We start from the raw sequence: 53,871 nt of genomic DNA on the forward strand, positions 1-53,871 counted from the left end.
ACTCGCCCTCGAGCGAGCCGTGGATGCGCTCGATGAGCGGGCGCGGGTCCACGGGGCATTCCATGCACACGAGGAACTCGTCACCGCCCACGCGGGCCACCACGTCGTGGCCGCGCACGCTGTCCTGCAGGCGCCCGGCGAAGTGCTGGAGCACCTTGTCGCCGAACTGATGGCCCCAGGTGTCGTTGGCCTGCTTGAAGAAGTCCAGGTCGCACAGCAGAAGCACATGCTGGTCGGTATCGCGATCGCACTCATCGCCATCGCCCAGACGCTCGGTGATGACCTTGCGGGCGAACGCGCCGTTCACCACCTCGGTCAGCGGGTCGTGGTAGGCCTTGAACTGCAGGTCGCGCAGCTCGGCCTGGCGGTCGTCGATGTCGATGAACTTGCCGATGGAGCCCAGGTAGGCCGGCTCGGCGTCCTCCGACCACAGGGCGCGCACGAGCGCATGCAGCCAGCGGGTCTCGCCATCCACAGTCACTTCCATTTCCATATCGATGACCGGATCCTCCGGCGTGGTGGCGCGCAGCAGGCGGTTGAGCTTCTCCAGGTTCTCGCGGCCGAACACGCTGCAGAACGCCTCGTCGTTGTACGGATCCATGACGATCTCGGGCAGACCGAGCTTGCGGTCGCCCCAGTCGGACAGCACGATCATGGGCGGCTCTTCGGTGAACTCGAACTGCACCTCGTTGCTCATGGAGGCGAAGAAGTGGTACTTCATGCGCTCGTAGTCCAGAAGCTCCAGGGTGCGGCTGGAGGCGGTGGCCGAGCCCTCGTCCACGTCGGCCCCGAGCGGGCGCAGGACGTCGGCGGAAATCTCGCGGCCCGTCACCCCGCGGTTCAGGCGATTCTCCAAGTCGTCGGCCACGGCGGTGAGGCACTCCAAGATGAGCGGGTTGAAGGCGCCGCACTCCCCCTCGCGGATCATGCGCAGGGCCTCTTCGTGGCTGAAGGGCGGCTTGTACACGCGCGGGCTCGTGAGGGCGTCGTACACGTCGGCCAAAGCAACCACCTGGGCGGATATGGGAATCTCCTCGCCGACCAGGCCGTCGGGGTAGCCCCGCCCGTCCCAGCGCTCGTGGTGCCAGCGGCAGATGTCGCGGGCCACGCGCACGAGCTTCTCGTCCTTGTACAGCTCCAGATCGTCCAGCATGTCGCTGCCCACCGCCGAGTGGGTCTTCATGATAGCGAACTCTTCGTCGGTGAAGCGGCCCGGCTTGTTGAGGATCTCCTCAGGGATGGCGATCTTGCCGATGTCGTGCAGGCTTGAGGCCATGGTGATGAGCGAGATGTCCTCGGCCGTCAGCGGGTACTGGTCGGTCATGGACATAAGCTGGGTGAGGATCATCTCGGTCATGGCCTGCACGTTCAGCACGTGCATGCCGCTCTCGCCGTTGCGGAACTCCACGATGTGCGACAGGATGTACACCATGAGGTTGTTCGACTTCTCGCGCTCGTAGATCTGATCGGCCACCATGCCCATGAGCGTGCGCTGCTTCTGGTACAGCATGAGGGTGTTCACCACGCGGCGGCGCACGATGTTCACATCGTAGGGGCGATTGATGAAGTCGGTCACGCCCAGCTCGTAGGCGCGTTCCACGTAGGCCGCGTCCGACTCGGCGGACACCATGATGACGGGGATGTCCTTGATCCAGCCGTTCTTGTTCATCACCTCGAGCACATCGAAGCCGTCCATCTGCGGCATGACGTAGTCGAGCAGCACGAGCGAGATGCCCGTGCCCTCCTTCTGCAGCGTCGCCACCGCCTGCTTGCCGTCCTCGGCCTCCAGAATGCGGTAGGCGTCGCCGATCATGTCGGCCAGAAGCGCCCGATTCAGCATCGAGTCATCGACGATGAGGATCGTCTGCTTCTCATTCAAGCTCGTAATGATGGCTCTCTCCTTCCATCGCGGGCTTTCCCCTGGAACTCCCCCGTGTCGTTAGTAGCGGCTGTCGAAGATGCGCTTGGTCTTCTTCTCGGAACGCGGCAGTTCGCCGAGCGGCACGCCCTTGGCCTCGGGCGTGCAGCCGAGCTTCGCCTTGAAGATGAGCGCGAGCTCCTCCTCGCAGCGGGCAAGCGCCTCGCCCTCGAGCGGCGTCTCGAACAGCACGGTGAGCACGTCGTGGCCGTCCACCGCCTCGATCATCACCTGGTACTCGGAGCTGGTGCCGTCAGTGGCCTTGATGACCTCCTCCACCTGAGCGGGGAACATGTTGCAGCCCTTCACCTTGAACATGTCGTCGGTGCGGCCCGTCAGCGTGGCAATGCGCGGATGGCGGCAGCCGCACGAGCAGGTGCCCGGGATGATGCGGGTGAGGTCGTGGGTGCGGTAGCGGATGAGCGGGGCGCCCTGCTTGCGCAGCGTGGTGAGCACCAGCTCGCCCTCCTCGCCGTCGGGCAGCACCTCGCCGGTTTCCGGGTCCACGATCTCGATGTAGACGAAGTCGTCCCAGATGTGCATGCCGTCGTGCGCATCGCAGGAGATGCCGATGCCCGGGCCGTACACCTCGGTGAGGCCGTAGATGTCGTAGATCTCGATGCCCAGCTCGTCCTGGATGCGGTTGCGCATCTTCTCGCCCCAGCGCTCGGACCCGATAACGCCCTTCTTCAGGTGAATTGCATCGCGCAGGCCGCGCTTGGTGATTTCCTCGGCCAGCAGCAGCGCGTAGGAGCTGGTGGCGCAGATGACCGTGGACTTCAGATCCTGCATCATCTTCAGCTGCTTTTCCGTGTTGCCCGGCCCCATGGGAATGGCCATGGCGCCCAGGCGCTCGGCGCCCAGCTGGAAGCCGATGCCGGCCGTCCACAGGCCGTAGCCCGGGGTGATCTGGATGCGGTCGAGGGGCGTGATGCCCGCCATCTCGTAGCAGCGCGCGAACTGGGTGGCCCAGTCGATGACGTCCTGCTGGGTGTAGGGGATGATGACCGGCGTGCCCGTGGTGCCCGAGCTGGAATGGATGCGCACCACTTCCTCGTCGGGCACGGCCTGCAGCCCGAGCGGGTACACCGCGCGCAGGTCGTCCTTCTCGGAGAAGGGCAGACGCTCGAAGTCGGCCTGGGTGCGCACGTCGGCCACGTCGATGCCTTCGAACTTCTTCGCGTAGAACGGCGAGCGTTCCTTGATGGTGGCCAGCTCGTGGGTAATGAGCGCCAACTGCTCTTCGGTCATCTCCATGGGTGCGCGTCTCTCCTTAGGGCACAGTTTTTCGAGTGTGCTCCATTCTAACAAATTCGTAACAAGTCGCGCGCGTGATTCGCAACATTCCCGCAAGGGAAAAACGCAAGGTCGCAAGCGGAAAGCTGACCTTGACGGTTGGGGTTAAAGCAAAGCGACCCTCCCTGCCGGAAGGGTCGCCGGAAAAGGAGCCTGTGCGCGCCGACGGGGAGGGGACGTCGGCACGGCAGGCTTTCCGCAAAAACGCCTTAGGCGAAGTTCGCGAGGAACGGGGTCTCCTGGGCCAGGTAGGGTGTGCACAGGTTGGTGTTCACCACCCACTCGCCGCAGGCCGGCTCGAAGAACTTGTCGATGTAGAGGAAGTGGAACGGCGTGGACATGTACTTGCCGAGGAAGGTCATGGGATCGTCGAAGTCGCACTCGTAGGCGTAGGCCCACTCGTCGGTACCGGAGCTTTCCACCACGGGAGCGAACTTGCAGTTGCGCAGGCCGGGCACATGGGCAGTCATGTCGTTCATAACCGATTCCATCTTCTCCACCATGGCCGGGTCGGCCCCGTCGCGCAGGCTGAAGAACAGCACGCGGTGGCAGGCGGACTCCTCCGTCTCCTGCAGGGTGAGCGTGCCCTCGCCGTAGGCGATGAACTCGCAGTTGGCGACCTTCCCGCCATCGTGCATGAGAGCGTCGAGCGCCTCCCAGGAGGCCTGCCCCTTCGCCTGCTCGTAGGCGGCCTGGTCGGCGAAGCCCACCTCGCAGACGAAGTCGCCGCCGGGCATCGGCGGTTCGAGCACCTTGTCGGCCAGGTAGACCGAGCTCACAGCCTCGGCGGCTTGGCGGGCTTCGGCGACGAACTGGTCCTTCGCGGCATCATCGACGCCCTCGGCGAAGGTGACGGCAAATAGCGCGCTAAACATTGTTGAGCACCTCCATGTAGCTCTCGGGCGCCGAGTAGACGCGGTCGTTGGACACCAGGCGGTCGCGGATGTCGGTCCACCACTGCACGTAGTCGGGGTTGTAACGCGTACCCGACGAGTAGGCCCATGCCTCCTGCACGATGTCGGCCATGGTCCACTCGATCTCGATGACGTTGGAATCGGTGTCGAGCCACATCGCCGGCGCCACGGTGGCGCGCTTGAACTTCCAGCCAGCGCCCTCGATGAGGGGCTTCATAGTGGCCATAAAGTCGTCGTAGACGGCCTTCCCCTCGCCGGGCTTGGTCACCAGCCGGTCGACGATGTAGATGACGTTCTCGTCCCCCGTCTCGGCCAGGTCGGCCGTCGGCGCGGGCTCGGGGTCGGCCGCCGGCTCCTCGGCGGGTTCCTCCGGCCCCTCTTGGGCGGCAGGCACATCGGCGGTCGCCGCGCAGCCGGCCAGCAGCCCCAGCGACGCAATGCCCGCGCAGGCCCCGGCCGCCATGAACGACCGGCGCGAGAGCGTGAGCTCACTTTGTCTCATGTCTTTCCCCTTTCTTGACAAAGAAACCTCCAACGGATAGGCTCGGCCTTGAGCATCTCCTCACGCAAAACCTTCTTCCACGAACATTTTGCCGAGACCCAAAGCCGAGCCCGCTGTCATCGTATCCAGCGGGGCGGGAGATGTCTGTCTCACGAAAGAGGGCAATTAGACTGTTTTCCCTCGCCCAAAAGGTATGATTTGCCGATTCCAAGGGAGGGGAAGCCGTGCGCATCAACCTGAAGGCCCATGCCGTCAACGGACGGCAGGCGGCGCGTGTCGCCGCGTTGGACGCCATTATCTGGCTCTGGTTCCACCAAATCACGTACAACAGCGCCTTTACGACCTCGTATCTGGCGGAGCGGGCGCTCGCGTTGCCCTCGTCGCTGATCAGCATCGCGCTCGCCATCGGCATCGTGCGGGCCCAGTGGGACCGCGTGCCCCGCGCCGTGCGTATCGGCACGGCCTTGGCCACCACCGGCGCGCTCGTGGGCATGACGGGCATGCCGCCCGGCGGCGAGGCCGGGGAAGTGCTGTACGCGTGCTCCACGATCGTCCTGGGCGTGGGGTGCACCCTCGGCGCCATCCTGCGCCTGGAGACCCTGGCGAAATGCGACGACTTCGCCACGCTCTCGGTGGCGCTCTCCGGCTCGCTTATGCTGTTCTACCTGTTCAGCCTCATACTCCTCTGGCTGCCGTCCGAGGTGTACACAGCCTGCGTCGTAGCCGCGCCCCTCGTGCTCGCCCTCGACGCCGACCGCGCGGCCGCCCCCTCCCAGCGCGTCGGCCCGCTGCCGCGCCGCATCCGCTACTCGCTCCCGCTTTCCATGCCCTGCCTCGTGGGGGCGGCGGCCGGCTTCGTCGTGGCGCTGGGCACGGTGTTCATGGCCACCGCGCCCAGCCAGGTGTTCACCCACCCCTCGCCGCTGTTTCTCATCGCCCAGCTGCTGTTCCTCCTGCTGTGCATCATCACCGTCTTCGGGCTCGATCTGCGCAAGGCCGAGTACTTCGCCGTGGCTAACTTGTGCTGGGGCCTGGGAACGGTGGCAGGCAACTTCCTGCACGAAGGCATCAGCGCGGCCCACAGCGGCCTTCTGAGCGACATTTCCTCGTTTATCTGCCTCATGACCATCGTGCTCTTCCTCGCCTTCTCGGGCGTGTGGACCTCGAGCCTCGGACGCACTGCCGCCTTAAGCAGCAAGGCGCCGCTCGAGGACATCGCCCGCGAGGCCGGGCTCACCCCGCGGGAAACGGAGGTGGCGTTGCTTCTGTTGGAGGGCCGCAGCCTGCGCATCGTGCAGGAGGAGCTGTTCATTTCCGAGGGCACGGCCCGCACCCACACCAAGCGCATCTACGCGAAGCTGGGCATCCACTCCAAGCAGGAGCTCATCGACTACTTCAAGGAGCACGCTGGTCACCCTTAGGGGGCAACGACGACGGCCCCGCCAAAGCGGGGCCGTCAGGGAGGGAGGGTTAATTCAGCGCGCGGGGCTTAGGCGGTGGCGCCCATCGCGTGGTTCACGGCCACCCAGCTCATCACGCCGCCCGAGCCGAGGCTGATGCCGCCGTGCACGTAGGTGCCGCCGGAGACACCCGAGGAGCAGTTGCCCACGGCGTACAGGTGCTCGATGGGCTCGCCGGAGGTGCTCACGACCTGGGCGTTCTCGTTGATGGTCAGGCCGCCCGCCGTGCCGCAGGTGCCAGGCACGTAGATGGCTCCGTAGAAGGGGCCGGTGGCCAGCGGCGCGAGCACCGGGTTCGCCAGATCGGTGCGGCTGCCGCCCATGACGCCGGTGGTATTGATGTCGAGGTGCTTCTCGCCGCGATGGAACACCGGATCGGCACCCTGGACGGCGTTCTCGTTGAACGCCGCGATCTCGGCCGCAAGGCCGGCCGCGTCGATGCCCAGCTTCTCGGCGAGTTCCTCCAGGGTGTCGGCCTTCACGAAATGCGCGGGCACCTCGTTGGGATCGGTCGCCTCGCCGCCGTAGGTCTCGTCGAAGTAGCTGCCGTCACCGTCGCCCACGGCGCCCACGGTGTGGCCGGGCAGCGAGTAGGTAGCCCAACAGGCGGCGTCGCAGATGAAATAGGCGGGGATGTTCACGTGGCCCGGCTCGCCGGTGTCGTAGTAGGCGAACGCCTGGTTGAACAGGTCGTAGGGGCCGGCCTCGTTGCCGATGCGACGGCCCTTCTTATTCACGACCACCGCGCCGGGAAGGCCGCGGTACATGGCCCAGTCGGTGCCGGCGATCTCCTGGGCGATGGTGCCCTCGGCGATGAGCGTGGCCGGGTCGTCGCCCGTGGTGAGGATGGCCGGCGCGCCCCAGCAGCGATCCATGTAGGACACGCTGGCGCCGATGGCCATGCCCATGAGCTGGCCGTCGCCGGTGTTGGTGGGCACGGCGTTGGTGGCCATGATCTTGAAGGGATGGTACTTCGCGCGCATCTCGTCGTTGTGGTCGAAGCCGCCGGTGGCGACGACGACGGCACCGGCCTTGATGTTCTGGCCGCCGCACACCGCGCCGGCTACGCCGCCAGCCCCGTCGGGGATGAGCTCGGTGGCCTCGGTGTCCATGAGGATCTCCACGCCATAGCCCTCGAGCTTCGCCTTCATCTGCTCCCACATCTGGGCGGCCACGAGCGGGCCCTCTTCGTTGGCGGCGCCCAGGCTGCCGCGGCCCATGGGAATCCAGCCCTCCATGGGCTCATAGTAGTCACCGAACAGGGGCGACGCGTTGAACGTCCAGCCCATTTCCTCGGAAAGCCAGGTGAGGAAGTCGTTGCCGTTGTCGATGAACGAGCTGAGCACTGCCTGGTCAACACGCTGGTTCGAGGCGTTGGTGAAGTACTTCACCACCTCTTCCTTGGTGTCGGAGATGCCCGCAGCCTCGGCCGCGTAGGTCAGGGGCACCGCCAGGCCGCCGCCCGAGGTGGCCGCCGTGCCGCCCCACATGGTGCCCTTCTCCACGAGGCACACCGAGCCCGCGCCCTTGGCCGCCGCGACGAGGGCCGCAAAGGTGCCGGTACCGGAACCGAGCACGAGCACGTCTACTTCCTTATCCCACGCCACATCGGCGCCGGTGTTGCTCAGGGACGCATCCTGCCCCGCCGCCGGGGCGCAACCGGCCAGAGCGGCCGCGCCACCCAGGGCCAAGCTCGAAAACGCAGCGGTCTTCAGAAAGCCGCGGCGATCCATTCCCTTGTTCTCTCCCATGAATTCCTCCTTATTTCAGCGGGCGGCCCCATGCCGCCGCGCACAAGGAACATGCTAGGTGACAAGCATCGCGGCGTCTGTCCCACAAAGGCGACGATCTGGAGAAATAGGCTCATCCGAAAGGTATTATTTTAGGGACGGAGCACCGCGAAGCCTCATCAAAAAGCGCGATGAGGGCAGCCAAGGGAGGAAGCCAGCCGACAGCAGCCGCGAAGACCGACATCCTGGAAGAGCCTACCCGTAAGCAGCGGCGGCGTGGTCGATGGCTTCGAGGTTCATGGCGACGAACTGCGGCTTTACGCAGGCTTGTACGGCCGCCTTCAGCTCGGTAACGGTAAGGGGGACGCGGCCTTGGGCCACGGCCACCGCCAAAAGCATCATGTTGAGCGACTTGCGGGAGCCGGGGCCGAGGTGCGCCACCAGCGCCTCGTCATCCACGGGAACGAACAGGGGTACCGGATAGCCGCCCACGCCGGGAGCCTGAGCGTCCTTCGCGGTGATTGCCCCATCGGCGGCGCTGAGGCTCGCAGCGGCCTCTTCAGCCACTTCGGCAGCAGCAGCCGCCTGCTCGCGCACCGCCTCTGCCTGAAGCGAGTTCGCCAGCGCCGCCACCACATCGCCGGCGCGGTAGGGCACGCTCGCCAGGGCCGCCGTTACGGGCTGAATGGCCGTCGTAGCCGTCACGAGCACGCCACCGGGCGCCAGATAGGGCAGCGCGCGGGCTGCCTCGCCGGGCTCCAGCGCAATGACCATGTCGGCCGTGCCGGGCGTGATGAGCGACGAGAACACTTCCTCGCCTTCCGAACCCATGCGCACATGGCTCGTCACGTTGCCGCCGCGCTGAGCCATGCCGATGGTCTCGGCCGTGCGCACCTGCCAGCCTTGGCTCTCAGCTGCCAGGGCCAGCACCTTCGCAGCCAGCACCGTGCCCTGGCCGCCCACGCCCGCCAGAAGAACGTTAATCATCACAGCCCCCTTCTTCCGCCGCCAGCGCCTCGCCGGGCGTCTTATCGGACTCGCCCCGCAGTTCCGTTTCCTGGATATCGTTCACCTCGTCGGCCAGTACCGGCGCAAACGAGCCGGTCTGGAACGGCTCAGGGGTGGGGGTGTAGATCGCCGGCTCAATCGGTGCCGCACCGCCGAACCCCACCGCGCCCTGAATGGCGCCGAAGGGGCAGACCTGGGTGCACAGGCCGCAGCCGTCGCACAGGCTCTCATCCACGAAGGCCTGGCCGCGCTCGCGGGACTTCGGCCCGCGGCGAGCCTCGTCGAACCCGATGCCGGGGCAGCCGATGGAGGTGATGCACTTCTTGCAGCCCGTGCACGCTTCGGCGTCGATGACCACCGGCGCGGCGGGCTTCTTCAGCTGAATGCACGGGGCGCGGAAGATGATGGCCGAGGGGCCTTCGAAGTCGATGGCCGCCCGGGCCGCTGCCATGGATCCTTCCAAGCTGTGGGGATTGGCGAAGCCGATGTGCTCCACCCCCAGCCCGTGCAGTACCTCTTCGATCACGATGGGGCGGCGCTTCTCGCCCATGAGGGTAACGCCCGTGCCCGGATGCGGCTGACTGCCGGTCATAGCCGTGGTGGCGTTGTCCAGAATGGCGAAGGTAACGTCGTGGCCGTTGTACACCGCGTTCGCGATGCCGGTCATGGCGCTGGCGAAGAACGTGGAGTCGCCCACGAAGGCCACCTGCTTCTTCTGCGGCTCGGCCACTGCAAAGCCCTGGGCCATGGTGATGCCCGCGCCCATGCACAGGCAGGTGTCCACGGCATCGAGCGGGGCGGCGTTGCCGAGGGTGTAGCAGCCGATGTCGCCGCAGAGCACCGCCTCGCGTCCCTTAAGTGCCTGCTTGATGGCGTAGAAGCCGCCGCGATGGGGGCAGCCCGCGCACAGCACTGGCGGCCGTACCGGCAGCACGCCGTCGTAGCTGAGATGGTTCGCGCCGATAGTGCGGGCAACGAGAGCGGCAAGAGACGAGTAGTGCGAGGGGAAGGCCGTGTCCTCGCGCGCAGATTCCGCAGCGAACGGAACAGCCCGGTGGGCTGTTCCGCCGAGCGAGGACTTGCCTGAGCACGTGGATGCGGCCTTCCCCTCACACGGAGGGAGCACATGTTCTTCCTGCAAGGGCCGGCGCCTCTCTTGGGCCGCCCCCTCGCACTGCCCCGCCTTTGCTTCGGAAGTGCGATCGAAGAACCTTCCCAGGCGGCCGGCGATGTTCTCGGTGGTGTTCTCACCGCGATCGTTGGCAGCGCCGGTCAGCTTGCCGTGCACGCGCAGAGGCAGATGCCGCGCACCGGCGAGCTTCAGCATCTCCTCTTCCAGCACGCTATCCAGCTCTTCGAAGACGATGACGTCGGAAAGCCCCTCGGCGAAGGCGGCTGCCGTCTCGGCGGGGAAAGGGTACGGTGTGCCCACGGCCATGAAGCGGTAGCGGGGCACGGCAAGGCCCGCGCGGGTCGCCTCGGCCTCGATGAGCGCCAGCGCCTCGCGGGCGTAGGCGGCCGACACGCCGCCGGCCACGATGCCCACGCGGGGCGCGGCACCCTCATCGCCAGGAGCGGCCGTCCGGCTCGCACCTTCCCCGCCCCCTTCGAACACCTCGTTGAACTGCGCGAAGGCGGGGTCGCGGTCGAAATCCCAGGAAATCTGGGCCAGGCGGCGGTTGATCTCGCCGTGGCCCTCATAGGCGCGCTTCGGGAAGATGACCCACTTCGGATCCTTCTGGAAACCCTCCTCGGGCACGGGGCGCGCCTCGGTTTGCTCGGCCACGTCGAAGAACGTGGAGGCGTGGTTGATGCGCGTGGTGGGCCGCACGATGACGGGCGTGTGGTAGCGCTCGGACAGCTCGAAAGCGGCCTTCATCATGGCAAATCCCTCGTCGGGCGTGGACGGGTCGAGCACCGGCACCTTCGCGAAGGCCGCGAAGCGCCGCGTGTCCTGCTCGGTCTGGGACGAAATGGGGCCCGGGTCGTCGGCCACGAACAGCACGCAGCCGCCGCCTGTGCCCACGTAGTTCAGCGACATGAGCGCGTCCGACGCCACGTTGAGCCCCACCTGCTTGCAGGTGAACAGCACCCGCGCGCCGCAGTAGGACGCGCCGGCAAGCAGCTCTAGCGCCGCCTTCTCGTTGGTGGACCACTCCACGTGCACGCCGCGGGCCGCCCCGGCCGCATGCAGATTCGCCACCGTTTCCACCAGCTCGGACGAGGGCGTGCCGGGATACCCCGCCACCACGTTCACCCCGGCCTCCAGGGCCGCATGGGCGAACGCCTCGTTTCCCATCAGAAGCTTCTTCGCCATAACCGCTCTCTTCTTCCCCACGCTCGCCTCAGCCCGAATGGGCTACTGCGCCATCTCCGCTTTCAGATCGGCCACCTTCTGGCGCATGGCCAGGTCGTTCGTGCCCATCATCTGCACGGCCAGGATGGCGGCGTTCTTCGCGCCGTTGATGGCCACGCAGGCCACCGGCACGCCCGAGGGCATCTGCACCATGGACAGCAGCGAGTCCAGGCCGCCCAAGTCGCTTGTCTTCATGGGCACGGCGATAACCGGCAGCGGCGTGAACGCGGCCACCACACCGCCCAGGTGCGCGGCCTTGCCTGCCGCGGCCACGATCACCTTGATGCCGCGATCGGCCGCACTCTCGGCCCACTCGTGCACCACGGCCGGCTTGCGATGGGCGCTTGCCACCTTCACCTCGTAGGGCACGCCCATGGCGTCCAGCTGGGCCATGCACGGCTCCATGGCCGGCATATCCGATTCCGATCCCATGATGATGCCGACCACCGGCGTCGCTTCTGCCATATTCGCGTCCTTTCCCCACAGGGCCGCTCGGACTTCCCGCAGCGGCCGGAAACAATGCCCTCCATTATAGAACCGTCCCGTTGCAAAACGCCTACGAATGGCCGCGACGGGGCGGCTCGCCCACCTGAAGGCGTAAGGTGCAAAAGATACGTGGGGTCACGCGGGACGCACCGTGCCGCCCGCATGCAAGCGAAAGGAACCGCCATGAGCGAAGAGACGCTGAAGCAGCACCTAGAACAGCAGGAAAAGCATATCGCCGACCATGAACGTGCGGAGAAGCACGCCGAGAAGGAGCGCGAGCACCGCGAAGACCACGCCATTCACGACTACATCGGTCACGAGATCGCCCACGAGGAGCGCGCCGAGCGCCGCCAGCAGGACGAGACCGATGCCGCCCTCGCGGAAACCGCCGACACCATCCTGCGCGGGGAATAGGCGATTCCCGAAAAAACTTCTTGCACCCGCGCGGTAAGTCGGGTATTATCAACTACGCTCTTTTGGCGAAGCCGAAACAGCACCTGCGGGCGTGGCGGAATTGGCAGACGCGTACGGTTCAGGTCCGTATGGGGGCAACCCCATGGAGGTTCAAGTCCTCTCGCCCGCACCACTTTAAAGCACTAGGCCAGCTTGATAAAACGAGCTGGCCTGATTTGTTTCTCCGTCCCCCAGGCGCAAATAAGGCGCAAATGATCAGCCGATCAAGCAATAGCCCGGGAATCCCTTTGACAACATACGGGCACGGAAGACCACCCACAACGTAGTCGATTCGTGCTATAATGCAGGCAATCGGTGCCCCGCCGAACCGGGCAGCATCGGTTGTTAGATTAAGCCGGGTTTACCTTGGTGGGGGCCCGGCTTCTTCTTTGCCAACGCTGTCCGTCACTCCTTCCTCACCAGCGTAAGGCCGATGATTCCGATAACGACAAGCATGAGATCGCACAGGGCAATGACTGTTTGCGTATCCATAGGCAACTCCTTTCATGAAGCTGCCCGGGCGTGACGGAGCACCTGCTACCATTGTAACGCTCATCGATAGCTATTCAATGGACATCAACAAATACAGAACGCTGTGTTTGGTAGCGAGCAGAATGAGGCAATGGGCGCAAATGAACGTCAGTTTGATTTCCCTCCCGTAACGAGCATTCAGGCGGCCCGCTCCCTTCATATAGGAAGGGGGACAATGGGAGCGTCGGAGAATCTCCCTCCCCCGACGTTCTTGCCATCTACTCCCAGGAGGTGCGTTGCCATGAAGCACTCCACCATGCCCGCAGCCGCGAAGATTGCCGTTGGCGCTGGCGCTGTGGCTGCAGGCGCCGCGGTCGCCTTCGCTGCCGTGCTTGCCAAGCGCCATCGCGTGCGCGCTACCTGCAAGCCCTTCTACAGCGAGGCCACGCGCCGATTCAAGATTCCCGGCATCAACCACGGCTTCGTGCCCCAGGACCTCTTCTATCTTGACGATGAGAAGACATGGTTGTTCAGCGGATACACGGCCAACCGCAAGCCGTCGCCCATCTTCCAAGTGGGCGAAGACGGCGAGGTGCGGCGCCACGAGGTGCGGCTGCCCGACGGGTCGCTCTACCGCGGACACGGCGCCGCCATCACAGCTTCCGGCCCCTACGTCTTCCTTACCGTGTGCGACGGCTTCGTCGTGCTCGACCGCGCCGCTTTGGCCACAGCGGCCGACGGGGATACCCTTGAGGCCATCGGCCGACGCGCCATTCCCCTTAAGCCCGCGTTCATGAACGTGCAGAAGGGCATGCTCTACATCGGCGAGTTCCAGCACCGGCTGTTCTACCCCACCCCGAAAAGCCATTGGCTCACCTGCCCTTCCGGCGAGGTAAACCCGGCGCTCGTGTACGCCTACGCGCCGCATGCCCACGGGCCCTTCGGATTCGGCGAGCATCCGGCGGCGGTGTACTCCATTCCCGGCAACGTGCAGGGGCTATGCGTGACGCCCGACGGCAACATCGCGCTCAGCCTGTCCTGGGGCTTCGGCGATGCCGAGGTGCGCATCTACGACCCGGCTCGCGCACATCGGGGCGGAAGCTACCTGGTGGACGGCCATCGCTGCCCGCTGTACTTCCTGGACGACGCGACCCTCGTGCAGACGCTGACGGTGCCTCCCATGGCCGAGGGCATCGACGAGGTGGACGGCGAGATATACCTGACCAGCGAATCGGCGAGCAACCTGTACCTGCTCGGCAAGTTCTACGGCGGCGGCCACGTGTACTCGTTCCCCGCGGAGTAGACGGCAGCCTAACGCTCGGGCTTGGAGGTGAGGTGCCAGCCGTTCTTCCTCGCTACCCTTCGAAGGGATTGACCAGGTCGATGTCCAGGTAGTCGAAGTCCTTCACGTTGCGTGTCGCGAGCACGCAGTCGTTGCGCTTGCAGATAGCGGCGATCATCAAGTCCTCGATGGTAGGTGTGCGCCCCTGGGACAGTGCCTTCTCGTGCAGCTCGGCGCACAAATATCCGCTAAAGGCATCGAACGAATACGTCTTGTCGGAACAGTCCATCACAATGCCCGTAATCGCCTGCCGCAGACGGTCTTTCCGCTTTCCCTCCGGCAGGCGCAACATGCCGAAGTACAGTTCCTTCACGGTAATCGACGTCAGATATACGCAGCCTTCATGGTCGTAGAACCAATCGATCACGTTATCGTTCGGCTGGGGCCGCATGAGCTCGGATACGACGTTGGTGTCGGCGATGAAGTTCACAGCCACCCCCGCACGTCGATTTCCCGCGCGGGATGGCGTATCGGCTCTTCCAGATCGATGCCACCCGCCGCTTGGGCGGCATTCCGCAGGCGCCCCACCCAACCCGTAGATCCTGAATCCTGAAGCGATGCCTGGAGAATAGCCCGGGCCTCGCCTTGCTGCGAGCGACCGTGCCGCGATGCCTGCTCTTTCAACCTCCGCTTCGTGGCATCGTCAAGATCGCGAATGAGAATATCTGTCATGCTGTACCTCGATTCATTAGGTGATATCGATGATATCACCTTGGAATTCGCATGGCAATACGAGGATGGGGCGATCGCTCAACCCGCCTCCTAGTGCTCGGGCTTAGAGGTGAGGTGCCAGCCGTTGCAGTAGGGGCACTTGTACACGTGCAGCGGCGGGGCGCCGTGCTCGGCGCATTCGGCGGCGGTGAGCTCGGCCTCGTAGCGGCTGGCGTAGCGGTTCTTGCGCTCGCAGGCCTTGCGGCGCAGGGTCGCCTCGTGGGCCTCGTCGCGCGCGGCCCGCGCGGCCGACTCCCGAGCGAAGGGGTCGCGGTCGGCATCGTCCCCGAGGCCGAGTTCCGCGAACAAGTCGCCCCCGCCGAGCGATGCGGCGAATTGTGCCTTCTGCTTCTGCCATGCCGAGCGCTTCTTGCTGCCCATGACGCTTTCCTTCCGAACCAAAACAGGGGCTGTGCCGCCGCAACCTCCATGCTATAATGCGGACAGACGGTGCCCCGTTCTGCCGGGCGGCGTCGGTTGTTTGATTAAGCCGGGTTTACTTTCGACAGGTGGCCCGGCTTCTTCTTTGGCCAAACACCGTCCGTCACTCCTTCCTCATCAGAACAAGCCCGATGATTCCGATCACCACAAGCATGAGGTCGCACAAGGCAGTTACCGTTTGTGTGTCCATGGGTAGCTCCTTTCTCGAAGCCGCCCAGGCGTGACGGGGCACCTACGGCCATTATAACGGGAATCGATAACCGTATAAGCCGCGCCTCTCATCGAAACATCATTCCGTCGTGTGCGTCGAAACGCCGGCCCCCTCCCCACCACCGACCGCTGCCATAGCGCACCACCGCTTGACAATACTTTGATATCAAAGTATTCTGCCGGTCAGCCGATGTGCTTGAGAGGAAAAGGAGCCACGGAAGGGAGGCATCCGGTGATCGGGATTCTATACGAATCAGACGAGTGGTCCGATTGGAAGCTGGCCCGCGAGCTGGGCCAGATCCTTCGCAAGGAGCCCGCGAGGCAGACGACGGACGCCGCCGACAGCGAGGTCTACGGAGGCGCGACCGGGGAAACCGTCGCGCAAGAAGCGCCGCGTTCGCCCGTGCTCGTGATCAACGTGGAAGAAGAGCATTGCGTCGAGAAGGCCCTCGCCTGCCGAATGCTCGTCAGCCGCGTATTCGCGAGCGCCCCTTTTCGCGGGCATCTTCGGGCTCACGCGGCCATGGAGGACATCATCGCCGCAGCTGAAAGCGCGGGCATCCCCTTGGTGAATCCGCCGCGCGCCCACTTCTTCGAGGTGGACAAGCGCCTCGCCGCCGAGACTCTGCGGGAAGCCGGCATCGTCGTGCCCGACATCATTGCATGGGGCGGCCCTGCCGCACTGGCCAGCACGGTGAGCGCGTGGCCCTATCCCTGCATTGTGAAGCCGAACTGCGGAGGCCGCACCACGCACACGGCCATCCTGCGCAGCGCTGCCGATGCCGAGGCGTTCCTGGCCGAGGCGCCCGATCTCGTCTTCATCGTGGAACCCTTTATCGAGGCAGCGGCCGGCTTCCTCACGCGCATCGAGGTGGTAGACGGCCGCATTGCGCTCGCGGTGAAGCGATCGGTGGCCGCCAACGGGCTGTCCTCCTACCACAAGGGCTCCACCTACGAGCTCTATCCCGACTGCCCCGCCGCCGTCACCGACACCGTACTCGCCGCAGCCAAGGCACTGGACATCCAGTTCGGCAGCTTCGACGTCATCGAGGCTTCCGAGGGTAGCTTCATCATCGACGCCAACAGCGTATCGAACGTCTCGGAAGACTGCACCGAGCTGTTCGACTTCGATCTCATGGCCGCCTACGCCCGGGCCCTTGCCGAACGTTACCGCGCCCTGCAGGCCTCCACACACTAGCATCCCACCCGAGAAAGGAGCCCCATGCTCACCCTCCCCGAGGTCTACGACCTCTTCGACCAAATCGGCTGCTGCAGCTTCGCCACACTGGACGGACGCGGCGGCGTCGATTCCCGCATCGCCCACTTCTTCGCCTACGACGATGAGGGCCTCTACCTGCGCACCATGGACGTGAAGCCCTTCTATCGCCAGCTTGTGGAAGGCGGCAAGCTCTCCGTCTGCGGCGAGAAGACGGCCGCACCCTGCACCTGGGACGATGACAACATGCCCCACTTCCAACCTGGTTTCATGGTGCGCGTGGCGGGCGATGTGCGCCTGCTCAGCCAAGAAGAGGTTGACGAGAAGGCGGCGGAGAATCCCCAGTTCGCCGTCGCGGTGTACGACATCAACAAGTATCCCGAGACGCGCGTGCTCGTGCTGCGCTCCGCATGGGGCGAGCTGTACGACTACGACTTCAACATGGTGCATCGCGATCACAAAATCCTGCGCGAGCGCTTCGCATGGGGAGGCGCGACCTTCGAGGCGCCGGGGCTCTCCATCACCGGAGCGTGCATCGAGTGCGGTGCCTGCGCCGATGCGTGCACCCACAAGGCCATCATGCCCGGCACTCCCTACCGCATCCTCGGCGAGCGCTGCGATGAGTGCGGCAACTGCTACCATGTCTGCCCCGCCGACGCCGTGGTCGGCAAAGGGCCGGCTGTCGCTTAGGAGGACGCCGTGGAACAGACCCTCACCTGCCCCATTGCACCGCACGCGCACAGCGCCATCGTGAGCCTCATGTCCCGCACCCTGGGCGCGGCCAACCGCTATCTGGTTGAGCTTCTGGCCCGCGAGGGACTCGTCGGCGTCGTCCCATCCCACGGCGATATCCTCATGCAGCTCTTCGCCCACGACGCCATGCCCATGGCCGCCTTGGCCGAGGCCATCGGGAAGGACCCCTCCACCGTCACGGCCCTGGTACGCAAGCTTGCCAGCGCCGGCTATGTGGAAAAGGCCCGCAGCACCCACGACGGCCGCGTGCAGGAAGTGCGCCTGACCGCCGCCGGCCGCGCGCTGGAGGGCGCCATGGCAACTGTGTCCCGCGAACTTATCGCAACGTTGACGGATGGCCTCAGCGATGAGGACCTGGCCGTCACCTGCCGTACCATGAAAGCCATGCAGGCGAACGTGAGCGCCCGCATCAACCCGTAAGGAGCACCTATGACCCGCACCATTTCTCTCACTCGTACTGCTTCCGCAACCCGCGGCTCGCGCGCCTGCCGCGCCTTCGTGGCCGTAGCGGCCGCCGCCCTTCTGGCGCTTTCCTGCGTGCTGGCCGGTTGCTCGTCGGGTAGCACGGACGCCGACGGCAGCAGCGCCCCGGCAGCCGACGGCGCCTCAGCCGACCAGGGCTCCACCCTGCGCGTGGCCATGGAGCTGGCCTACCCGCCTTTCGAGACGAAAGACGACGCGGGCAACCCCGAGGGCCTCGCCGTCGACTTCATCCGCGACTTCGGCGCGGCCTACGGCTACGACGTGCAGATCGGGAACACCGCATGGGACGGCCTCATTCCCGCGCTGCAAACGGACAAGGCCGACCTGGTCATCAGCTCCATGACCATCACCGACGAGCGCAAGCAGTCGGTGGACTTCTCGGACGCCTACGCCATGGCCCAGCTGGCCATTCTGGCGAACGTGAACTCCGGCGTGGCCTCCATCGAGGATTTGAACCAGCCGGGCAAGAAGGTGGCCGTGAAGACCGGGTCGACCGGCGACGTGTACGCCACGAAGAACCTCACGAACGCCGAGATCGTGCGGCTGGCCGACGAGAGCGCGTGCGTGACCGAAGTGGTGCAGGGCAAGGCCGACGGCTTCCTGTACGACCAGCTGACCATCTACCGCAACCACCAGGCGAACCCCGACACCACCGAGGCGGTGTTCATCCCCTTCCAGGATGCCGAGGAGTGGGGCATCGCCGTGAAGAAGGGCAACACCGCGCTGCTCGACCAGCTGAACGCCTTCATCGCCCAGTCGAAGGCCGACGGCGAGTTCGACCGTCTGACCGAGAAGTACCTCGCCGACGAGAAGAAGGCCTTCGACGAGTACGGCTTCAAGTGGTTCTTCGACTTCGAGTAAGCTAGCCCCATGAACCGCATGCCCGCCATCTTCCGTCCCTTCACCGCCCGCGCCGGCGCGCCCGTGCGTCCGGCGAAGGCCGCGCTGAACTACCTGGCCGTGTGCGTGGTCGTGGTGGCCGTGGTGTGGGCCTCACTCGCGGCGGCGGGCATTGCGCTGAACTTCGACTTCATCGCCCAGTACCGTGTGCGTATTTGGGACGGCTTCTGCATGACCGTGGGCATCTCGGCGGCGTCGCTGGTCATAAGCCTCGTCATCGGGATTGCGGTGGCCGCCGGGCAAGGCGCGGGCGTGCTGCCCGTGCGCTACCTGTGCGACCTGTACGTGAAGATCATCCGGGGCACGCCGCTCATCGTGCAGGTGTACTTCTTCTACTACATCATCGGCACGGCCTGGGGCGTGGACAATCGCGTGCTGGCGGGCATCATCATCCTGTCGCTGTTCTCGGGCGCCTATATCGCGGAAATCCTGCGCGGCAGCCTGCTGTCGCTCGATGCCGGCCAGCTGGAAGCGGCCCGCGCCGTGGGCTTCACCCGCGCACAGACCCTGCGCTACGTGGTGGCGCCCCAGCTGGTGGCGCGCACGCTGCCGGCGCTGACGGGCCAGGTGGCATCCATCATCAAGGACTCGTCGCTTCTGTCGGTCATCGCCGTCATCGAGCTGACCCAGACCATCCGCGAGATCACGGCCACGAACTACAACTTCTTCGGGGGCTTTCTGCTGCTGGGAGCGCTGTACCTGGTGCTCACGCTGCCCATCATGGCCGTGAGCCGCCACTTCGAGAAGAGGCTCGACTATGAGCACTAGACCAGAAACCGAGCGGGGAAGGGCCGCGGACGGTCGCGGCGTCGGAGAGCACGACGAGGCGGCGGCGCCCCTGCGGCTGACGCTGGCGAACCTGGGCAAGTCCTTCGACGGCACCGAGGTGCTGCACGATATCAGCTTCGACGAGGACGTGCGGGCGCTGGCCATCATCGGGCCGTCGGGCGGCGGCAAGTCCACCTTGCTGCGCATCATCGGCGGCTTGGAGGCGCCCACCTGCGGCACCGTCTCTGTGGACGGCCGGCCCATCGGCACCGACGAGAAGAGCCTGCGCTCCTACCGCGCCACCTTGGGATTCGTCTTCCAGGACAGCGGGCTGTTTCACCACATGAGCGCGCTGGAGAACGTGGCGCTGCCCCTGCGCGTGGTGCACGAGGAGGCCCCGGCGTCGGCCGAGGAACGCGCCCGCGAGCTGCTCGAGCGCCTGGGACTCGCCGAGGCCGGCGGCAGGCGGCCCGCGCAGCTGTCAGGTGGCCAGAAGCAGCGCGTCGCCATCGCCCGAGCCCTGGCTGCGCGACCCCGCCTGCTTCTGCTGGACGAGCCTACGAGCGCGCTCGATCCCGAGTTCACCACCGAGGTGCTCGACGTGGTGCGCGATCTGGCCGAGGAAGGCACGCGCTTCATCATCGTCACCCACGAGATGGGCTTCGCCCGCCGTGCCTGCGACCACGTGGCCTTCCTCTGCAACGGCCGCCTCGCGGAATACGGCCCGAGCGAGCGCGTCTTCGAGCACCCCGAAACCCCCGAGTTGCAACGCTTCCTCAGCCGCCTGCTGGAATGGAGCTGGTAGGGAAAGACCTCTTCGCGAAAGATACAAAAATTGCTGTCGCTAATTACATTATACTTAATATAATTCGCTACAATTCTCCGAATTAGTCCTGAAACAGGGCGATAACGTCAGCCTTGGTGGCCACGCCGAGCTTCGCGTACAGATGGCGCGCGTGGGTCTTCACCGTGTTCTCGGACAGGAACAACTCCTGCTCTATCTCGCGACGCGTCTTGCCCTGGGCTATAAGCGCCATGACCTCAGCCTCCCGCGCCGTCAGATCGTGTTCGGCCGCCATGCGGTCGCAACGTTCCATGAACCTTTCGCGAGAGCTGACTACCTGCTGGTTCGTCTCCACCGCCACACCAGCAGCGCCCCAGTCGCCGTTGACGGATTTCTCGCTCTTCCACACTAGCACGCAGCAGAGCACGAGCACGATGCCCACCAGGGAAAACACCACTGGAAACGCCGGATTCGCCAAATAATCGCTCAGGTGGAGAAACCGACGCAAGGCAACTCCCGCCAATATACCGAACTCGCTCGCGGCACGGGCGAGCGCGAATATACGCAAGGTGGGAACCTCGAACCGGTAGCAGATGCTCGCAAGCAGAATAAGCACGAAGAACGTGAACCACACGTAGGCGAGCTTCAGCAGAAACGCGGCTGCATACCCCAGCCCCACTCCTCCAAGCGGAATAAGCAGCAGCGCCAGCACCGCGAGCGGCAGCGCAACCTTCGCGAGAAAGCGCACATCCATGCGATCGCGCCGCACGATGGACATGACCAATATGACCGCTCCGGCAAGTGCCGTGGCCAGCACGCGGAACATCGCCCCCACACCTTCGACGTTCTCCATCGCCAGGGCAGACACGCCCGATAAGAAACCGGCGATGGCCATAATGAGAATGAGCTTACCCGGCACCGGATAGCGGGTGCCGGAAGCACGCCGAGGCTCGCGGGGCGCCAGCTGTGCACTCGCCAGGACACATCCGAGCGACAGAAGCGGCAACAAGCTCGTGGCCGCCACTGCATAGGGCGGCTTCATGGTGCATACGAGGAAGGCGAATAGAGCGGCAACAACGCAGGAGCAGGCCCCGTACACAACGGTGCGCGTCGGCCCGAGCTGCGCATACACCTCGGCCCACAGGCAGAACAGCACTGCACCGCCCGGAGCAGCCAGAACGGCCACGGCCCACAGCCACGCCGGTGCTGCGGCCAAAGGGAGCAGCACCCACCCTACGATAAGCGTTGCCGCCGCACTGAACGCCACCGCCACCGAGCCGAGCACCGGGCGCCGCACGAGGCTCCCCAAACGCGGCGCCACCAGGGCCAAGACGAGGAACGAGGCGATGTCGAAGACGCGCATAGCCGTATCGTAGGCGTTGCGGGGCTCCATCTCGTAACCCGCCCCCGGAAAGACCGCCACGATATGGGTGCAGCACAGCCATGCGATGAAAAGGCCCATGCCGAGAAAGCGCAGGGGCACGAGCGGCACGAAGCCATCACTTTCCTCAGCCTGCCTCGGCACAAGCGATTGCAAGGCATTTCCCTCTCCCATTGCGCCCTCCCTTCGTTTGCGCTCATTGTACCAGGTGAAACCCAGGGGTGAGGCGAGGGGTGAGCAGACAATCACCCAGAGATACGGGCAACTTCACCCGCGACAAGTTCCGCGGCGGCGTCCATGATGGGCTCAGCCGCCCGAAGGCGGCGACCCGTTCAACTCTTGGAGGGAGAGATCACCATGAGCACCACTACGTTTTCCCGTCGCAGCTTTCTGACCCTCGGCGGCATCGCCGCCCTCGGCAGCGCCGCCGCCCTGGCCGGCTGCGCGCCGAAGACCCCTGCCGCCGACCTCGCCGAGACGGGCGAAGAGCCCGCTGGCTCGGCCATGCAGGCCGCCGATGAGACGAAAGAGTGCGATATCGCCATCGTCGGTGCCGGCGGAGCGGGCATGTGGGCGGCCGTGGAGGCCGTACGCGCCGGCAAGTCGGTCGTCGTCATCGAGAAGGGCGTCGATGTAGGCGTCTCCAACGGCTCCATCGCCGGCGGCCCCTTCATGGTCGGCTCCAAGCTGCAGCAGGAGGCCGGCATCACCTTCACCGTGGAGGAAGCCTTCAACCACATCATGGAATATTCCCACTGGTCCACGAACGCCGCGGCCGTGAAGCGCGCCGTGGAGCTGTCGGGCAGCACCGTCGACCAGTTCACGGACGATTTTGGCGTTGCCACCGGTCTGCGCCCCGACAACTACGGCGCCGGGTACGACTCGGTGCGCTGCAACTTCCAGTCCGATCCGAAGGACTCCAAGACCCAAGCCAAGGGTGTCGACCGCATGGGGCCCTTGCAGAGCTTCGTTGAGGCCAACGGCGGCGAATTCATCTTCAACACCGCTGGAAAGCGTCTCATCATGGAAGACGGCGCCTGCGTGGGTATCCAGTGCGAAGGCGACGGCGTCATCGACGTGAAGGCAAAGGCCGTTATCGTGGCTACGGGCGGCTTTCTCGGCAACGTGGATATGATGACCGAGCGCTTCGGCACCTTCGTGAACCCTCTCGGCAGCATCTTGTCGGTGGGCGAGGGTATTGAGATGGTGCAGGAAGTCGGCGGCCAGGTGTCCACCCAGTGGGGCATCGCCGGCAACGAGTTCTCCGGCTCGAACCAGAACGCCGACGGCCTGTGGGGCAAGGGCAACGCCGCCTTCTCCATCGGCATCTACGGCACCCTGCTCGTGAACAACCAGGGGCGCCGCTTCAGCAACGAGGGCAAGTTCGCGAACCTGCCCTTGGCCTTGGGCGGGGCCATCTCGCTGGTCGGCGGCCAGTACTACGCCGTGGTCGACCAGGCTTACGTTGACGGCCTGGCCGGCGGTACCGACCCGTGGACGCTGTGCGGCGCCGACGAGGTGAACTGGCGCACCGGCATGATGACCCTGAAGGACAAGCCCCTTGAGGACGTGCAGGCGAACATCGACGCCGGCGTGGATGCGGGTTGGATCTTCAAGGCCGATACGGTGCAGGCGCTGGCCGAGGCCATTGGCGCTCCCGATCTGGTGGCTACCCTCGATGAGTACAACAGCTACTGCGCCGCCGGCGTAGACGAGCAGTTCTACAAGCCGGCCTGCTTCCTGCAGCCGGTGGAGACGGGTCCCTTCTACGCCATGCAGTACGAGCCGAGCGCCTGGGTGACCATTGGCGGCATCCGCACGAACGACCGCCTGCAGGCCATCGACGCGACGGGTCTCGCCATCCCGGGCCTGTACGTGGCCGGCGCCGATAACGGCACGCTCATGAGCGCTCCCTATTGCGACTACGAGGGCTTCTCCCTCATGTGCGCCTACAGCGGCGGCCGCATGGCCGGCATGTACGCCGCCGAGGCCGTAGCCTAAGCAGCGCCTGCGTCCAAACGCAAAGGCGGCTCCGATCTGCATCTTCCTGCGAATCTTCCCTCCCCGATTCGCAGCCCTCCCTTAGCAAGGCCGCCTCCTTCCGGAGGCGGCCTTTCGCGTTTCTTGCCCCTTGCCCCATTACGCGGTCAACGAAAGAAGCGCGTTGCGGGTCATAGATGCTTAAACGGGGAGGCGCCATCCTCTCGACTTTCCCCTGCAAAACGCAGGCGCCCCGAGGGACGCCTGCGTTAAGGGAGGGTGTGGTTTCGCGCTCGTGCGGGTCGACGGCCAGACGATCGGCAATTGCTTGTACCGGTCGACGCACCCGCGCTCGGCTACCCCCTCAGCGCTCGGCCGCTGCTACTCGAAGTCGCCGGCGGCCAGGCGGTGGCCCAGCGTGTAGCCGAAGGTGAGGCAGTTGATGCCGTAGCTGTTGCCGGGGATGGCGAAGTTGTACTGGTTAGCGTACATGTCGCCCACCATGCAGCCGACATTGAACAGACCCGGGATGGGCTCATCGTTCTCGTCGCACACCTCCATGTCGACGCTCGTGCGCAGGCCGCCCATGATGGTCATGAACGTGCAGGTGTTCTTCGCGGCGTAGTAGGGGCCCGTCTCCTCGATCTCGATGAGATAGGTGGGATCCTTGTAGAAGTCGGTGTCCTCCCCGGCGGCCACCAGCTCGTTGTAGTGCGCCACGACTTCCTTCAGCTTCGCGGCGTCCAAATCCAGCTGCGCGGCCAGATCGTCCAGCGTGTCGGCCTTGTAGTAGGAGCCGTCTTCCGCGCCGGCGTCCCAAATGGCGATCATTTCCTCGGCGGTCTTCGGCGGCAGGGTGTAGTCGGAACCGAACAGGAACCACTCCTGGCCGCGGTCGATGATGGCCTGCGGGTAGTTCTTCGTCCAAATGCCGTAGGCGATGTTGTCCGGCTGGGACAGCAGATAGCGGGCGGAATAGGGCGCGGAAATGTCCTCGCGCTGGTAGCGCTCGGTGCGCGTGTTCACGTTCAGGCCCCAGTGGAAGCCGAGCGGCTCATGGCCGCCGCCCCAGCCGCCCTGGTACATGGGGGCCGCCGGTGCATGCTGCCAGGCCGCACCGATCCACAGGCCCATCTTCTGGCCGTCGCCGCCGTAGATGCCGCCCATCTGGAACGAGGTGTTGTAGTCGGTTTCCACCTGATCGTAGCCCACATACTCCAGCGCCTCGGGGCAGTAGCAGGCGAGCATCTCCTTATCGAGCGAATAGTCGCCCGTAGCCAGTACGATGTACTTGCCGTTGAACTGCACGTAGCCCTCGCCCGAGCCGTTGATCTTGCTGGCCACCACGCCGGTCACACGACCGCCGTCCTCGCGGATAAGCTGCTCGGCCTTCATGTCGTAGACCAGCTCCACCCCGTATTCCTGGGCCTTCTTCTCGAGCGCCTCAACAGCACCCTGCTGACCGGTGGACACCATGGCCGCGTCTCCCAAGGTGGAGAAGGCGTGCGCGTAGTGGGGCCCGAGGTCGAAATTGTTGTCGCGCTCCAAGATGACCTGCAGACCCGCCTCGCTGGCAATGTCGATCATCCAGTTCATGGCCTCTTCCGACTCGTTGTAGCCGCGCATCCACTTGGCCTGATCGATGGCGTAGGAAGCCGCACGCATCTCGTGGTAGTAGAACGGAGACGGGTTGAAGGGCTCCACCTTCAGCTCCTCCATCACCTTGGAATTGCGGGCGTAGTTGGAACCGCCGCGGCTGATAGGGCCGCTGGACGCGGAGAACAGCGTCACCTTCCCGCCCTTCTCGGCGGCGGCCACCGCCGTGGTGAGGCCCGACATACCGGCGCCTACGACGATGATATCGTTCTCCTTCACCTCGGTGATCTGATCCTCGGGAATGGGATCGGGCGCCACCATGAACGACCACTTCGGCAGCTCGTCACCGAGCTTCAGCACCACATCGTTGGTGCTGACGGCACCTTCGCCGCCAGCCGCAGCGCCCGAGGCGGCATCAGCACCGGCGGCCTTGTCGCCCGCAGGCGCGCAACCGGCAAGCCCGGCCGCGGCAGCGCCGGCGGCGCCGACAGCGCCCAGCTTGAAGAAGTCGCGACGGGAGAAATTGCTCTGGGTCATAGTTCCCTCCAATGACTCTGGCCTCGCACGGCAGCTCCGACAGTCGCAGCCCCGCATCCGAGAACCGTGGATTCAGCCGCCCCCTCGGCGGCCCTTTCCGCTCGTCCGGCTTCTCGCATAGCGACGCCGAAACGAACAATGCCGATCTTAGCCATGGGCCGCTTCCTGACAAAGCACCTTCCGATTGCCTTCCCGCAACCGTTTTTTGCTTGCCTTGAGCCGCGCGGTTGCGGTAATAAGAAAGGAGGCCGGAACATCGTCGGCCCGATGCCACAGCCACAGGGGAGGGAAGCCGTGGACATTCGCCAGTTGGACTATTTCATTGCCGTTGCGCGCCTGCGCAGTTACACCAAGGCGGCTGATGCGCTGTTCATCACGCGCCAGGCGCTCAGTAAGGCCGTTCATAATTTGGAGCAGGAGCTGGGCGAGGCGCTCATCGCCAACCGCGATGGGGCCCTGGAGGCCACCGAAGCCGGCCGCGCTCTCATGGCCGACGCGCAGCCCGTCGTGGAAGCGTATCGAGCCCTGGAGCGGCGCTATCTCGGCGAGTACGGCCGTGCCGAGCGGGCGCCTTCGCTTGCCGTATCGCTTGTACCCGGCGCGGCGCTCACCCTTCCGAAAGACATCATCGACCGTTTCGCCGAGAGTCATCCCGACCTGCTGCTCTCCGTTGAGAGCTCTCCGACCGACGTGGCCCTCAGCATGGTGAAATCCGGGGAATCGGATATCGGCATCGTAGGGTCGGCCCCGGAATATCTCGGCGAGTTCGACATCTTGCTCCTCGTGGAAACGGGCACCTACGTGCATGTGCCTCTCGAAAACCCGCTCGCGCAGCGTGCGCACCTCACCGTGGCCGACCTCGACGGACAGCCCTTCGTCACCTTCGGCAAGCGCGACCACCTGCACCGCTACTTCATGGACGCTTGCGCTGTCCACGGCATCGTGCCCAATATCGTCATGACCTCGTCGAATATCGACGTGCTCACCAGCAGTGCCGCCCAGAACGAAGCGCTCATGTTCGGCCTGCCTCCGAACGAGAACATCGAGCCCATTCCCGACTACCCCCTCGTTCCCGTCACCTTGCGAGACGACGCCCATTTCGGCACCTACGCCGTGAAGCGCAAGGGCGACCCGCTCTCGCCGGCCGCCCTTGCATTCTGGGAATATCTAGAAGGATAGAGCCCGCGTTCGGAACCTTCTCGGAAACTCGCGCTCGGAGCTTTCCGAGAATTCGGGGCCCCGCACACCTGCGCCCGAGGCTACTCCAGGCCCGTCAATCAAGCCTCTGGAAGAGGCCCGTCAGCGCGACGCCGGCAACAGCAAGAGCGGCGGCAAAAGCGAATGCGGGGACATACGAGCCAAAGGCTCCATGGAGCCCAGCCATAACCATGGGACCCAAAACACCCGCCAGGGCAAACCCGATGAACATAATGCCGTAGTTCACGCTGTTGTTTTTCGCGCCGAACTGCTGCGCTGTGAAACCAGGGTAGATGCCCATAACCGATCCGAAGCAGAATCCGACAACGAGCAGTCCCGCCAGGAACAAGCCCGGGGTCGTCGGATCCGAAAGCCCCACGGCAGCCATAGCCAGCGCCAACAGCGCAAACACGAGACGCAAGGTGCGCACGGATCCCAAGCGATCAGACACGAACCCGGCGACAATACGTCCCGCCGTGTTTGCCAAAGCCAACAGAGACACCGCCAGAGCGGCAGCCCCGGCGTCCATGCCGCCTATCGCTTGAGCCAACCCCGAGGCCTGCGAGGTTACCATCAAGCCGGAAAACGCCCCGCAGCAGAGCATGGCCATCATTACGTAGAAGGCCGGACTTACCAGCATTCCACGCCAATCGAAGTCCCTCGGCCCCATCGAAGAGCAATTACCAGCTGGCCCCGCAACAACGGGCGCGACCCAACCGCGGGGAGCATAGCCCTCCGGGCACCGCTTGATCGCCAACGAAGACACCGTGATGATCAGGAGCATCGCCCCGCCGAGCAGCTGGAAAGCAGCAACGACATCGAAGGAAGCGATGAGGGCATTCGCCACAAGCGGTACCAGCACCGAGCTGATACCATAAGCTGCCGTAACGATGCCTCCCACCAGCCCCTTCTTGTCGGGAAAGAACTTCACCGCATTTGATACCACCGCGCCGTAGACAAGCCCCATCCCCAGGCCGCAGCCCAGTCCGTAGGTGACCACGAGCATTCCAACACTGCTGGAGAACCCCGCGCCGATCATACCCGCGCCGAAAAGCACGCCTCCGACGAGGATAACCCAGCGCGGCCCCAGCCGATCGTTTACCACGCCACCGGAAATCATAGTGACGGGCCCCACGGCATTCGCCACGGAGAACACGACCGCAAGGCTTCCCACATCAAACCCATTTAAGGCGTTCAAGTGCGCCGCCATGGGCGACGCGAACACGCTCCATGCGTACAGCGATCCAATGCACAGATTGACCAGGCACGAGGCCACGAGCACTATCCAGCGAACGCGATCTAACGAGTGGGCCCTTCTCGATTCCGCCAGTCGAGGAATCGCCAACACCCCTTGCATTTCCGCCATCGAAACCAATCCTCTCACGAAAGGGCGGCCTCCGGAAAGGGCCGCCCTGCCCTGCTTTTCCCCGTCTTGTCTCGACCCTAGTCGATCCAGCACGTCGGCGGATTCCAGACCGGGTCACCCGTATAGCGCTTGGGCTCCTCGGCCCCCGACAGCACACGCTGTGCGCCGGCCGCCATCGCCTCCATCTCGAACTCGCCGGGATAAGCGGTTACCGGGGCGATCCATGCGCAGGTATCGCGCAGGCGCTGCACCAAGTCCTCGGAGTGGGCCATGCCGCCGCCGAGCAAGATCCCGTCCACCTGCCCCTCGAGCACGACAGCCATGGAGCCGATAGCTTTTCCGATCTGATAGATCATGGCATCCCAAGCGAGGCGGCACGCCTCGTCACCAGCTGCCGCCCGCTCGGTAAGCTCGATGGCATCCGAAGTGCCTGTCAGGCTGACGAACCCTCCCGTCTTGTGGCAGAGCGACAGCACCTCGCCCAGATCTCGGCCTTCGGCATAACGAACGACGTCGGCCACGGGCACCGACCCGCAGCGCGTTGGCGCCATAGGCCCCTCTCCCCCGACGATATCGAAGCCGTCGATCATCTTGCCCTCGCGATGGGCCGAAACCGACACGCCACCTCCGATGTGGCATACGACGAACCGACAGTCCTCATAGCTCTTTCCCAGGGTTGCCGCATGACGAATGGCCGTCTCCTTCAGGTTCAGCGCGTGCAGATGCACTGTCCGGTACACCCCGCGTATCCCCGTTATCCGGGCAACTTCCTGCAACTCGTCCACATCGGGCGGATTCACGACGAAGGCGCGGGCGACGACCTCACGAGCGAACTCGTCCGCAAGAAGGCTGCCCAACTGAGCCGGATGGGCCACCCCGTTGGCACCCGTTCGCGCATCTTCGAGAAGCTTGGCGTCAATCTCATACGTGCCGCCCTCCATGGCAATGAGGCCGCCCCCGCGACCGACGACGGCATCAAGACCACTCAGGTCGGCGTTCTCCTCAGCCAAGAGGGCTTCGATGGTCTGCTTGCGATAGGGAAGCTGCGCGGAAATGGTGTCGAACGCGGCAAGCTGGGCAGCATCGTGCGCCACATTGCGCGACAGCAAGCATGCGTCGTCTTCGAAAAGCGCGATCTTGGTCGACGTCGAACCGGGATTGATGGCAAGAACCTTCATGCTACTTCCCCTCCCCGGCGCTGGCTGCGCGGACAACGAGCATGGCCACGTTTCCGAGCATCTCTTCCAAAGGCGCGCTTCGCGAGAAATCGCATACCGGCGCCGCGAAACCTTGGAGCACAGGACCGTAGGCATTTGCGCGGCCGAAGATCTGCACGAGCTTCACGCCGATGTTGCCCGCATGCAGATTGGGGAACACCAGCACGTTAGCACGGCCGGCGACAGCGCTCTCGCGCGGAACCTTACGCTCGGCCGCCTGCGGCAGAATGGCCGCATCCAACTGAAACTCCCCGTCGCAGGCGATGTCCGGACGCCTCTCGTGAACGAGCTGCACCGCCTCGCGCACCACATCGATGCTCTCGTGCTCGGCGCTTCCACACGTGGAAAACGCCAGCATTGCCACACGCGGCTCCCAACCCAGAAGCGTGCTCGCCGTATCGGCCGAGGCGATAGCGATCCCGGCAAGCTCCTCCGCGTCAGGCTGGGCCGTGATGGCGCAATCGGCCAGGGCGAGCATCGATCCCTCGGGCCCGTCAAACCCCGGAATATCCGCGATGCCCAAGCTCGACGGGCTCTCAACGCCAGGGGCCAGGCCAACGATCTGCATTGCCGCGGCCACAACTTCCCCTGTTGAAAGCTCCTTTCCTGCCGCTACCCCATCGACTACGCCGGCCTTCACCAGCAGCATTGCGCAGAGCAGCGGATCGGCTATGCGCCGAGCGAGCGCCTTGGGGCTCAGATCGCTGTAGCGAGCAAGGTATTGCTCGGCGAACGCCGCCGTGCAGGACTCGTCAGCCGTATCGAAATAATCAAACCCCTCATCATTAATTCCAGCGCCTGCTATCTCCTGCAGCACCCCCTCTTTCGGCCCCACAAGCACCGGCGTGGCCACGCCTCGGGAAACCATGGCCTCGGCAAGTTTCAGCACCGCCCCACTCGTTGCCTCGGGCAACGCGATGCGCCGAGGAGTCTCGGTCGCCCTCCGAATCATGCATTCCATAAAACTCGACATAAGCAAAGCCTTTCTCTCGAAAAAGCAGCACACTACTCGTGCTGTTTCGAGCATAGGCCTCGCCACCCTCTTGGCCGAGAGCAAGAGGCTACGGCTTGTCGCAAGGGCCGTAACACTTCTCGCGAAAATGTTACGCCCGACTGCGACTAACGCGATGCGGCCATTAACTTTCCAAGCGCCTGCGTAACCGCCATCTGGCATTCATAGGCCTCTTCAGGCGTGATTTCCGGATGCTCGGCCAGCCAATAATTGATGCAGCGAAAGAGCCCTGCGAGCATAAACTCGATAAGAACTTCCTCGTCGCGCTTGCCCAGCCCCAGGGAGACCACCTCCTCCTGAAGCCTCTCGCGAATGACCGCAACTGCCTTATGGGCAAACGACGGGTCGCCGTGTATCCCGGTGACCACTCGGATAAAGGGGCCGTATTCGTAGAGAATCTGAGCCCGAATTAGATCGCTTGCCCCCGGCGCACGCATGCCGCCCAAGGGCTGCGTCCGACGATCGACCTCTTGAGTCCGTCGAATAGAAGCGAGAAGGTCATCTCCCATCTCCTTCACAACGGCATCAACGGAGGTGTAGTACCGATAAAACGTGGTCCGGGAAAGATTCGATCTCTTGCATACTGCCGTCACGGTGATTTCAGGGACGTCAGTTGTTTCCATAAGCTCAACAACCGTCGTGCGGATGAGCGTTTTTGCCGACGACTTGTCCATATCGTGCCCCTTCTCTTGTCTAAACAGAAGCTATTTCCCCTCGTGTCATCGTACTATCGCACGGCACTTACCGCACGCGAGATTTCCTCCCGATTCACAAAACGCAGCTCCAAGCTCAGAGGCATCGCGCATGCGCACGTCACCAGACATCCCTCTATCGCTCTTGCACGGTAATGCCAACGGGCAAGATCGCCCATGGTAGCACCCTGCGCCTTGGCAAACCCCCGCCCCTCAGCTTTGAGTGCAGCCTCCGTTGCCGTCCAGGCCAGAGTAAAGCGAAAGGCGCGCTCCGCTTCTGTCGATCCCTCCCGTACCCATTGGCATAATGCCTCTGGCGCCGCGCGACCCAATGCAGCCATCCTCACCTCATCTGCCGCGCGAATAGCCTCCACATCAACACCTACAGGAGCCGGCGCGAAGGCAACACAGGCCAACTCGTCGTCATGGGACAAATTCCAGCAGAACGGCTGACCGCTTATGAAGGGCTTTCCGAATTCGGAGCGCTGCACCTTCCCGCCACCGCATTTCTGCGAAACGAGCAGCTTCAGGAGCAACGAGGCCCGGCGCCCGAATCCGCCAGGACACGACGAGGTATCTCCTCTCCGCGCTGCCAAGCTTTCCAGCGCCCGCATCTCCTTATTCTCTCCCGGAAACTCCTCGCGGCGCACCACGAGCACTTCGACCTCGATGGCATTTTCGGCTCCCACCGGCTTCACCTCACCTCGTCAAAGTCGATGCTGTTTTCCGGTCGGTTCTTTGTTTTCGCTAAGAACACGTACACTGCAAGGGCCACGGCCATGAGCACCCCGCCGGCACCGTAGGACACCGTATAGCTCGACGCGCCAGCAATCAGGGCAAAAAAGGCCGGCCCCGCCGCGCCTACTAATTGAATAACGGGGAACATCACCCCGAAAGATGCCGCAAATCGCTCCCGCCCGAACTGCTCGGCGCACACGCTGACAGGCCAATTGTCGGCCGTTCCCACCACGCATCCGATCAGGACGACGCTCAGGTACACCAGAGGCCTGCTGCCGCTCACATTCAAAAGCACGGCGGCAATACCGGCAATGTAGGTGAGCACCACGCCGGTATCGGCACCAAGCCGATCTCCGAGAATGCCGAAGACCACACTGCCCAGGCAGCCGAACAGCGAAGCGACGAGCATGACCAAGAGCGCCTCGTCCATGGCAAAGCCGAGGTCGAGCAGACGCGGCACCATCTGAACCATAAGGCCACCGGCGAAAATGAGCTGCACGCCCATTACGAGAGAGCAGAGAAGAAAGCGCGGGTTACGCAGAAGAAGACGTGCCATTTCGCTTTGGGAAATACCCTCGGCAGTTTTCTCTTCTTCCACCGTCACAGGAGCGCACCCCATCACCTCGCACGCATCCAGCCGCTCCATGGTATCGGGCGCAAGCCCCCTCTCCTCCGGTCGATCGGAGATGCCAAATCCCAAAAATAAAAGCGCCACTCCACCCAAAAGAGCGAACGGCACCGTGGCCAAATGCACGCCCCAGTGTTCGCAGGCCCAATGGTATATCATCGGATTCACGGATCCCAACAGCAGTCCCGTGGACACAAAACCCTGAACGCGACCTTTTTTCTCGGGAAACCAATTCGTGATGAGAATGGGAACGGTGTTGTAGCCCCACGCCGACGAGGCTGCGCTCACGAGCACCATCGACACGATGAACATGCTCATGGAGGGCGCGACCCCCATGGCCAAAAGGCCGATCATGTAAATGCCGCCCCAGAGAAAGCAAAGCGGGCGCGGCGACCGGTGAGCGCTCACACGACCGGCCACGAAGCCGCCCACCACGTTGAGCAGCGCCGCCACGCTCATACTGGATATGAGAACGGTGCTGTCCCAACCGAACGCCCCATGCAAAACATCGGGGGCGACATTCATAATGCCCGAAACAGTTCCCGTTAGAAAGTAACACAGGAGCGCATAGAACAACAGCGGCCATGCGCGGAGATAGTGGGTCGTGCCTTTCCCCTTTAATGCCATGACACACCTCTCACTCAATAGGGGTGGGCCGGACACGCTGTTGCCCGGCCCTGCAAGTGTAACGTCTCGCTGTCTCGTTAGGCCGCAGAGCTTTCCCCTGCCGCCTTCTTCTTCAGGCTGCTGAAGTAGAGGAACTGAGCGATGACCAGTACGGCGAAAATGATGATGCCGACGTAGAACATACTCGTCACGCCGCCGCCCATGGGAGTCGCCGCCGCGCCGATCCAGTACGGGGAAGTCGCCTGGCCGATAGACTGCGTAGCCGCCATAAGGGCCAAATTGAAAGCCAAGCCCTTAGCCGGAGATGCTTCGGAGACCAGCTGCGACTCGATAGGATTGTAGATGGCAAATCCCAGAGCCACAAACGCCGCCCCGATGCAAACGGTGAGCAGAGACCCGCCGGCCACGATCAGCACGCACCCGATCACGCTCATAAGCGCATTGAACGCGAGCGTCTGATTCTTGAACAACCGCTTCACGGGGAACACGATGAAGCCGCCCACCATGCCAGCCAGCGTGTATACCTGGGAGGCGTTGCCCGCCTCGATAGTGCCACCCAAGCCCGTATCGGAGATGAACATGGAGATGTTGTTATTGAACAGCTGCGTGGCGCCGAAATAGGCGAAGCCGAAAATGCACAGGATAATCACCTCGCGCGGTATCTTCACACGTTCGCCCTTGGCGGTCTTCTCCTCAAGCACGCCCTTAGGCAGGAAGATCAGCTGCAGCACGACGAGCAGAAGCACAACGAAATACCCCAGGTAGGCGTTGTACCACACCTCGGCGCCAAGCATAGAGGCGAGGCTGACATACACAAAGCCACCCAAGCCGACAAACACCGAGCACAGACCGAAAGCTGCTCCTCGCGCATCACCATCGAAGCTGTTCGTGATCAGCGATGCGATGGAGTTCTGAACGCCTCCCATACCAAGGCCCGCCAAGCACGAGGCCACGATGAGCATGGGGAAACTATCGTGCATGAAATACCCCACCAGTCCTGCGAGCACGTAGAAGAGCGAAGCCGCAATGGTACGTACGCGCGGCGTGTAGCGTGTCGCCAACTTCGCCGTAATGAAATTGGCGACGATGGCAAGCAACGACGGAATGGCGACGATCAGCTGCACCGAGGTGATGGGAACGTCGGGGAAGGCCTGAGCGATGCTGGCCAAAACCGGCACGGGAATGATGATGCTCATGATGGTGGCAGTGGCAGCATAAATGCCAATGCCGTCCTTAATATACTGAGCCTTCATGGGAAGGACCCCTTTCACTCAAGCTGCGATTACTCTGCTTCCGAGGCGATGAAGTCGGCGAGTTCGCCGATGGTCTTGTACATGCCGAACTCGGCGAAGGGGATGACAACATCGAACTCGTTCTCAATGACTGCGCACATGCCCATGCGGTCGAGCGACTTGCTGCCAAGTTCCTCGGCGATGTTCGTGTCGGCGGTAATGGCGGCCGCATCCTTGTTGAACACGCGAGCAGCGGCGGCGATAAGCTTGTCAGTCAGTTCCTGGGTAGCCATGGTGGTCCTTCTTTCTCTAAAGGGTTGAACGAAAGGTTACGTTAAGAGCGCCCCACATCGTCGAGGCGCGGACAACTACGCGAGAGCATCCTCATCTACTTCGAACATCACTGTCTTATATCCATCTAGCTGAATGATCTTTGCATGCACGGCAACGGGCAGATTGGCGCGAATCTTTTCAACGTTGTCAGCGTCCACACCGAAAATGGTGGAGTTGAACGAGCAGTTGGGGTCGTCCTCCAGCGCTACCTCGCCGAAGCAGTAGGGGCCAATCTCGGCGAGACGGCCATTCGCATTGAGGGACACGGGAAGGATGGCGCTCTTAAGCACGCCGCGACCGGAAATGGTGGTCCACTCTGTCTCGTGGTAACCGCAGGTGTTGCAAGCATAGTGGGGCGGATACTCGATGGCGCCACATTCGGTGCACTTGCGCGCGTAGATAATCCCCTCCTCAAGGCCGTCGTAGAAGCGCTTCACATTGCGCTCGAGTTTCAAAGTCATGGGAATACCTCCTTAGTCAACGGTACGAAGAATGGATACGCGCACGTTCTGACCGCCGCCGAAGCCGCGCAACATGGCCGTCTTGGGAAGCTTCTTCACCTGATGGTCGCCGGCCTGGCCGCGCATCTGCTTCACCGCCTCGTACACGTCGGCCGCTCCCGAAGCGCCGAATGCGTGACCGTAGGACGTCCGGCCGCCGTTTGTATTGATGGGGCGATCGCCATCGAAGGCCGTCCGGCCCTCCATCACGTACTTCCAGCCCTCGCCTCGCGGCAGATAGCCAACCTCCTCCGCCGCAAGCAACTGGGAGGACAGGATGAAGTCGTTCACCATCAGCAGATCGATTTCCTCAGGCGAGACGCCGGTCATATCGTATACCTGGCGCGCCGCCTCGGCGGTGGCCTTCTTCTCCAGATGGGGAACCATAGACTCCAAGCAGGAGGCGCCAATGCCCAGCACCTCGATAGGCTTCTGCTTGAAACGGTCGGCGATGTCGGTGGCGCACACAATCATGCACACCGCGCCGTCTGCGGCCGGAGCATTGCCCGTCACGCGCAGATACTGGGTAGTCTTAGGATTGAGCGGAGAGCGCAGGTACTCCATGGGATCGTCGAAACCGAAGCGCTGTGCGATCTCTTCGAACGGCGTGCGCTCCAAAGCCAGCGGATTCAGCGCGGCAGCGCGACGCCCTTGATAGGACATCATGTTGAGCACATCATCGACTTCCCGCTCGGTCAGGCCGAACTCCTTGCGATACAGATCGATCCAATCGTCTTGGCCGATGTTTCCGCCACCGAGCGCTCGCGTGTAAGAGCGATCGATGATCGAGTCGAGATCGGGCCAAATATCCTCGGTGGTGATCTGGCGGCGGAAGCATGCGGGCTTCTTTCCGTCGGGCAAGCCCGTTCCCATATCGACGCCACCTGTCAGCACGATATCGTAAGCTCCCGATGCTACGGCCATGACCGCCTGCTCGAGCGCCACATAACCCGTGCAGCAAGCTTCGCTGTGGTGGGTCGACCCGCGGCCACGCATGCCAAACCATTCCGCTACCTGCATGTTAGGGGTAACGGCGTCGTTGAAGAACTTCGGATTCGCTGAACCATGGTAGAAATACTGCACATCGCGCGGCTCAACGCCGGCATCCTCCATGGCCGCCAAAGCCGCATAGCCGAAGCAGTCGCCTTCGGTCAGTCCCAGCAGATCAGGATCTTCGTTGGTGTTCATGAAAGGGGTAGCCCCCACGCCCACGATGGAGACGCTTCGGCTATAGGGCCCCAGCTTTCCCTCGACCATCTTTCCTCCTTGGCTCGATGTTCCAACCTATGGGTACACCATACGGGCCACAGAAGGGCATTCGAAGCACAGCGCAACCGGGGCTGTTCACGATCGCGTGACACATTACTGGAATCTGTTACAGCCTACAGGCTGATCTCCAGGCCAGTACCTACAACTGCTGCACCAGATCTGGAGCGCCGGGAACAGCGGTGGCGCCGTAATCGGAACAGGCGCCAAAGACAGTCATCGACGGCTTGATTTCGGCGGCATCCTGGTCCACCTTGGCCGGAGACTTAAAAAGGGCGGCTTTCCAAGCCGCCCTGAGAGTTCAGCACTTACGAGAAGCCAGAAGGCCCGAGACTACTCCAGGCCCATCTCGCGCTTGAGGCGGGCGAGGTCGTCGTCCACCGCAGCGGTAGCGCCGGCCTCGGCGTACTTCTTGGCCAAATCCTCGGTGGGATCGGCAGGCCTCTCGGACAGCTCGGCCACGGCGTTGGCGCGGTCGAGCATCTCGTCGGCCTTGGCCTCCATGCGGTCGAAGGCGCTGCGAGCCCCCTCGGCGCGATCACCCGCCGAGGTCATCTCATTCACCTTGGACTGGGTCTTCGCCACCGCGGCCTTGGCCTTGATGGCGGCCTTGCGGGCATTCAGCTCCTCGATGTCGGAAACCAGCTTGTCGTGCATCTGGCGCATCTTGTCGGCGTTGGCCTTCGCGCCTTCGTAAGCCACCACGAGCCCCTCGGTGCGGCCGGCCAGTTCCTGCTTCTTCGCCAAGAACACGCGCGCGTCGGCCTCGTTGCCAGCGGCCAGCGCTTTGCGGGCCAGTTCCTCGTACTTCTCCATTTCGGCGTTGTTCTCGTCCACCAGCTTCTTGCAGCGCTTTTCCTCGGCCATCACGCCGGCGGCGGCCTCGCGCACCTCGGCCAGCGACTCGGTCATCTCGCGCAGGTACTGGTCCACCATCTTCTGCGGGTCCTCCGCCTTGTCCAACAGCTCGTTGATGTTCGCCTTCACAATGGAGGTGAAGCGATCGAGAATACCCATGTCGGTCTCCTATCTGGCCCTCGGGCCGAGTTGCCGCCCCTCGCTCGGGGCGGGACGGCCTTGCGGCCCTGGTCGGTTGGCCTCGCTGGAGAGGCCGCTTGCGTCAGCGCCCTCGGGCGCGGAATGCTATTGCGGGCGCGTCGGCTGCACCGGCGGCGCGTCGGATTCCTCGCTCGGGGAGGCGTACTTCTTCTCCAGATCGGCCAATTCGGAGTCGGCAAACGATTCCAACGGCGTGTTCAGGATCTGCTCCATGCGCTCGGCCTCGCGCTGCTGGGCCGCACGACGGCTCCGCGCAATGAGGAATATCACGACGGCCACTATTATCACCGCCGCGCATATCGCGACAATCGGCAGCGGCGAGGGCGTCACCGTCATGATACGATCGGCCGTGTCGCTGAAGGCCTCCGAGAATATCTCCTCCTCGGTCAGGCTCATGTCGTCGTAGTTCTGGCTGAGATAGCTCTTGAAAATCTGGATGGCCTCGTCGTCGAGCACCGAGCCGGTCAGCGCGCCGGCCCAGTACGCGGCATTGAAGCGCCCGTTGCCGTCATCGCAGAACACCAGCACGAAGTGGGCCTGATCGGTGAACAGCTCGTTGTACTTCTCCTCGGCGATGGCTTGCAGCTCCTCATACGAGTGCACCGAGCCGTTCGGCAGGATGTACACATAGGGCTGAATGCCCGTTTCCTCGTAGAAGTGACGCAGGCCGCGTTCAAGCTCGGAGGGGTTATGGATCCAGTCGCCATCCTCGTCGGTGAAATAGCCGGTCTCGGTAGCCGACCCCGCCGGCAGCGCCGTGCGCTCGACCGTAGACGCCGGCACGGCCGCATCGGCACCCGAGCAACTGCCGCCGCCGAGCGCCACCACGAGCAGCAGCACGAGCGCGATAGCCGCCAGCACGACGAACACCGTGCCGCAGCCGCTGTTGGGGGACTTTCCCTGAGGTGTGTTCGGGCCGCCGGAACCGCCGGAGCCAGTCGGGGGCACATTCGGACCACCCGAACCAGGTTGCTGCGGGCCGTTCGACTGGGGCATTTGTGGAGGCATGGAGCCACCGCCGCCGCTACGGCTGGAGCCGATGAGACCGCCGAGAAGGCCGCCCCAGAAGCCGCCGCCCCCACCGTAGTAGCCGCCGGGGTATCCCCCGAAGCCGCCTCCGAAGCTCGGGCCGCCGAAACCGCCGCCCGACCGTCCACCGCGGCCCGAACCTCCGGAGAACCCTCCCCCGAAGCCTCCGCCGCCGCTTCCGAATCCGCCGCCGAAGCCGCCTCCTCCCGAGAAGCCGCCGCCTCCGCCCGATCTGCCCATGCCGAGTCCTTTCCTTAAAGGCGCGATTTTGGCTTGGAATCGACGGTTTTGTTACCGACACCGTGGGTTTCGGGCACGCGGCGTATTATCGCGAGCGCATTTCCCCAGGTGGCGTATTACCAAGTCGCCTTTTCAGGGTCGATCCCGTCACAAAACCGTGTTTTCCAAGCCATTTCGCGCGAAAGTTATTTCACGATGAGCACGGGCACGTTCGTCTTGTGCAGCACCGAGTAGCACACGCTGCCGAGCATGCCGCGCACCGCACCCAGGCCACGGTGGCCCATGACGATGCAGTCGTAGGCGCCCTCGTCGGCATAAGCGGTGATGGAGTCGTGGGGCGAGCCGTTCACCACGGCAATGCCCACACCGGCGGCGTCGCCCACCAAAGGCGCGATGCTCTCAGCAATGGCATCGGTGTCGGCCTTGATGGCCTCGCTCTCCACCTCGGCCATCACGTTCATGTCCATAGCGTCGCCCATGACACCCGACATACGCGAGGCAATCTTGAAGGTCTCGGCGTTGAAGTCGTGCCAGTCCACGACCGACAGCACGGTGATCTGGGCATCGGGCACGCCCGCCGCCAACTCGAGCGCGGCAGTCAGGGCATGCTGGGCCGGTTCGGACTTATCGTAGGGAACGAGAATCTTCTGGTACATGAGGGCCTCCTTACCCTAGGTGCACGGACGCTGCGCCAACGTCGCTCCTCCCGAGAACGGGAAGCAACGCGATTCCCTTGCGAGCCCGGCAGCCGACGCCAAGAGAAGCACCGGTGCCGTGCCGTGCCGTGATGCCGCGCCCCTTGGCGACGCACCGCGCAACGTTTACCCGTCAACTCACAATAACTAAGTCGCAAGGTCATTTTATCACGCGCCGTCCCGCCGCCCGAATGCACGGAAACCTGTAGACGCCGCGTTACCTCCCGTGGAACGGAGGGGAATCGAACCGCCGACGCACCGGGAGCGCCCGCACCTCTCACGTTGCCAGCACGCGGGGAGCGTCCGCTTCTCTCGCGTTGCCGGCGCGCCGAGGCCGCTAGCGCTTCCCTGCAGCACACCGAGAGCGCCGACGCGCGGGCGCGCTAGCACGCGGGTACGCCCCTACCGCGGCTCCTCGTCGTTGAGCAGGCGGTGGCGGGACACCATGATGCGGAACACGGTGTAAGCCCCCAGCACGAAGGCGCCCAGGTAACCGAGTACGCCGAGGAGGGGCACGCCGAGCAGCTGCGGTTGCATGCTCGTAGTGCACAGGATGGACGAGCCCAGAAACAGCCCCGCCGACAGCAGCGCCAACGACAGACGCCCTACCGAGGCGTAGGCCGTGGCCAGAATGCGCGGCGACACCTCGATATCGCCGTTGATCTTGATCTGCCCGCGGTCGACCATCTCCAGCGTGTTCGACAGCTGAGTGGGCAGCTTCGCCAGCGACTCGGCCGACTCGGCGCTGGCAACCAACAGGTCGATGGCGCGGGTGGCGATGAACTTCGGGTCGCCCTGCTGGGCGATCACGTGCTTGGAGACGATCTCGATCACGCTCGTGCTCGGCGAGATCTGCGCGATCACCCCCTCGATGGTCACAAACCCGCGGGCGAGCATGGTCACTGACGAGGTCATCACCATGTTCTGCCCGCGCAAGATCTCGATCACCTCGGTCATCACGGTGCCGACGTTGATATCCTTCATCTCGGCCGTGCTGTACTCGGCCAGAAGCCGCGACAGCGCCTCCAACAGCGCGCCGTGGTCCACCGGCCCGATCACGTGCACGAGCCCCATCACCGCCTCTTTCAGCAGGTAGGCGCTGTTGGTGGCCACCGCCGTGAACGCCTTGCTCACGAGCATCCGCTCCGAGGAGGTAAGCGAGCCCACCATGCCCAGATCGATCCACACCACATCCCCGTCGCGCACGAGAATGTTGCCCGGATGCGGGTCGGCGTGGAAGAACCCGTTGTCGAGCACCTGGGTCACGTAGCTCTGGCACACCCGCCGCGCGAGTGCATCCACGTTGATGCCCTCGGCGCGCAGGGCGGTCGTATCGGAAATCTCGGTGCCCTGAACGAACTCCATCACGAGCACCGACTCGGTGGAATAGGCCGGATAGGCCACCGGCGAGGTCACCCCCTGCTCGTCGGCCAGCTCGCGGTGGAACCTCACGAGGTTGTGCAACTCGGAGGTGAAGTCCACCTCGTTAGCCGTGGTACGCTCAATTTCCTCCACGAACCCCTCGAGCGATAGCAGAATGTCGCGATGGGAGTTGGAGGCGAACTCGCCCAGCGCCAGCAGGTGCTTCATGAGCATGATGTCCTCGGCCATGGACTCGGCCACTCCGGGGCGACGCACCTTCACGGCCACGGTGGTGCCGTCCAGAAGCTGCGCCTTGTGCACCTGCGCAATGGAAGCCGCACCCAGGGGCACCGGATCGATGGAGGAGAACACCTCGTGCCACGATTTCCCATAGGCCCGGTCGATCTGCTCGATCACCTGGTCGAAGGGCATGGGGTTCGCGTCGTCGCGCAGCTTCTCGAAAGCATCGCAGTAGGCCTTCGGCAGCAGGTCGGAGCGGTTCGACGCCAGCTGGCCGATCTTCACGTAGGTGGGGCCGAGGGCCTGCAGCACCTCCACGGCGCGCTCGGGCGTCAGCCCGTGCAGCACGCGGTACTCGCGCATGATGCGCACGATTTCGTTCATGCGCTTGTGCGAGGTCTTGTCCTTCAAGGTGATCTCGGCGACCTTCATGAACTCTTCGAACGTGGCCACGGGCGCCTCCTTTCCGCTCGTTCATACTATCGTGCGGAAAGTGGACCTTGCCGGTGAACTATTGACTTGGAGCCAAGCCGTTGCCGCCCAGAAAAACTGCCCCGAGAAAACCAGGGGAGCGCAGCCAGCCCCCGTCTCCGGGCACAAAAATGCCCCGCCCCCGCCAGAGGATGAACCCACCTCAAAAGGTGGGTGCTCGCATCTGGGCTCCTGGCTTTCGTATCAACAGACACGAATCTCCATTCCACCAGCTTCTAAAGCTCCCTCGTTAAAATACGTCGGTCCATCGCAGTGTATGGCGGGAACAGGACTTGGGCTTAGTATACGACATCGAGCGGGAAGTGAAAGTCTTGACAAAAACTGTTACCAAGGCATTCTCGACTCCGCCAACTATTCCTGGCCCGAAGAGCCCTCCCCGCCTGCCTCTTCAGCTGGTTTTACAGGATCGGCGGATTCAGAAGGCCTGGACGTCTCGGGCACCTTTCCGTCGCGCGGCGCGAACACGTCCATCTCCTCTTCCATGAGGTGGTTGTGCACGTAGGGCGCAATGGCTCGAATGGCCGCATCAGTGGCATGAGACGCCCTGTCGGCATCGGCGATGGTGAAGCTGAGGCTGCCCTTGAAGCCGCGGTCGGTAATAGCGCTGAAGCTCACCTTCGGAGCCTTCTTGATCTTGCTCACCCGCGAGACGGCCTTCTCGGCGGCATCCTCGATGCGGTGGGCGGCGGCCGTCAAGCGCTCGCTGTCGGTGGTCACTACCAGATCGATAGACACCGCGTTCGGCGGCGAGAGCTTCACCACGGCAGTGGAGGTCATCACCGAGTTGGGGATGTTCACCTCGTTGCCCGAGCCGTCGACGATGGTGGTGTAGCGCCACGCCACATCCTGCACCACGCCGCTCACACCCGAGGAGCCCATGCGGATGTTGTCGCCCGGCTCCACACTGCGCGACACGCTCACCTGCAAACCGCCGATGAGGTTCGAGAGCGTATCCTGGAAGCCCAGGGAGATGGCGATGCCCACCACGCCGAGGCCGGTAATCATGGCGCTCACGTTCACGTTGAAGCACACCGACAGCACCACTGCCGCTCCGATGATCCACACCGCCGCGCGCACCAGGTTGATGAAGATGGAGCTCGAGGGCAGAAGGGAGGTCTTGTTCAGAATGCGCCGCATGAACGCCACGGTGATGCGGCACACCAAAAACGTGATCGCGCAGATGATAACCACGCCGAGGAGCGTGGTGAACCAGTCCTCGTGCACGAACTTGTCGAATATGCCTAGCAGCTCTTCCATACCCCCATTATAGGAGCGGCCCCCTTTCCGCAGGAAGAGAGGCGCCCGTCTTCATCGTATCGTTGCAGAAGCTGCGCGGGCGAAAATGAGCCACTCGATTGCGGAAAGTCGCCTCGAGGAGGCAAGTTGCCGGGTCTCGCCCGGCCCTTACCGCAGTGGCCCTCGGAAAAGCGCAGGTCAGGATATCGCCCAGCGATCCCGCTTAGAGCATTCGGAGCTCAGCGGGGCGACTTTCCGCAATCGAGTGGCCTATTTTTCCACCAGAAGCTCCCGAAAGGCGACTTTCCGAAATTTAGCGCCGCTATTTTGCATGGAAGATCGGCGGAATGGCCCCTCGCCCCTCAAGCCCCGAAGGTTTCCCCGCGCGCCCCTGGGGCCCCGAAGCTTTCCCCGCGCGCCTCCGGGGCCCCGAACGCCACCCAGAAACGGGCCCCAAGAGACGAGCAGCCCGCCCCAGATGGGAGGCGGGCTGCTTCTTCTGCCCAGATGTAGGCGGGGCCGACGGGCGCGGCTCGTCGAAAGCTCCGGCTGGCGATACTACTCGGCGGTGGGCGTCGGATTTCCTTCCGAGCCGCCCTGGTTGCCGTCGCCTTCGCCACCGGCGTTGCCGGACTGATCCGGGTTGTCGGGATCGGTCGTCGTGCCGGGGTTGCTCGTGTTGTTGTCGCCGTTGTTGTTGCCGCTGTTACCGCTGTTGCCGTTGTTGTTATTGTTGTTGTCCGGCTTGCTGGGCTCGGGCTCCGGCTCGGGCTCCGGCTCGGGGCCGAGCGAGATGGTGATGGACACCGTGGAGCCGGGCGCCACCTTGTCGTTGAGGGGGTCTTGGCGCATGACCGTGCCCTCCTTCTTGGTGTCGCTGTACTCGCGGGCCTTCACGTCGGCACCGAAGCCCTCGCTCTGGAGCTTCTCGATGGCGTCCTCCTCGGAAAGGCCGATGACGTTCGGCACGCTCGTCAGCTCGCTGCCCTTGGAGAGCACGTACTCGATCTGGGTGCCGGGCTTCTCCATCTCGCCGGCGTTCGGGCTCTGGGAGATGATCTCGCCTTCGGGAACATCCTCGGAATAGGCGCTCTCGCGCAGCACGGCCGTAAAGCCGGCCTCCTTGGCCTTCGCCTTGGCCTGATCCTCGGTGAGGCCCTCCAAGCTGGGCACCTCCACCTCGTCCGGACCGACGGCCACGACGATCTTCACCTCCGAGCCCTTGGGGGCCTGGCCGCCCGAGGGATCCTGCGAGAGCACCGTGCCCTCGTCGGCGTCCTCATTCACCTGCGGATCAACCGCCACGGTGAAACCGGCCTCCTTGAGGGCGAACTCGGCCTCGTCCTGGGTCTTGCCCACCACGTTCGGCACATCAACCGGCTCGTCGGCCGGAGCGCCGCCGCCCGTGGCGAACGCGAAGGCGAGCCCGGCCACCAGCGCCACGGCGAGCACCGCCAGAAGCGCCACGATGATGGGCTTCTTGCTGCTCTTCTTCGGCGGGGCCGCATGATAGCTCTGAGCCGGGAAGCCGCCGGTGGAGGCCGGCGACACCATGCCGCCCATGCCAGCCCCGGCGATGCCGGGCATGGCCTGGGTGCCCTCGATGCCGCCCATGATAGCGGTGGCCGCGGCGGTGTTCACGCCCACGGGCGCGCCCATCATCTGAGTGCGGGCGCTCGTGAAGCCGGCGCCGCCCGGCAGCGTGACGGGGCGGCCGGCCAGGTAGTCGTTCAGGGCCATGCGCATGTCGTTGGCCGTGGCGAAGCGGTCGGCCGGGTTCTTCGCGAGGGCCACCATGATGATGTCCTCGAGATCAGGGTCGATGTCCGGGTTGATGGACGACGGCGGCGCCGGCTCGTCCTTCACCTGCTGCATGGCCACCGACACGGCGTCGGGTCCGTCGAAGGGAAGGCGCCCGGTGGCGGCCTCGTACAGCACAATGCCGAGCGAGTAGATATCGCTTGCGGCGGTGAGATCCTTGCCCTGGGCCTGCTCCGGCGAGATGTAGTGCGCGGTGCCGAGCACGGCGGAGGTCTTGTCGTTCACGGAGTTCTTCGCCCGGGCGATGCCGAAGTCCATCACCTTCACGTTGCCGTCGGGCTGCACCATGATGTTCTGCGGCTTGATGTCGCGGTGGATGATATCCTGGTTGTGGGCCACGGTGAGGGCCTGGCACACCTGGGAGCCGATCTCGGCGGCCTTGCGCTGGTTGATGGCGCCGCGCTGCTGGATGGCCGTCTTCAGGTCGGATCCGCGCACGAACTCCATGACGATGTAGTAGGTGCCGTCGTCCTGGCCCCAGTCGTACACGTTCACGATATAGGGGCTCTGCAGGTTCGCGGCGGCGGCGGCCTCCTGGCGGAAACGCTGGGTGAAGGAAGGGTCGGCGGCGAACTGGGGCAGCATCACCTTCACAGCCACCACGCGGCCCAAGGTGCTGTCCTGGGCCCGGTAGACCTCGGCCATGCCGCCGATGCCGATGCGATCCTTTATTTCATAACGGCCACTGAAAACCTTGCCCGTCATTGTTCCCTGTCCGGTCACTATCGATACTCCTTAACGTTCCACGTACTGGTGCGTTTGCTTGTGCGTTTTCGTGCGGACTCGCATGAGTCTTTTCATTGTACTATAGCGCCCCCACGACTTCGAGAGCCGTCTCCATAACGTCATGGGCAGCGGCGGCACCGGCGCCCGATTCGCCGCGCTCGATGGCCACGGCCACTACGACCTTCGGGTCGTCGGCCGGAGCGAGCCCCACGAACCAGCTGTCGTCGTCGCCGTCGCCGCGCTCGTGGGTGCCCGTCTTGCCGGCCACGTCCACCCCGTCGATGGCGGCCTTCCCGCCGGTGCCCTCGAGCACCACGCCGCGCATGACCTCGATTTCGTCGGCGGCCGTGGCGGCGTCGATGGCCTGCTTCAGCTTCACGGGAAGGGGTGTGAAGCCGCGCTCCCCGTTGGCGTTGTAGATACCGTCCACCAAATAGGGTTGCATGATGGCGCCCTCGTTGGCGATAGCGCAGCCCACCAGGCACATCTCCATAACCGTGGCCTGGGGACCGGCCGGGCTCTCGTGCTCGCCCACCGGCTCGCCGCACGCGGCCCACGCCGTCTCCCACTCGGTCATCTCGGCCGGGTCGGGCATGAGGGAGGTGGCCAGGGGCAGGTCGAAGTCGATGTCCTGGTTGAAGCCGAAGCTGCACGCCATGTTCACGAGCAGATCGGCGCCCAGCTGCACGCCCACCTGGCCGAACACGGTATTCGACGAGTACCACATGGCCTGGGCCAGGGTGATCTTGCCGTAGCTGCGCTTCTTCACGTTGGTCACCGGCGCGTTGCCGAGCTCGATCTCGCCGGGCGAGTCGTACTCGGTGTCCTCCGTGGCGATGCCGTCCTGCAGCGCCGCGGCCAAGGTGACCATCTTGAAGGTGGAGCCCGGGGCGTAGAGCGCCTGGGTGGCGCGGTTGTACAGCTCGGAGGAGTCGCTGGCGTTCTCGGCCGCGTTCGTGAGCAGCTCCTCGTAGTTCGCGGCGTCGTAGGTGGGAGAGGAGGCCAGCGCGTACACGGCGCCCGTCTCCGGATTCATGGCCACGATGGCGCCCACCTGGCCCTCCAGGGCGTCCTGGGCCGCCTGCTGGATGCGCGAGTCGATGGTGAGGGTCACGTCGTTGCCCTTGGTCTGGATGCCCGCAAGCGAGTTCACCACGTCGGTGAAGCTGGCGTAGTTCTGCTCGCCGCGCAGCGCGTCGTTGTAGGCCGCCTCGATACCGGCGGTGCCGAAGCGCTGGGAGGTGTAGCCCACCACGTGCGCCGCCAGCGTGCCAGCCGGATACTCGCGCACGTAGCTGCCGTCCTCCTGCAGTACCGAGGTCGCGAGCACCACGCCGTCCACCGTGGAGATGGTTCCGCGCTCCATCTTGGCCTCGCGGGCGATGGTGTGGTTGTTGCTCGCCATGTTCTGGTACTCCGGCGCCTTGATGATCATGAGGTACGTGAGGTTCGCCACCAGCACGGCGAACAACAGCGAGAAGATCATCATGGTGCCCGTCAGGCGCTTGCCGAGGGCCACGCGCCCGAGCACGGCGTCGGCTCCGTGGGTGCCGATGGCGCCGGTCTGGCGCATCTCCTCGCCCACGCCCGTGCCCTCGTCGCCGCAGCGCAGCAGGAAGGCCACGATCATGAAGCTGGCGATGAGCGACGAGCCGCCCTGGCTGACGAAGGGCAGCGTGATGCCCGTCAGGGGGATGAGCCGCGTCACGCCGCCGACGATGATGAAGGCCTGCAGCACGATGATCGAGGTGAGACCCACGGCCATAAACGAGCTGACGTCGGATTTCGCCCGGGCCGCCGTCACGATGCCGCGGATGGCGAAGCACAGGTACAGAAGCAGCAGTCCCGCCGCGCCCATAAGGCCCGTCTCCTCGGCGATGACGGGGAAGATGAAGTCGCTCTCGGCGACGGGGATGCCGCCCGAGGCGACCGGCTCGCCGCCCATGCCGCGGCCGATGCCCGTGCCGAACAGGTCGCCGTCGGCCATGGAGAACAGCGACTGCACGAGCTGGAAGCCGCCGCCCTGGGCCGCCGCGAAGGGGTCGAGCCAGATGCTCACGCGGGTCTGCACATGCCCCATCATGAAGTACAGCGCCACGGCGGCCACGGCGGCCAGGCCGATGGACGCCACGAGGTAGAGCTTCTTGCCCGTGGCCACGTACAGCATGATGACGAACACGCTGAACAGCACGAGCGCGAGACCGAGGTCCTTCTCCAGCACCACCACGATGAAGGCGAGCGCCCACATCACGATGAGCGGCAGGAGCGTCGGCAAGCTCGGCAGGTTGAAGGGCCCCACCTTCTGGGTGAACACCGACAGCATCTCGCGGTTGGCCGCCAGATAGGCCGCGATGAAGAACACGATGAGTATCTTCGCGATCTCTCCCGGCTGGAACGAGAAGGGCCCGAGGCGCAGCCACAGCTGGCCGCCGCCCGACTCCTCGCCGATGACGGGGAGCATGGGCGAGAGCAGCAGCAGAATGCCGAGCACCATGAGGGTGTACTTGTAGTTCGCGAGCTTATCGAGATTGCGCACCACCGCGAGCACCACCACCATCACCGCCACGGCGGCGAACAACCAGATGACCTGGCGCACCGCCAGATCGGGCACGATGCGCGTCACGAAGGCGATGCCGATGCCCGACAGCGCGAAGGAGATGGGGAGGATGGCCGGGTCGGCGGCCGGGGCCAGCCAGCGCACGGCGATGTGGGCCACCACGAACGCCGCGAAGATGCCGAGCGGCACCCCCAGGGTGTTCACGGAAAGCTCCTGGCCGCCCGTGACCACCATCATCGCGAACAGCACGATGACGATGGGCGAGGCGATGACCAAGAGCAGCAGCTCTATGTTGCGGCGCGTCATGGGGCGATCACCTCGTCGCGGTGGCGGGCTCGTCGTTGGAGGCGCCGCCCGCGGAGCCGCCAGCGGAGGCGTCGGCATCCGGGCCCGCAGAGCCCGCAGCCCCGGCGGAGTCGCCGCCTGCGGCAGGGCTCGCGCCGCCGGCGGAGCCAGCAGCTGCAGCGGGCTCGCGGGCGGCGGCGATCTCCGCCTCGTACTCGGCCACGAGGTGCTCGGCGTCTTCCACGCTTCCCACCTTGATGGTCTCCTCGCGCAGGCGGTTTGCCACGCCCGGCTGCAGCTCGTCGGTGGCCACGTCGGTCACGCGCACGAGCTTGTGGGCGGAAAAGCCGAACACTTCCCCGGGAACTCCCTGGTAGATGGCCACCTTTCCGTTCTCCTCCACCAGGTAGGCGGAGTTGGTCGCCAGGTAGTTGAAGCCGTAGGCGCAGCCGGCCAGAATGGCCAGCAGCAGCACGATGAGCATCACGGCCGTCACGCGCGAGCGGCGCGTCATCTTCCGACGGCGCTGCTCGGCCAGGCCCGTCACGTCCACCACGATGACGGTCACGTTGTCGTAGCCGCCCAGGCCGTTCGCTTCGTTCACCAGCTGCGCCGCGCAGCGCTGCGGGTCGGAGACGTCGGCGAGCGTCTTCTCTATCTGATCGTCCTCCAACATGGTGGACAGGCCGTCGGAGCACAGCAGCAGCCGGTCACCCGTCTCCACGTTGATCTCGAACAGGTCGGGCTGGGTGCGCGGATCGCTGCCCAGGGCGCGGGTGATGACCGAGCGCTGCGGATGCACGCGGGCCTCGGCCTCGGTGATCTGCCCAGCCTCCACCAAGTCGGCCACGAGCGAGTGGTCGCGGGTGAGCTGCTGCAGCTTGCCGTGGTGCAGCAGGTAGGCCCGCGAGTCGCCCACCTGGGCGAGCACGAGGCGCTCCTTCTCCAGAATGGCGGCGGTGCAGGTGCAGCCCATACCCGCCCGTCCCACGCCCTCGCGGGCGGCCTTGATGACGGCCAGGTTCGCCTCTTCCACGGCCTGGCCGAGGGCGGCGGCGTCGGCATGCTCGGGAGCGCGGGCGGCCACCACGTCGACGGCTATCTCGGAGGCCACCTCGCCGGCGGCGTGCCCTCCCATGCCGTCGCACACCACGTACAGCGGCGGGGCGACGACAAGGGAATCCTCGTTGTGGTCGCGCACGCAGCCGACGTCGGTGCGGCTGCCGAACGTGGAGTTGGCCTTCTTGCGGCCCTTCGCGCGCGCCATTACTGGTGCCTCACGCGAATGTCGACGTCGCCGATGGTGACCATGTCCTTGTCGCGCAGGGCCACCGGGTCGTGGACGGGCCGGCCGTTGACCGCCGTGCCGTTCTTCGACCCCAGGTCCTCAACGAACAGGTTCTGCCCCATCAGCTGGAAGCGGGCGTGGCGACCCGACACGTAGCCGGCGCCGATGACGATATCGGCCCCCGGCGAGCGGCCTACGATAACGGGGCCGTGCACGGCGATGCACACGCCGCGCAGCTCCTTGGGGCCGTGCTCCACCGACACCGTCCAGGTGCGCTCCTTCTTGCGGGAGCCCTTCACCATGCCGATGCCCGTGCGCATGATGGCGAATAGGAACAGATACAGCAGCGCCACGAACAACAGGCGCGCGATAAGCAGTACGAGATCGATCACCGGAAATCCTCCTTAGCTCGTATGGCCGCGGGCGCGCGGCTAGATGAGCTGGAATTCGAGGTTGGTGGTGCCCACGATGATGCGGTCGGCATCGGAGAGCGCCGTGGACTTGATCTGGCGCCCGTTCACGAAGGTGCCGTTGGTGGAGCCTAAATCGGTGAGGATCCACGCGCCCGACTCGTCCTGGCGGATTTCCGCATGCACGCGCGACACGTTGATGTCGGGGATGACGATGTCGTTCTTCGACTCGCGGCCGATGGTCTCGGCGTCGCCTGGCAGGGTGAAGGCGCGGTCATTGGTGATGTCGTAGATGTAGGCCTGGCGCGGCGCCTCGTCGGCGAGGTAGTCCTCGTAGCCGTAGTCGTCGGCCGGGACCGCGTTGAAGTTCATGGTCTGGGGCGCGGCGGCCGCGGGGGCCGGCGCCGGGGCGGGCGCCTGGTAGCCGTAGCCGGCGGCGGGAGCGGCGGCGCGGGCCGGGCCGCCCTGGTTCAGGATGCCGTAGCGGGCGTATTCCTCCTGACGCAGCTGCTCGACGAGCGGGGAGGCCACCATCTCGGCGATGACGTCGAACTTGCCGTGACGCAAATCATCGTCCACGATGAAGCGCACGAGGGGCTGGCCGTCCATGACGAGGCCCGACTCGGCGGCCTTGGCGGACAGATAGGTCTCGGTCTCGCCGGCGAGCGTGGGGTAATAGCCCAGAAGGCGCCGATCGTCGTCGGCGTTCACGAGCACGGTGTAGAGCGTGGGGGCATACTGCTTGCCTGCGCCGACCATCTTCTCGCGGCGCATCTGCTTCTCGGCCTTCTTGGCAATCTGGACGGGAGACAGCGGGGCCGCGCCCATGCGGTCGGCGGCACCTTCCACGGTGTCTTCCATTCTGCCCTCGAACCTTGAGAGGAGTCCCATGTGCTTCTCCTTGTGTCTACCATGTTTAAGCTGCGACTAAATGCACATCGGTACATTTTGCCATAAACCCTTCGTCGCTTGGTCAACAAGCCGCCAACCTTACGCAATCGTCACAGGGGAGCGGCTATAATGATGCCCCGCACGCGAGACGAAGATGCCGGGCCGCAAGGCCCGCGCGATGAGCGAGGATCCTATGAGCGACGTGAACGACCTGACCATATCCCTGTTCGGCACCGTGCCCGACTCCATTGTGGACGGGCCGGGGCTGCGCTACGCCGTGTTCGTGCAGGGCTGCTCTCATGGCTGCCCGGGATGCCACAACCCCGAGAGCCAGCCGGCCGAGGGCGGCACGGAAACCGCGCTGGCCGACCTGCTGGCCGACATCGAGGCGAACGGCCTCGTGCACGACGTGACCCTCTCGGGCGGCGAGCCCTTTGAGCAGCCGGTCGCCTGCGCCGCCCTGGCCCGCGCGCTGAAGGAGCGCGGCTACGGCGTGTGGTCGTTTACCGGCTACCTGTACGAGGATCTGCTGCGCCGGGCCGAGGCCGCCCGCGCCGAGCGCGCGCGACGCGAGGAGGCCGGCGTTGCCGGCGAAGTGCTGACCGAGGGCATCGCCGATGATCTGGCCGTGGGAGATTTGCTGGACGCCATCGACGTGCTCGTGGACGGCCCCTTCGTGGAGGCCCGCAAGTCGCTGGAGCTGAAGTGGTGCGGGTCTTCCAACCAGCGCCTCATCGACGTGCCCGCCACCCGCCGCACCGGCGCCATCACCCTCTGGCAACCCGCCGGCTTCACCCTGGAGAAGCCCTCAAACTGGTAGCGCGAGGCTACTCCGAGGCAGGGGACACGCCACTTTCTCAAAAGAGTGAAACGTAGCGCAGGGGGAATTTCACTATCAGAGTAACAGGGAGTCTCACAGCGGGAAGGACAGTCGCGAAAAACTTGCCGACGCCCCGCTAATCGGAAGCCGCTGGGAAACGGAGCGTGAAGGTGGCTCCCTCGCCCTCCTCGCCGCCAACGTCGATGGTGCCGCCGTGGCGCTGCACGCCGTGCTTCACGATGGCGAGGCCCAGCCCGGTGCCGCCCGTTTCCTTCGAGCGGCTCTTCTCCAGGCGGTAGAAGCGCTCGAACACCTTCTCGCGTTTCGCCTCGGGAATACCGGGGCCGTCGTCGGCCACGCGCACGGTGGCGGCATCGGGGCTGCTGCCCACCTCTACCCACACGTGGCCGCCCTGATCGTTGTAGCGGATGGCGTTCTCGATGAGGTTGTAGAGCATCTGCTCCATAAGCCCCTCGTTGCCCATCACCGTGGCCGGCGCGCCTTCCACCTGCACGCTCACGTCGCGCTCATCGGCGAGCTTCGCCAGGCGCTCGGCGGCGCGTTGGGCCACGCCGAGCACCTCCACCGGCGTGGCGGTGGCCGCATCGGGCGGCAGCTCATCGAGCCGGGAGAGCGTGAGCACATCGTCGATGAGCGCGCGCATGGCCTGGGATTCCTGATGGATGAGCCCGGCGAACCGCGGCACATCCTCAGGGGGCACCAGGCCGTTCTCCATGAGCTCGGCGTAGCCGGAGATCACCTGGAGCGGCGTTTTCATCTCGTGGGACACGTTGGCCGAGAAGTCGCGGCGCATGCTCTCGGCCCGGGCGAGCTCCTCGTTCTGGGCGCGCAAGGTGCGCTGCTGGGAGTCGATGCGGGCGAGCAGCGGGCGCATCTCGGCGTACACCGGCACCTTCCACGGGTCGGCCGGATCCACCTCGTCGAGCGGCCGCATAATGCTGGCGGTCAGCGCGCGGGACACGGCGAAGGCAAGCGCCACGCCCACGATGAGCGTCGCCACCACGCACACGGTCAGATCGCCGCCGAAGAAGTCGGCCATGACGGCCGCGGAGTTGGGCACTTGCATCATCGTGGCATAGAAGATGCCCGCGAACATGAGCGTGAGCAGCACAATGCCCCCGATGGTGAGGGCGAGCACGCTGCGCAGAATGCGCCCGGACAGGCTCGGGGCAACAGGGGCGCTCATAGGGAAACCTCCCTCAGCCGGTACCCGACGCCGCGGACGGTGCCGATGGACTCCTCAGCCCCGGGCGATGCGGCGGCGAGTTTCTTGCGGAGAGTCTTCACGTGCATGTCCACCGTGCGCGTCTCGCCGACGAAGCTTACGCCCCACACGCGCTCGAGAAGCTGCTCGCGGGTGAGCACGCGGCCTTTGTTCTCCAGCAGGACGCGCAGCAGGTCGAACTCCTTGCGGGTGAGGGGCAGCTCCACCCCCGCCGCGCTCGCCGTGCGGGCCTCGGGAGACAGGGCGATGGGGCCGCAAACAAGTTGGCCGGCGGCCTCGGCCGGTGCCTGCCGCGTTCCCTGGGCCGGCCGCGCGGCACGGCGCAGAAGCGCGTTCACCCGTGAGACGAGCTCCATCATGCCGAAGGGCTTCGCCAGGTAATCGTCGGCTCCGGCATCGAGCCCCGTCACCTTGTCGAACTCGGTGCCCTTGGCCGTGAGCATCATGACGGGGATGTTCTCAGTAGCCGCATTCGCGCGCAGCTGCCCCACGAGGTCCAGGCCGCTCTCCCCCGGCAGCATGATGTCCAGTAACGCCGCCGCCGGCGGCTCGGCGCGACACGCTTCCACGAAGCCCGTGCCATCGGGAAAGGCCCGCACCTCGAAACCGGCCTGACGCAGCGCGTAGCTCGTCAGATCGCGGATGTGCTCGTCGTCTTCCACATAATATATGAGCGCCGGTGCGACCATGGGAATCCTTTCTCGTCTGCGTGCCGCATTGTATATCATGCCGCAAACACGAAGAAGGTGGCGCCCCGACTCGTCAATAATCTGACGGGGCTCCACCTTCTTAAGAACAGATCGTGCGCAGCGTGCCGGCCGGCCAAGCCCCCGGGCGCCAACTCAGAACATGCCGAGGGGCTGCCACCGAAAGTCGCGGCGGTCACCCGCCAGCGAGCCTTAGGCCGCGGCGGTGTCGGGGGCGAAGGGCGCCTCCGTCACGGGGTTGCGCGGGCGGCGGGGGCGGCGCG

At 64.6% G+C, this 53,871-nt stretch carries 47 protein-coding genes and 1 tRNA gene (1 of these 48 only partly in view); 13 read left to right on the plus strand and 35 right to left on the minus strand.

Features of this window, described 5'->3' with window-relative positions:
- The 4 genes from Q5064_RS02375 to Q5064_RS02390 form a co-directional block, all read right to left on the minus strand.
- Positions 1-1,879, minus strand: the 5' portion of a protein-coding gene (locus Q5064_RS02375) for a diguanylate cyclase (RefSeq protein ID WP_302961960.1). 251 nt of this gene lie to the left of the window's left edge; the window shows 1,879 of its 2,130 coding nt (coding positions 1-1,879); it begins with the start codon at positions 1,877-1,879; the stop codon falls past the left edge of the window.
- 60 nt (positions 1,880-1,939) lie between these two features.
- Complete coding sequence (locus Q5064_RS02380) at positions 1,940-3,175, minus strand: phenylacetate--CoA ligase family protein (RefSeq protein WP_302961962.1); 1,236 nt, start codon at positions 3,173-3,175, stop codon at positions 1,940-1,942.
- Positions 3,176-3,423: 248 nt separating this feature from the next.
- Positions 3,424-4,089, minus strand: a complete 666-nt coding sequence (locus Q5064_RS02385; protein ID WP_302961963.1) for a Dabb family protein — start codon at positions 4,087-4,089, stop codon at positions 3,424-3,426.
- Complete coding sequence (locus Q5064_RS02390) at positions 4,082-4,630, minus strand: hypothetical protein (RefSeq protein ID WP_302961964.1); 549 nt, start codon at positions 4,628-4,630, stop codon at positions 4,082-4,084. Before Q5064_RS02390 ends, Q5064_RS02385 begins: the two co-directional genes overlap by 8 nt.
- Positions 4,631-4,854: 224 nt before the next feature.
- On the opposite strand from Q5064_RS02390, the gene Q5064_RS02395 reads away from it, so the two are divergent.
- Positions 4,855-6,051 carry a LuxR C-terminal-related transcriptional regulator gene (locus Q5064_RS02395; RefSeq protein ID WP_302961965.1) on the plus strand — a complete coding sequence of 399 codons (1,197 nt, stop codon included), beginning with the start codon at positions 4,855-4,857 and terminating at the stop codon, positions 6,049-6,051.
- 68 nt (positions 6,052-6,119) lie between these two features.
- Here Q5064_RS02395 and Q5064_RS02400 read toward each other — a convergent pair whose 3' ends face one another.
- The 4 genes from Q5064_RS02400 to purE all read right to left on the minus strand — a co-directional run bounded on the left by Q5064_RS02400 (position 6,120) and on the right by purE (position 11,649).
- The gene (locus tag Q5064_RS02400; protein ID WP_302961967.1) at positions 6,120-7,841 is read right to left on the minus strand and encodes an FAD-binding protein; all 1,722 of its coding nucleotides are present in this window, start codon (positions 7,839-7,841) and stop codon (positions 6,120-6,122) included.
- 234 nt (positions 7,842-8,075) lie between these two features.
- Positions 8,076-8,807: a 2-oxoacid:acceptor oxidoreductase family protein gene (locus Q5064_RS02405; RefSeq protein ID WP_302961969.1), complete on the minus strand. Its 732-nt coding sequence runs from the start codon at positions 8,805-8,807 to the stop codon at positions 8,076-8,078.
- Positions 8,800-11,145 (minus strand): thiamine pyrophosphate-dependent enzyme, encoded by a 2,346-nt coding sequence (locus Q5064_RS02410; protein WP_302961970.1) that lies wholly within the window; start codon positions 11,143-11,145, stop codon positions 8,800-8,802. Before Q5064_RS02410 ends, Q5064_RS02405 begins: the two co-directional genes overlap by 8 nt.
- Before the next feature lie 42 nt (positions 11,146-11,187).
- Complete coding sequence (gene purE, locus Q5064_RS02415; RefSeq protein ID WP_302961971.1) at positions 11,188-11,649, minus strand: 5-(carboxyamino)imidazole ribonucleotide mutase; 462 nt, start codon at positions 11,647-11,649, stop codon at positions 11,188-11,190.
- Between the two features lie 204 nt (positions 11,650-11,853).
- Here purE and Q5064_RS02420 point away from each other — a divergent pair, with 204 nt between their 5' ends.
- The 3 genes from Q5064_RS02420 (at position 11,854) to Q5064_RS02430 (ending at position 13,897) form a co-directional block, all read left to right on the plus strand.
- Positions 11,854-12,084 carry a hypothetical protein gene (locus Q5064_RS02420; RefSeq protein ID WP_302961974.1) on the plus strand — a complete coding sequence of 77 codons (231 nt, stop codon included), beginning with the start codon at positions 11,854-11,856 and terminating at the stop codon, positions 12,082-12,084.
- Between the two features lie 85 nt (positions 12,085-12,169).
- Positions 12,170-12,256 (plus strand) — tRNA-Leu (locus Q5064_RS02425).
- 639 nt (positions 12,257-12,895) lie between these two features.
- Positions 12,896-13,897 (plus strand): hypothetical protein, encoded by a 1,002-nt coding sequence (locus tag Q5064_RS02430; RefSeq protein ID WP_302961976.1) that lies wholly within the window; start codon positions 12,896-12,898, stop codon positions 13,895-13,897.
- Between the two features lie 52 nt (positions 13,898-13,949).
- Here the strand turns inward: Q5064_RS02430 and Q5064_RS02435 are convergent, their stop codons facing one another.
- The 3 genes from Q5064_RS02435 to Q5064_RS02445 form a co-directional block, all read right to left on the minus strand.
- Positions 13,950-14,366, minus strand: a complete 417-nt coding sequence (locus Q5064_RS02435; RefSeq protein ID WP_302961977.1) for a type II toxin-antitoxin system VapC family toxin — start codon at positions 14,364-14,366, stop codon at positions 13,950-13,952.
- Complete coding sequence (locus tag Q5064_RS02440; protein ID WP_136435982.1) at positions 14,363-14,608, minus strand: TraY domain-containing protein; 246 nt, start codon at positions 14,606-14,608, stop codon at positions 14,363-14,365. Before Q5064_RS02440 ends, Q5064_RS02435 begins: the two co-directional genes overlap by 4 nt.
- A gap of 90 nt (positions 14,609-14,698) precedes the next feature.
- On the minus strand, positions 14,699-15,028 hold the full coding sequence (locus tag Q5064_RS02445) for a hypothetical protein (RefSeq protein WP_302961979.1): 330 nt from the start codon (positions 15,026-15,028) through the stop codon (positions 14,699-14,701).
- Positions 15,029-15,530: 502 nt separating this feature from the next.
- Between Q5064_RS02445 and Q5064_RS02450 the strand changes: the two genes are divergently transcribed.
- From Q5064_RS02450 to Q5064_RS02475, 6 genes are read left to right on the plus strand one after another with little or no spacing between them, the layout of a single operon-like run.
- Positions 15,531-16,496: a RimK family alpha-L-glutamate ligase gene (locus Q5064_RS02450; protein WP_302961981.1), complete on the plus strand. Its 966-nt coding sequence runs from the start codon at positions 15,531-15,533 to the stop codon at positions 16,494-16,496.
- Positions 16,497-16,520: 24 nt separating this feature from the next.
- Complete coding sequence (locus Q5064_RS02455; protein ID WP_302961983.1) at positions 16,521-17,204, plus strand: 4Fe-4S binding protein; 684 nt, start codon at positions 16,521-16,523, stop codon at positions 17,202-17,204.
- Positions 17,205-17,213: 9 nt separating this feature from the next.
- Entirely contained in the window at positions 17,214-17,687 is a 474-nt protein-coding gene (locus Q5064_RS02460; RefSeq protein ID WP_302961985.1) for a MarR family winged helix-turn-helix transcriptional regulator, read from the plus strand.
- 9 nt (positions 17,688-17,696) lie between these two features.
- On the plus strand, positions 17,697-18,611 hold the full coding sequence (locus Q5064_RS02465) for a transporter substrate-binding domain-containing protein (RefSeq protein WP_302961986.1): 915 nt from the start codon (positions 17,697-17,699) through the stop codon (positions 18,609-18,611).
- A gap of 9 nt (positions 18,612-18,620) precedes the next feature.
- A complete protein-coding gene (locus tag Q5064_RS02470) occupies positions 18,621-19,418 on the plus strand; it encodes an amino acid ABC transporter permease (protein WP_302961988.1) in 798 nt (265 codons plus the stop codon).
- Positions 19,408-20,223, plus strand: coding sequence for an amino acid ABC transporter ATP-binding protein (locus Q5064_RS02475; RefSeq protein ID WP_302961990.1), 816 nt, complete (start codon positions 19,408-19,410; stop codon positions 20,221-20,223). The genes Q5064_RS02470 and Q5064_RS02475 overlap by 11 nt, the downstream gene beginning before the upstream one ends.
- Before the next feature lie 82 nt (positions 20,224-20,305).
- Here Q5064_RS02475 and Q5064_RS02480 read toward each other — a convergent pair whose 3' ends face one another.
- Entirely contained in the window at positions 20,306-21,757 is a 1,452-nt protein-coding gene (locus tag Q5064_RS02480) for a helix-turn-helix transcriptional regulator (RefSeq protein WP_302961991.1), read from the minus strand.
- 183 nt (positions 21,758-21,940) lie between these two features.
- On the opposite strand from Q5064_RS02480, the gene Q5064_RS02485 reads away from it, so the two are divergent.
- Positions 21,941-23,584: an FAD-dependent oxidoreductase gene (locus tag Q5064_RS02485; RefSeq protein WP_302961993.1), complete on the plus strand. Its 1,644-nt coding sequence runs from the start codon at positions 21,941-21,943 to the stop codon at positions 23,582-23,584.
- 360 nt (positions 23,585-23,944) lie between these two features.
- Here the strand turns inward: Q5064_RS02485 and Q5064_RS02490 are convergent, their stop codons facing one another.
- Complete coding sequence (locus Q5064_RS02490; RefSeq protein WP_302961995.1) at positions 23,945-25,696, minus strand: FAD-dependent oxidoreductase; 1,752 nt, start codon at positions 25,694-25,696, stop codon at positions 23,945-23,947.
- Between the two features lie 294 nt (positions 25,697-25,990).
- On the opposite strand from Q5064_RS02490, the gene Q5064_RS02495 reads away from it, so the two are divergent.
- Positions 25,991-26,875, plus strand: coding sequence for a LysR family transcriptional regulator (locus Q5064_RS02495; protein ID WP_302961998.1), 885 nt, complete (start codon positions 25,991-25,993; stop codon positions 26,873-26,875).
- Between the two features lie 94 nt (positions 26,876-26,969).
- On the opposite strand, the gene Q5064_RS02500 is transcribed toward Q5064_RS02495, so the two are convergent.
- From Q5064_RS02500 to Q5064_RS02595, 20 genes are all read right to left on the minus strand, one after another.
- The gene (locus Q5064_RS02500; protein WP_302961999.1) at positions 26,970-28,259 is read right to left on the minus strand and encodes an OFA family MFS transporter; all 1,290 of its coding nucleotides are present in this window, start codon (positions 28,257-28,259) and stop codon (positions 26,970-26,972) included.
- Between the two features lie 77 nt (positions 28,260-28,336).
- Positions 28,337-29,437, minus strand: a complete 1,101-nt coding sequence (gene buk / locus Q5064_RS02505; RefSeq protein ID WP_302962001.1) for a butyrate kinase — start codon at positions 29,435-29,437, stop codon at positions 28,337-28,339.
- A gap of 1 nt (position 29,438) precedes the next feature.
- Positions 29,439-30,650, minus strand: a complete 1,212-nt coding sequence (locus Q5064_RS02510; RefSeq protein WP_368389089.1) for a phosphate acyltransferase — start codon at positions 30,648-30,650, stop codon at positions 29,439-29,441.
- Entirely contained in the window at positions 30,596-31,162 is a 567-nt protein-coding gene (locus Q5064_RS02515) for a TetR/AcrR family transcriptional regulator (protein ID WP_217968714.1), read from the minus strand. The genes Q5064_RS02510 and Q5064_RS02515 overlap by 55 nt, the downstream gene beginning before the upstream one ends.
- A gap of 53 nt (positions 31,163-31,215) precedes the next feature.
- Entirely contained in the window at positions 31,216-31,878 is a 663-nt protein-coding gene (locus Q5064_RS02520; protein ID WP_302962002.1) for a 4'-phosphopantetheinyl transferase superfamily protein, read from the minus strand.
- Complete coding sequence (locus Q5064_RS02525; RefSeq protein ID WP_302962003.1) at positions 31,875-33,173, minus strand: MFS transporter; 1,299 nt, start codon at positions 33,171-33,173, stop codon at positions 31,875-31,877. Before Q5064_RS02525 ends, Q5064_RS02520 begins: the two co-directional genes overlap by 4 nt.
- A gap of 77 nt (positions 33,174-33,250) precedes the next feature.
- On the minus strand, positions 33,251-34,426 hold the full coding sequence (locus Q5064_RS02530) for an MFS transporter (RefSeq protein ID WP_302962005.1): 1,176 nt from the start codon (positions 34,424-34,426) through the stop codon (positions 33,251-33,253).
- A 29-nt stretch (positions 34,427-34,455) separates the two neighbouring features.
- A complete protein-coding gene (locus Q5064_RS02535) occupies positions 34,456-34,698 on the minus strand; it encodes an acyl carrier protein (RefSeq protein ID WP_217968718.1) in 243 nt (80 codons plus the stop codon).
- 75 nt (positions 34,699-34,773) lie between these two features.
- On the minus strand, positions 34,774-35,199 hold the full coding sequence (locus tag Q5064_RS02540) for a Zn-ribbon domain-containing OB-fold protein (RefSeq protein ID WP_217968719.1): 426 nt from the start codon (positions 35,197-35,199) through the stop codon (positions 34,774-34,776).
- A 12-nt stretch (positions 35,200-35,211) separates the two neighbouring features.
- Positions 35,212-36,495 carry a thiolase family protein gene (locus Q5064_RS02545; protein WP_302962007.1) on the minus strand — a complete coding sequence of 428 codons (1,284 nt, stop codon included), beginning with the start codon at positions 36,493-36,495 and terminating at the stop codon, positions 35,212-35,214.
- 342 nt (positions 36,496-36,837) lie between these two features.
- Positions 36,838-37,521 carry a PspA/IM30 family protein gene (locus tag Q5064_RS02550; protein WP_302962010.1) on the minus strand — a complete coding sequence of 228 codons (684 nt, stop codon included), beginning with the start codon at positions 37,519-37,521 and terminating at the stop codon, positions 36,838-36,840.
- A 126-nt stretch (positions 37,522-37,647) separates the two neighbouring features.
- Positions 37,648-38,832 carry a hypothetical protein gene (locus Q5064_RS02555; RefSeq protein WP_302962012.1) on the minus strand — a complete coding sequence of 395 codons (1,185 nt, stop codon included), beginning with the start codon at positions 38,830-38,832 and terminating at the stop codon, positions 37,648-37,650.
- 185 nt (positions 38,833-39,017) lie between these two features.
- Positions 39,018-39,488: a universal stress protein gene (locus tag Q5064_RS02560; RefSeq protein WP_136435117.1), complete on the minus strand. Its 471-nt coding sequence runs from the start codon at positions 39,486-39,488 to the stop codon at positions 39,018-39,020.
- 441 nt (positions 39,489-39,929) lie between these two features.
- Positions 39,930-41,582, minus strand: a complete 1,653-nt coding sequence (locus Q5064_RS02565; RefSeq protein ID WP_302962017.1) for an AarF/ABC1/UbiB kinase family protein — start codon at positions 41,580-41,582, stop codon at positions 39,930-39,932.
- 390 nt (positions 41,583-41,972) lie between these two features.
- Positions 41,973-42,878: a mechanosensitive ion channel family protein gene (locus Q5064_RS02570; RefSeq protein ID WP_302962019.1), complete on the minus strand. Its 906-nt coding sequence runs from the start codon at positions 42,876-42,878 to the stop codon at positions 41,973-41,975.
- Positions 42,879-43,415: 537 nt separating this feature from the next.
- Positions 43,416-45,401, minus strand: coding sequence for a Stk1 family PASTA domain-containing Ser/Thr kinase (gene pknB / locus Q5064_RS02575; RefSeq protein ID WP_302962020.1), 1,986 nt, complete (start codon positions 45,399-45,401; stop codon positions 43,416-43,418).
- Between the two features lie 82 nt (positions 45,402-45,483).
- A complete protein-coding gene (locus Q5064_RS02580; RefSeq protein WP_302962021.1) occupies positions 45,484-48,267 on the minus strand; it encodes an FtsW/RodA/SpoVE family cell cycle protein in 2,784 nt (927 codons plus the stop codon).
- Positions 48,268-48,274: 7 nt separating this feature from the next.
- Complete coding sequence (locus tag Q5064_RS02585; RefSeq protein WP_302962023.1) at positions 48,275-49,513, minus strand: Stp1/IreP family PP2C-type Ser/Thr phosphatase; 1,239 nt, start codon at positions 49,511-49,513, stop codon at positions 48,275-48,277.
- Positions 49,513-49,926, minus strand: coding sequence for an FHA domain-containing protein (locus tag Q5064_RS02590; RefSeq protein ID WP_302962025.1), 414 nt, complete (start codon positions 49,924-49,926; stop codon positions 49,513-49,515). Before Q5064_RS02590 ends, Q5064_RS02585 begins: the two co-directional genes overlap by 1 nt.
- A 39-nt stretch (positions 49,927-49,965) precedes the next feature.
- A complete protein-coding gene (locus Q5064_RS02595; protein WP_302962026.1) occupies positions 49,966-50,835 on the minus strand; it encodes a DUF3662 and FHA domain-containing protein in 870 nt (289 codons plus the stop codon).
- A gap of 193 nt (positions 50,836-51,028) precedes the next feature.
- Here Q5064_RS02595 and Q5064_RS02600 point away from each other — a divergent pair, with 193 nt between their 5' ends.
- The gene (locus tag Q5064_RS02600; RefSeq protein ID WP_302962027.1) at positions 51,029-51,655 is read left to right on the plus strand and encodes a 4Fe-4S single cluster domain-containing protein; all 627 of its coding nucleotides are present in this window, start codon (positions 51,029-51,031) and stop codon (positions 51,653-51,655) included.
- A 136-nt stretch (positions 51,656-51,791) separates the two neighbouring features.
- Here Q5064_RS02600 and Q5064_RS02605 read toward each other — a convergent pair whose 3' ends face one another.
- Complete coding sequence (locus Q5064_RS02605; protein WP_302962028.1) at positions 51,792-52,862, minus strand: cell wall metabolism sensor histidine kinase WalK; 1,071 nt, start codon at positions 52,860-52,862, stop codon at positions 51,792-51,794.
- Positions 52,859-53,590 carry a response regulator transcription factor gene (locus Q5064_RS02610; RefSeq protein WP_302962029.1) on the minus strand — a complete coding sequence of 244 codons (732 nt, stop codon included), beginning with the start codon at positions 53,588-53,590 and terminating at the stop codon, positions 52,859-52,861. Before Q5064_RS02610 ends, Q5064_RS02605 begins: the two co-directional genes overlap by 4 nt.
- Positions 53,591-53,871: the final 281 nt, after the last annotated feature.

The organism is uncultured Adlercreutzia sp. (assembly GCF_958431955.1).
Classification (GTDB): Bacteria; Actinomycetota; Coriobacteriia; order Coriobacteriales; family Eggerthellaceae; genus Adlercreutzia.

Bases quoted from the DNA above. Each gene is read 5' to 3' on its own strand.
- Q5064_RS02380 (WP_302961962.1), bottom strand. From the start codon at position 3,175: ATGGAGATGACCGAAGAGCAGTTGGCGCTCATTACCCACGAGCTGGCC.
- Q5064_RS02385 (WP_302961963.1), bottom strand. From the start codon at position 4,089: ATGTTTAGCGCGCTATTTGCCGTCACCTTCGCCGAGGGCGTCGATGAT.
- Q5064_RS02390 (WP_302961964.1), bottom strand. From the start codon at position 4,630: ATGAGACAAAGTGAGCTCACGCTCTCGCGCCGGTCGTTCATGGCGGCC.
- Q5064_RS02400 (WP_302961967.1), bottom strand. From the start codon at position 7,841: ATGGGAGAGAACAAGGGAATGGATCGCCGCGGCTTTCTGAAGACCGCT.
- Q5064_RS02405 (WP_302961969.1), bottom strand. From the start codon at position 8,807: ATGATTAACGTTCTTCTGGCGGGCGTGGGCGGCCAGGGCACGGTGCTG.
- Q5064_RS02410 (WP_302961970.1), bottom strand. From the start codon at position 11,145: ATGGCGAAGAAGCTTCTGATGGGAAACGAGGCGTTCGCCCATGCGGCC.
- purE (WP_302961971.1), bottom strand. From the start codon at position 11,649: ATGGCAGAAGCGACGCCGGTGGTCGGCATCATCATGGGATCGGAATCG.
- Q5064_RS02420 (WP_302961974.1), top strand. From the start codon at position 11,854: ATGAGCGAAGAGACGCTGAAGCAGCACCTAGAACAGCAGGAAAAGCAT.
- Q5064_RS02430 (WP_302961976.1), top strand. From the start codon at position 12,896: ATGAAGCACTCCACCATGCCCGCAGCCGCGAAGATTGCCGTTGGCGCT.
- Q5064_RS02440 (WP_136435982.1), bottom strand. From the start codon at position 14,608: ATGACAGATATTCTCATTCGCGATCTTGACGATGCCACGAAGCGGAGG.
- Q5064_RS02445 (WP_302961979.1), bottom strand. From the start codon at position 15,028: ATGGGCAGCAAGAAGCGCTCGGCATGGCAGAAGCAGAAGGCACAATTC.
- Q5064_RS02455 (WP_302961983.1), top strand. From the start codon at position 16,521: ATGCTCACCCTCCCCGAGGTCTACGACCTCTTCGACCAAATCGGCTGC.
- Q5064_RS02465 (WP_302961986.1), top strand. From the start codon at position 17,697: ATGACCCGCACCATTTCTCTCACTCGTACTGCTTCCGCAACCCGCGGC.
- Q5064_RS02470 (WP_302961988.1), top strand. From the start codon at position 18,621: ATGAACCGCATGCCCGCCATCTTCCGTCCCTTCACCGCCCGCGCCGGC.
- Q5064_RS02475 (WP_302961990.1), top strand. From the start codon at position 19,408: ATGAGCACTAGACCAGAAACCGAGCGGGGAAGGGCCGCGGACGGTCGC.
- Q5064_RS02480 (WP_302961991.1), bottom strand. From the start codon at position 21,757: ATGGGAGAGGGAAATGCCTTGCAATCGCTTGTGCCGAGGCAGGCTGAG.
- Q5064_RS02485 (WP_302961993.1), top strand. From the start codon at position 21,941: ATGAGCACCACTACGTTTTCCCGTCGCAGCTTTCTGACCCTCGGCGGC.
- Q5064_RS02490 (WP_302961995.1), bottom strand. From the start codon at position 25,696: ATGACCCAGAGCAATTTCTCCCGTCGCGACTTCTTCAAGCTGGGCGCT.
- Q5064_RS02500 (WP_302961999.1), bottom strand. From the start codon at position 28,259: ATGGCGGAAATGCAAGGGGTGTTGGCGATTCCTCGACTGGCGGAATCG.
- buk (WP_302962001.1), bottom strand. From the start codon at position 29,437: ATGAAGGTTCTTGCCATCAATCCCGGTTCGACGTCGACCAAGATCGCG.
- Q5064_RS02510 (WP_368389089.1), bottom strand. From the start codon at position 30,650: ATGCCAGATGGCGGTTACGCAGGCGCTTGGAAAGTTAATGGCCGCATC.
- Q5064_RS02515 (WP_217968714.1), bottom strand. From the start codon at position 31,162: ATGGACAAGTCGTCGGCAAAAACGCTCATCCGCACGACGGTTGTTGAG.
- Q5064_RS02525 (WP_302962003.1), bottom strand. From the start codon at position 33,173: ATGGCATTAAAGGGGAAAGGCACGACCCACTATCTCCGCGCATGGCCG.
- Q5064_RS02530 (WP_302962005.1), bottom strand. From the start codon at position 34,426: ATGAAGGCTCAGTATATTAAGGACGGCATTGGCATTTATGCTGCCACT.
- Q5064_RS02535 (WP_217968718.1), bottom strand. From the start codon at position 34,698: ATGGCTACCCAGGAACTGACTGACAAGCTTATCGCCGCCGCTGCTCGC.
- Q5064_RS02540 (WP_217968719.1), bottom strand. From the start codon at position 35,199: ATGACTTTGAAACTCGAGCGCAATGTGAAGCGCTTCTACGACGGCCTT.
- Q5064_RS02545 (WP_302962007.1), bottom strand. From the start codon at position 36,495: ATGGTCGAGGGAAAGCTGGGGCCCTATAGCCGAAGCGTCTCCATCGTG.
- Q5064_RS02550 (WP_302962010.1), bottom strand. From the start codon at position 37,521: ATGGGTATTCTCGATCGCTTCACCTCCATTGTGAAGGCGAACATCAAC.
- Q5064_RS02555 (WP_302962012.1), bottom strand. From the start codon at position 38,832: ATGGGCAGATCGGGCGGAGGCGGCGGCTTCTCGGGAGGAGGCGGCTTC.
- Q5064_RS02560 (WP_136435117.1), bottom strand. From the start codon at position 39,488: ATGTACCAGAAGATTCTCGTTCCCTACGATAAGTCCGAACCGGCCCAG.
- Q5064_RS02570 (WP_302962019.1), bottom strand. From the start codon at position 42,878: ATGGAAGAGCTGCTAGGCATATTCGACAAGTTCGTGCACGAGGACTGG.
- Q5064_RS02580 (WP_302962021.1), bottom strand. From the start codon at position 48,267: ATGACGCGCCGCAACATAGAGCTGCTGCTCTTGGTCATCGCCTCGCCC.
- Q5064_RS02585 (WP_302962023.1), bottom strand. From the start codon at position 49,513: ATGGCGCGCGCGAAGGGCCGCAAGAAGGCCAACTCCACGTTCGGCAGC.
- Q5064_RS02595 (WP_302962026.1), bottom strand. From the start codon at position 50,835: ATGGGACTCCTCTCAAGGTTCGAGGGCAGAATGGAAGACACCGTGGAA.
- Q5064_RS02600 (WP_302962027.1), top strand. From the start codon at position 51,029: ATGAGCGACGTGAACGACCTGACCATATCCCTGTTCGGCACCGTGCCC.
- Q5064_RS02605 (WP_302962028.1), bottom strand. From the start codon at position 52,862: ATGAGCGCCCCTGTTGCCCCGAGCCTGTCCGGGCGCATTCTGCGCAGC.
- Q5064_RS02610 (WP_302962029.1), bottom strand. From the start codon at position 53,590: ATGGTCGCACCGGCGCTCATATATTATGTGGAAGACGACGAGCACATC.